Annotated in this window: 53 protein-coding genes and 1 pseudogene (1 of these 54 cut by a window edge); 23 read left to right on the top strand and 31 right to left on the bottom strand. The window is 59.2% G+C overall.

Annotation, left to right across the window (positions count from 1 at the left end):
• On the top strand, window positions 1-222 hold the 3' portion of the coding sequence (locus AC5S3R_RS09385; RefSeq protein WP_494266767.1) for a YqhG/Tai3 family protein. Its footprint begins 210 nt before the window's first position; 222 of the gene's 432 nt are visible here — the last part of the coding sequence; its start codon lies off the left edge, out of view; it ends in the stop codon at window positions 220-222.
• 18 nt (window positions 223-240) lie between these two features.
• Here the strand turns inward: AC5S3R_RS09385 and AC5S3R_RS09380 are convergent, their stop codons facing one another.
• Window positions 241-3,783 (bottom strand): glycosyltransferase, encoded by a 3,543-nt coding sequence (locus AC5S3R_RS09380; RefSeq protein WP_494266766.1) that lies wholly within the window; start codon window positions 3,781-3,783, stop codon window positions 241-243.
• 77 nt (window positions 3,784-3,860) lie between these two features.
• Between AC5S3R_RS09380 and AC5S3R_RS09375 the strand changes: the two genes are divergently transcribed.
• Window positions 3,861-5,303, top strand: coding sequence for an ArnT family glycosyltransferase (locus AC5S3R_RS09375; RefSeq protein WP_494266765.1), 1,443 nt, complete (start codon window positions 3,861-3,863; stop codon window positions 5,301-5,303).
• A gap of 60 nt (window positions 5,304-5,363) precedes the next feature.
• Here the strand turns inward: AC5S3R_RS09375 and AC5S3R_RS09370 are convergent, their stop codons facing one another.
• The 4 genes from AC5S3R_RS09370 to AC5S3R_RS09355 form a co-directional block, all read right to left on the bottom strand.
• Entirely contained in the window at window positions 5,364-6,014 is a 651-nt protein-coding gene (locus AC5S3R_RS09370) for a LolA family protein (RefSeq protein ID WP_494266764.1), read from the bottom strand.
• Window positions 6,015-6,081: 67 nt separating this feature from the next.
• Window positions 6,082-6,453, bottom strand: coding sequence for a hypothetical protein (locus AC5S3R_RS09365; protein ID WP_494266763.1), 372 nt, complete (start codon window positions 6,451-6,453; stop codon window positions 6,082-6,084).
• Between the two features lie 3 nt (window positions 6,454-6,456).
• Complete coding sequence (gene serS / locus AC5S3R_RS09360; protein WP_494266762.1) at window positions 6,457-7,773, bottom strand: serine--tRNA ligase; 1,317 nt, start codon at window positions 7,771-7,773, stop codon at window positions 6,457-6,459.
• A gap of 288 nt (window positions 7,774-8,061) precedes the next feature.
• Window positions 8,062-9,420, bottom strand: coding sequence for an NAD(P)/FAD-dependent oxidoreductase (locus tag AC5S3R_RS09355; RefSeq protein WP_494266761.1), 1,359 nt, complete (start codon window positions 9,418-9,420; stop codon window positions 8,062-8,064).
• Between the two features lie 104 nt (window positions 9,421-9,524).
• Here AC5S3R_RS09355 and AC5S3R_RS09350 point away from each other — a divergent pair, with 104 nt between their 5' ends.
• Window positions 9,525-10,364, top strand: a complete 840-nt coding sequence (locus AC5S3R_RS09350) for an arginase family protein (RefSeq protein WP_494266760.1) — start codon at window positions 9,525-9,527, stop codon at window positions 10,362-10,364.
• A 15-nt stretch (window positions 10,365-10,379) separates the two neighbouring features.
• Here the strand turns inward: AC5S3R_RS09350 and AC5S3R_RS09345 are convergent, their stop codons facing one another.
• The gene (locus AC5S3R_RS09345; protein ID WP_494266759.1) at window positions 10,380-13,262 is read right to left on the bottom strand and encodes an IPT/TIG domain-containing protein; all 2,883 of its coding nucleotides are present in this window, start codon (window positions 13,260-13,262) and stop codon (window positions 10,380-10,382) included.
• A gap of 226 nt (window positions 13,263-13,488) precedes the next feature.
• Window positions 13,489-13,689: an allantoinase gene (locus AC5S3R_RS09340; protein ID WP_494266758.1), complete on the bottom strand. Its 201-nt coding sequence runs from the start codon at window positions 13,687-13,689 to the stop codon at window positions 13,489-13,491.
• Between the two features lie 74 nt (window positions 13,690-13,763).
• Between AC5S3R_RS09340 and trxB the strand changes: the two genes are divergently transcribed.
• The 4 genes from trxB to AC5S3R_RS09320 all read left to right on the top strand — a co-directional run bounded on the left by trxB (window position 13,764) and on the right by AC5S3R_RS09320 (window position 16,325).
• Window positions 13,764-14,711 (top strand): thioredoxin-disulfide reductase, encoded by a 948-nt coding sequence (trxB, locus tag AC5S3R_RS09335; protein ID WP_494266757.1) that lies wholly within the window; start codon window positions 13,764-13,766, stop codon window positions 14,709-14,711.
• A 91-nt stretch (window positions 14,712-14,802) separates the two neighbouring features.
• A complete protein-coding gene (locus AC5S3R_RS09330) occupies window positions 14,803-15,273 on the top strand; it encodes a DUF4188 domain-containing protein (protein WP_494266756.1) in 471 nt (156 codons plus the stop codon).
• Window positions 15,274-15,288: 15 nt separating this feature from the next.
• Window positions 15,289-16,035, top strand: a complete 747-nt coding sequence (locus AC5S3R_RS09325; protein ID WP_494266755.1) for a YggS family pyridoxal phosphate-dependent enzyme — start codon at window positions 15,289-15,291, stop codon at window positions 16,033-16,035.
• Window positions 16,032-16,325 carry a DUF167 domain-containing protein gene (locus AC5S3R_RS09320; protein WP_494266754.1) on the top strand — a complete coding sequence of 98 codons (294 nt, stop codon included), beginning with the start codon at window positions 16,032-16,034 and terminating at the stop codon, window positions 16,323-16,325. Before AC5S3R_RS09325 ends, AC5S3R_RS09320 begins: the two co-directional genes overlap by 4 nt.
• Window positions 16,326-16,491: 166 nt before the next feature.
• Here the strand turns inward: AC5S3R_RS09320 and AC5S3R_RS09315 are convergent, their stop codons facing one another.
• The 4 genes from AC5S3R_RS09315 to AC5S3R_RS09300 all read right to left on the bottom strand — a co-directional run bounded on the left by AC5S3R_RS09315 (window position 16,492) and on the right by AC5S3R_RS09300 (window position 20,830).
• The gene (locus AC5S3R_RS09315) at window positions 16,492-17,148 is read right to left on the bottom strand and encodes a peroxiredoxin-like family protein (RefSeq protein ID WP_494266753.1); all 657 of its coding nucleotides are present in this window, start codon (window positions 17,146-17,148) and stop codon (window positions 16,492-16,494) included.
• 3 nt (window positions 17,149-17,151) lie between these two features.
• On the bottom strand, window positions 17,152-17,895 hold the full coding sequence (locus AC5S3R_RS09310) for a GIY-YIG nuclease family protein (RefSeq protein ID WP_494266752.1): 744 nt from the start codon (window positions 17,893-17,895) through the stop codon (window positions 17,152-17,154).
• A gap of 21 nt (window positions 17,896-17,916) precedes the next feature.
• Window positions 17,917-19,308: a signal recognition particle protein gene (gene ffh / locus AC5S3R_RS09305; RefSeq protein ID WP_494266751.1), complete on the bottom strand. Its 1,392-nt coding sequence runs from the start codon at window positions 19,306-19,308 to the stop codon at window positions 17,917-17,919.
• A gap of 133 nt (window positions 19,309-19,441) precedes the next feature.
• Window positions 19,442-20,830, bottom strand: coding sequence for a serine hydrolase domain-containing protein (locus tag AC5S3R_RS09300; protein WP_494266750.1), 1,389 nt, complete (start codon window positions 20,828-20,830; stop codon window positions 19,442-19,444).
• 118 nt (window positions 20,831-20,948) lie between these two features.
• Here AC5S3R_RS09300 and AC5S3R_RS09295 point away from each other — a divergent pair, with 118 nt between their 5' ends.
• Both AC5S3R_RS09295 and AC5S3R_RS09290 read left to right on the top strand, forming a co-directional pair.
• The gene (locus AC5S3R_RS09295) at window positions 20,949-21,563 is read left to right on the top strand and encodes a carbonic anhydrase (RefSeq protein ID WP_494266749.1); all 615 of its coding nucleotides are present in this window, start codon (window positions 20,949-20,951) and stop codon (window positions 21,561-21,563) included.
• A 75-nt stretch (window positions 21,564-21,638) separates the two neighbouring features.
• Entirely contained in the window at window positions 21,639-22,190 is a 552-nt protein-coding gene (locus AC5S3R_RS09290; RefSeq protein ID WP_494266748.1) for a hypothetical protein, read from the top strand.
• 1 nt (window position 22,191) lies between these two features.
• Here AC5S3R_RS09290 and AC5S3R_RS09285 read toward each other — a convergent pair whose 3' ends face one another.
• Window positions 22,192-23,817 (bottom strand): DHA2 family efflux MFS transporter permease subunit, encoded by a 1,626-nt coding sequence (locus AC5S3R_RS09285; RefSeq protein ID WP_494266747.1) that lies wholly within the window; start codon window positions 23,815-23,817, stop codon window positions 22,192-22,194.
• A gap of 354 nt (window positions 23,818-24,171) precedes the next feature.
• Between AC5S3R_RS09285 and dnaK the strand changes: the two genes are divergently transcribed.
• From dnaK to AC5S3R_RS09245, 8 genes are all read left to right on the top strand, one after another.
• Window positions 24,172-26,091: a molecular chaperone DnaK gene (dnaK, locus tag AC5S3R_RS09280; protein ID WP_494266746.1), complete on the top strand. Its 1,920-nt coding sequence runs from the start codon at window positions 24,172-24,174 to the stop codon at window positions 26,089-26,091.
• A gap of 195 nt (window positions 26,092-26,286) precedes the next feature.
• Entirely contained in the window at window positions 26,287-27,468 is a 1,182-nt protein-coding gene (locus AC5S3R_RS09275; RefSeq protein ID WP_494266745.1) for a DnaJ C-terminal domain-containing protein, read from the top strand.
• Window positions 27,469-27,505: 37 nt separating this feature from the next.
• Window positions 27,506-27,925, top strand: a complete 420-nt coding sequence (locus tag AC5S3R_RS09270) for a heat shock protein transcriptional repressor HspR (protein ID WP_494266744.1) — start codon at window positions 27,506-27,508, stop codon at window positions 27,923-27,925.
• Between the two features lie 26 nt (window positions 27,926-27,951).
• Window positions 27,952-29,130: a glycosyltransferase gene (locus tag AC5S3R_RS09265; protein ID WP_494266743.1), complete on the top strand. Its 1,179-nt coding sequence runs from the start codon at window positions 27,952-27,954 to the stop codon at window positions 29,128-29,130.
• Between the two features lie 151 nt (window positions 29,131-29,281).
• Entirely contained in the window at window positions 29,282-30,460 is a 1,179-nt protein-coding gene (gene aroC / locus AC5S3R_RS09260) for a chorismate synthase (protein ID WP_494266742.1), read from the top strand.
• A gap of 39 nt (window positions 30,461-30,499) precedes the next feature.
• Window positions 30,500-31,009: a peptide deformylase gene (gene def, locus AC5S3R_RS09255; protein WP_494266741.1), complete on the top strand. Its 510-nt coding sequence runs from the start codon at window positions 30,500-30,502 to the stop codon at window positions 31,007-31,009.
• Between the two features lie 89 nt (window positions 31,010-31,098).
• Window positions 31,099-32,040 carry a methionyl-tRNA formyltransferase gene (gene fmt, locus AC5S3R_RS09250; protein WP_494266740.1) on the top strand — a complete coding sequence of 314 codons (942 nt, stop codon included), beginning with the start codon at window positions 31,099-31,101 and terminating at the stop codon, window positions 32,038-32,040.
• 4 nt (window positions 32,041-32,044) lie between these two features.
• The gene (locus AC5S3R_RS09245) at window positions 32,045-33,373 is read left to right on the top strand and encodes a transcription antitermination factor NusB (RefSeq protein ID WP_494266739.1); all 1,329 of its coding nucleotides are present in this window, start codon (window positions 32,045-32,047) and stop codon (window positions 33,371-33,373) included.
• Between the two features lie 192 nt (window positions 33,374-33,565).
• Here AC5S3R_RS09245 and AC5S3R_RS09240 read toward each other — a convergent pair whose 3' ends face one another.
• From AC5S3R_RS09240 to AC5S3R_RS09200, 9 genes are all read right to left on the bottom strand, one after another.
• Window positions 33,566-33,859: a DUF4265 domain-containing protein gene (locus AC5S3R_RS09240; RefSeq protein WP_494266738.1), complete on the bottom strand. Its 294-nt coding sequence runs from the start codon at window positions 33,857-33,859 to the stop codon at window positions 33,566-33,568.
• Window positions 33,860-33,867: 8 nt separating this feature from the next.
• Complete coding sequence (locus tag AC5S3R_RS09235; protein WP_494266737.1) at window positions 33,868-34,365, bottom strand: heme-degrading domain-containing protein; 498 nt, start codon at window positions 34,363-34,365, stop codon at window positions 33,868-33,870.
• 131 nt (window positions 34,366-34,496) lie between these two features.
• Entirely contained in the window at window positions 34,497-35,804 is a 1,308-nt protein-coding gene (locus AC5S3R_RS09230) for an MFS transporter (protein WP_494266736.1), read from the bottom strand.
• A 217-nt stretch (window positions 35,805-36,021) separates the two neighbouring features.
• Window positions 36,022-36,801 (bottom strand): PASTA domain-containing protein, encoded by a 780-nt coding sequence (locus tag AC5S3R_RS09225; protein ID WP_494266735.1) that lies wholly within the window; start codon window positions 36,799-36,801, stop codon window positions 36,022-36,024.
• Between the two features lie 8 nt (window positions 36,802-36,809).
• Window positions 36,810-37,223 carry an OsmC family protein gene (locus AC5S3R_RS09220; RefSeq protein ID WP_494266734.1) on the bottom strand — a complete coding sequence of 138 codons (414 nt, stop codon included), beginning with the start codon at window positions 37,221-37,223 and terminating at the stop codon, window positions 36,810-36,812.
• Window positions 37,224-37,235: 12 nt separating this feature from the next.
• Window positions 37,236-38,666: a cation diffusion facilitator family transporter gene (locus AC5S3R_RS09215; protein ID WP_494266733.1), complete on the bottom strand. Its 1,431-nt coding sequence runs from the start codon at window positions 38,664-38,666 to the stop codon at window positions 37,236-37,238.
• 14 nt (window positions 38,667-38,680) lie between these two features.
• Window positions 38,681-39,499, bottom strand: coding sequence for a class I SAM-dependent methyltransferase (locus AC5S3R_RS09210; protein WP_494266732.1), 819 nt, complete (start codon window positions 39,497-39,499; stop codon window positions 38,681-38,683).
• The gene (aroB, locus tag AC5S3R_RS09205) at window positions 39,499-40,623 is read right to left on the bottom strand and encodes a 3-dehydroquinate synthase (RefSeq protein WP_494266731.1); all 1,125 of its coding nucleotides are present in this window, start codon (window positions 40,621-40,623) and stop codon (window positions 39,499-39,501) included. Before aroB ends, AC5S3R_RS09210 begins: the two co-directional genes overlap by 1 nt.
• Before the next feature lie 267 nt (window positions 40,624-40,890).
• Window positions 40,891-41,763, bottom strand: a complete 873-nt coding sequence (locus tag AC5S3R_RS09200) for a sugar phosphate isomerase/epimerase family protein (protein ID WP_494266730.1) — start codon at window positions 41,761-41,763, stop codon at window positions 40,891-40,893.
• A 162-nt stretch (window positions 41,764-41,925) separates the two neighbouring features.
• Here AC5S3R_RS09200 and AC5S3R_RS09195 point away from each other — a divergent pair, with 162 nt between their 5' ends.
• Window positions 41,926-42,648 (top strand): hypothetical protein, encoded by a 723-nt coding sequence (locus AC5S3R_RS09195; protein WP_494266729.1) that lies wholly within the window; start codon window positions 41,926-41,928, stop codon window positions 42,646-42,648.
• A 45-nt stretch (window positions 42,649-42,693) separates the two neighbouring features.
• On the opposite strand, the gene AC5S3R_RS09190 is transcribed toward AC5S3R_RS09195, so the two are convergent.
• Window positions 42,694-43,422, bottom strand: coding sequence for a hypothetical protein (locus tag AC5S3R_RS09190; RefSeq protein WP_494266728.1), 729 nt, complete (start codon window positions 43,420-43,422; stop codon window positions 42,694-42,696).
• 268 nt (window positions 43,423-43,690) lie between these two features.
• Here AC5S3R_RS09190 and nadB point away from each other — a divergent pair, with 268 nt between their 5' ends.
• Window positions 43,691-45,268: an L-aspartate oxidase gene (gene nadB / locus AC5S3R_RS09185; RefSeq protein WP_494266727.1), complete on the top strand. Its 1,578-nt coding sequence runs from the start codon at window positions 43,691-43,693 to the stop codon at window positions 45,266-45,268.
• Between the two features lie 204 nt (window positions 45,269-45,472).
• Here the strand turns inward: nadB and AC5S3R_RS09180 are convergent, their stop codons facing one another.
• The 6 genes from AC5S3R_RS09180 to nadA all read right to left on the bottom strand — a co-directional run bounded on the left by AC5S3R_RS09180 (window position 45,473) and on the right by nadA (window position 51,535).
• Window positions 45,473-46,666, bottom strand: a complete 1,194-nt coding sequence (locus AC5S3R_RS09180; RefSeq protein WP_494266726.1) for a beta-propeller fold lactonase family protein — start codon at window positions 46,664-46,666, stop codon at window positions 45,473-45,475.
• Window positions 46,667-46,752: 86 nt separating this feature from the next.
• On the bottom strand, window positions 46,753-47,304 hold the full coding sequence (ahpD, locus tag AC5S3R_RS09175) for an alkylhydroperoxidase, AhpD family (RefSeq protein WP_494266725.1): 552 nt from the start codon (window positions 47,302-47,304) through the stop codon (window positions 46,753-46,755).
• A 138-nt stretch (window positions 47,305-47,442) separates the two neighbouring features.
• Entirely contained in the window at window positions 47,443-47,979 is a 537-nt protein-coding gene (locus AC5S3R_RS09170; RefSeq protein ID WP_494266724.1) for a peroxiredoxin, read from the bottom strand.
• A gap of 103 nt (window positions 47,980-48,082) precedes the next feature.
• Window positions 48,083-49,009, bottom strand: coding sequence for an ornithine cyclodeaminase family protein (locus AC5S3R_RS09165; RefSeq protein ID WP_494266723.1), 927 nt, complete (start codon window positions 49,007-49,009; stop codon window positions 48,083-48,085).
• Between the two features lie 31 nt (window positions 49,010-49,040).
• Window positions 49,041-49,484, bottom strand: coding sequence for a DUF2203 domain-containing protein (locus tag AC5S3R_RS09160; protein WP_494266722.1), 444 nt, complete (start codon window positions 49,482-49,484; stop codon window positions 49,041-49,043).
• Window positions 49,485-50,410: 926 nt separating this feature from the next.
• Window positions 50,411-51,535: a quinolinate synthase NadA gene (gene nadA, locus AC5S3R_RS09155; RefSeq protein WP_494266721.1), complete on the bottom strand. Its 1,125-nt coding sequence runs from the start codon at window positions 51,533-51,535 to the stop codon at window positions 50,411-50,413.
• 197 nt (window positions 51,536-51,732) lie between these two features.
• Between nadA and AC5S3R_RS09150 the strand changes: the two genes are divergently transcribed.
• The 4 genes from AC5S3R_RS09150 (at window position 51,733) to AC5S3R_RS09135 (ending at window position 54,592) form a co-directional block, all read left to right on the top strand.
• Window positions 51,733-52,227 carry a DinB family protein gene (locus AC5S3R_RS09150; protein WP_494266720.1) on the top strand — a complete coding sequence of 165 codons (495 nt, stop codon included), beginning with the start codon at window positions 51,733-51,735 and terminating at the stop codon, window positions 52,225-52,227.
• 78 nt (window positions 52,228-52,305) lie between these two features.
• On the top strand, window positions 52,306-52,896 hold the full coding sequence (locus AC5S3R_RS09145) for a twin-arginine translocase TatA/TatE family subunit (protein WP_494266719.1): 591 nt from the start codon (window positions 52,306-52,308) through the stop codon (window positions 52,894-52,896).
• Complete coding sequence (gene tatC, locus AC5S3R_RS09140) at window positions 52,889-53,689, top strand: twin-arginine translocase subunit TatC (protein WP_494266718.1); 801 nt, start codon at window positions 52,889-52,891, stop codon at window positions 53,687-53,689. The genes AC5S3R_RS09145 and tatC overlap by 8 nt, the downstream gene beginning before the upstream one ends.
• Window positions 53,690-53,698: 9 nt before the next feature.
• Window positions 53,699-54,592, top strand: coding sequence for a M28 family peptidase (locus AC5S3R_RS09135; protein ID WP_494266717.1), 894 nt, complete (start codon window positions 53,699-53,701; stop codon window positions 54,590-54,592).
• Between the two features lie 28 nt (window positions 54,593-54,620).
• Here AC5S3R_RS09135 and AC5S3R_RS09130 read toward each other — a convergent pair whose 3' ends face one another.
• From AC5S3R_RS09130 to AC5S3R_RS09120, 3 genes and pseudogenes are all read right to left on the bottom strand, one after another.
• Window positions 54,621-54,938 (bottom strand): helix-turn-helix domain-containing protein, encoded by a 318-nt coding sequence (locus tag AC5S3R_RS09130; protein ID WP_494266716.1) that lies wholly within the window; start codon window positions 54,936-54,938, stop codon window positions 54,621-54,623.
• Complete coding sequence (locus AC5S3R_RS09125; protein WP_494266715.1) at window positions 54,935-55,261, bottom strand: type II toxin-antitoxin system RelE/ParE family toxin; 327 nt, start codon at window positions 55,259-55,261, stop codon at window positions 54,935-54,937. The genes AC5S3R_RS09130 and AC5S3R_RS09125 overlap by 4 nt, the downstream gene beginning before the upstream one ends.
• A 32-nt stretch (window positions 55,262-55,293) precedes the next feature.
• Window positions 55,294-55,681: pseudogene (locus AC5S3R_RS09120) on the bottom strand (hypothetical protein); the annotation flags it as partial.

Genomic DNA, 55,681 nt, shown 5'->3' with positions numbered 1-55,681 from the left:
TGCTCGTGCCAGGATCCGGGTGGGATGCGCGTGGAGTCGATTGCAGTGCATGTCGGGAATGGCCACCTGGTGATTGCTACGGTGAAGCTGCGATTTCCGGAGCCGAAGGTGGTGGTTGTTCGGTTGACGCTGATGGAGATGCCGGATGGATGGAAGATTGATGACGTGGGCAGTGCAGATGTGCCGAGCTTAAGGAAGTTTTTGAGAAGCGCCGGAGAGTAAGGCTCCGGCGCTTTTTGATTAGCGCGTTTCGGTGAGGGCTTCGGTTTGTTTGCTCATTTTGGCGGTGCGTTCGAGTTTGTCCCAGTTGAAGGGTTTGCCGTCGATGGCGCGGCGGATGGTTTTGAAGAGCACTACGGAGAAGAGCTGGCGGTAGCTGAAGCGCTGGAGCCAGATGTGGAAGAGAAGCCAGCCGTCGCCCTTGTTGGCGGGGTGGCGGCGTTCGAGGCTGAAGGCTACGGCGGAGGTTACGAAGTCAATCAGCATGAAGGCCATGAAGTAGGTTACGAGCTTCATGAAGCTGGCGGAAGACGTGGCTCCGGGGTGGTAGTGACGGTCGATGAAGTAGTGGATGACACCGTAGACGAACATCAGGTCAATGAAGGGTGAGACCAGCGGGAGCAGCATCTGGAAGACGAGGATGTTGGGCAGCGCGAAGAAGCCCATTGCCTTGTTCCTGGTGAATGCGGCGCGGTGCTTCCAAACGGCCTGCAGGGTTCCGAAGGACCAGCGGAAGCGCTGGCGCATGAGGCCCTTTGCGTCGATGGGGGCTTCGGTGAAGGCGAGGGAGCGGTCTTCGTAGACGACCTTGAGGCCTTGTTCGAGGAGGCTCATGGTGAGGTCGGCGTCTTCGGCGACGGTGTTGATGGGGTAGCCGCCAGCTTTTTTTACGGCCTCTGTGCACCATGCGCCGATTGCGCCGGGGACTACGGTGACTACATGGAAGAGGTCGAGGGCGCGGCGCTCGAAGTTCTGGCTGGTGATGTATTCGAGGGCTTGCCAACGGGTCCAGAGATTGACTCGGTTGCCGACTTTGGCGTTGCCGGCGACGGCTCCGATGCCCTTGTCCTCAAAGTGGGGGATGAGCTTGGAGATGGCGTCGGCGGCGATGACGGTGTCGGCGTCGATGCCTACGTAGTAGAGCTCATCTACGTGTTCGAGGGCGTAGTTGAGCGCTGCTGCCTTGCCGCCGTTTTCCTTTTCGAGCACGGTTACGCGGCCTGCGGTGATTTCTGTTGCGTAGGCCTGGCGGGCTACTTCGGCGGTGCGGTCCTTGGAGCCGTCGTCGATGACAATGACGCGGAGGTTGGCGTAGTCGGAGTTGAGAACGGAACGGATGGTGCGGACGATTACTTTCTCTTCGTTATAGGAAGGAATGAGTACGGCTACGCGTGGGTTGAAGCTGGCGGTTGCCTCCTTATGCGGGCGACGGAGACGGTCGATGAGTGCGAAGAGGCCTACGAGAATCAGGCGGGCGCTCATGAGGATGTCGCCTACGAAGAAGACCATGACGATGAAGTTGGTAATCGCCGAGAGCATGGTGAAGGCGGCGAGGTCGGGTAGTGTTGCTACGCGCTGCCAGAAGGTGAGGCGGGGCATTACGTCGGCGGTGGTTTTGCCCATGAGCGAGGAGACGGGCACTATCTGATAGCCGTGGGCGCGGAGGGTGTCAATCAGCACGGGCAGTGCGGCGATGGTTGCGGAGCGGTCGCCGCCGCCGTCGTGCATGAGGATGACGGAGCCGCGGGTCTGCGGCTTGGCCTTCATGTGGGCGAGCTGGTCGAGTACGGAGTTGGCAATGCTGGTGGGAGTTTTGCGAACGCGCTCGTCCCAATCGTTGGTGTCGATTTTATTGCCGACTACGATGAGGCCCATCTGTTGAATCTGCACGACGGGCCGGGCCTGGTCGTCGGTGTCGGGCTCTTCATCGATGTCATAAGGCGGACGGAAGTAGAGCGGCTGCACGCCTAGCTTGGCCGCGAAGAGGCGGTTGGTCAGCTTGAGCTCCAGGTCTAGCTGGCGCGGCGAGATTTCGCTGATGTCGGGATGGGTGAAGGTGTGGTTGCCGATTTCATGGCCTTCTTTGGCGACGCGCTGCATGAGGCTCATGTTTTGCTGAGCCTCTTCGCCAATCATCATGAAGGTGGCGTGGACGTTCTTCTGCTTGAGAATGTCGAGAATCTTGGGCGTCCACTTGGCGTCGGGGCCGTCATCGAAGGAGATGGCGACCTGGTTGGGCTTGTAGCCGTACTGCTGGATTGTGTAGAGGCTTGGGTAGACGTCCATGTGCTCATCGATGATGAGCTTTTTGCGCGGGTCGGGCTCGTCGGTGTCGATTTCGACGGTTCGTTTGCCGGTTTTGGGCAAGCCGGTTACGCGGATGATGTCGCCTTCGCCTTCGTCGTCGAGGTCATGGCCGGGGTCTACAGCGTTGAGGGCGTGCAGGGCGTCGGGGCTGCTTGGCTTGTCCCACACGTTCCATAGGGAGCTATCTTCTTCCCCTAGCCGCCAGAGGGCGAAGGTTTGCAGACCTAGCTGTCGTGCTCCGCGGAGCTCGTTGAGGACGGTTACGGAGTCGAGGAACCAGACTACGTGGCGCTGGTTGTCGTCTTCATCGATGTACTCGAAGTGGGGGTTGAGCGTGTCGTAATCGAGATTGAGGTCGGCGTCGGCATCGGAGGCGCGCTGCCAGACTTCGGAGACGGTGAGGTCTTCAGTATTGAGAACTTTTGGGGCGACGGGCTTGGGCTGTTTGCCGTGCCTGGGTTTTGCCGGTGTGGGCGGGATGGACATGGCCCAGTCGTAACCGTAGTTGCCGATGGCGCAGATGAGCTTTTGCTTGGGCACGAGCTTGAGCACGTGGCGCAGGTTGTTGAGGAACCACTCCTGCGGCGCGATGGGGCCGGGATCGCTTTCGACCTCGTGGAGGTCGTAGTTCATGAGGATGATGCCGTCTGTGCTGGTGGCCAGCTCTTTGAAGTAGACGTCGTCGAGGCTGACGGGGACGTTGATGTAGAGCTTGAGTCCGCGAGGGGCGAAGTCCGCGTAGAGCTCACGGACGAGCGCCATGTAGTTGGGCAGCGAGGCGTCGGGGAGGTTCTCGAAATCGAGCGAGAGGCCGTGGTAGGCGGGCATGGCCGCGAAGAAGCGCATGAGCTGCTGGCGCAGGGCGGCGCGCTTGCCTGCATCGGCGAGCAGGGTGGCGATTGCGGGGTCGAAGTTGCCTACGCTGGGGTTGTAGTTGGTGAGGTGGGGGAAGACTTCGGTGTCTTCATGGGTTTCCTGAATGACGCGCTTGATCTTGTTGGCGTCATCGGGGTCATGGACAGTGTTGCCGTCGATGATGTGGTACTCGTGATAGTCGGTGTCGATGGAGAGCAGCGAGGGGTCGGGCGCGTTGACGTGCAGCCACTCGGGGAAGAGCAGGTCAATCTGATGGACGTGCGCTTTGAAGGAAGAAAAGCTGGTGGCGTCGTCGGGGACGTAGTAGGCGGCGCGGATTCCTTCGCCGGTGTTGAGGGGAATATCTGAGGGGCGGCCTGTGCCTTTGCGACGGGCCGGTGCGGTGCGGGCCGTCTTGAGCAGAGGCGTGCGGTCGTTGAGCGCCTTGTAGTTATGCCGGGGAATGGGGAGCAGGAGCTCGGGCAGAGGCTGACCGCGCAGGGTGTTGAAGATCACTCCGGCGACGACGAGGGTGACGATGACAGCGACGGCGTCCAGAATGCGGCGCAACCGCTTCCAGCGCTTGCGTTGGGGGTCGTAGAAAATCTGCTTCTCTGGCATTGTGGGTAGGCCTGTTTCCGATTGTGCCGGGAAAACCTGTCTTGAGGTTCTAAGCTATACAGTACAGTACGAATCGTATGGAAGCCGCCTACCGGAGTCAACCCGCGCAACCAGTTGTTAAAACACGCTTTGGCCGCATGAAAACCGGCGCGGTGATCTCCGCTGTGATGGCGCTGGTTGCGGGCGCGGCGCTGCGGCTCTGGATGCTGCGGACGTTTTTTGAAATCAGCGGAGATTCGCGCATCTACGGCGGGCTGGCTAAGAACCTCCTGTTGCATGGGCGGTACGCCATTTCTGATAACAGCGGCGTTCTGCATTCGACGCTGATTAGGCTGCCGGGTTATCCGCTTTTTCTTGTGGCTTGCTTCAAGGTTTTCGGGATGGAGAACTACTTCTGGGTGGTGGTGGTGCAGGTTGTCTGCGAGCTTGTGGGCTGCGCGATGCTTGCTGCCGCCGCATGGCGGATTAGCCCGGAAAACTGGCGTGTGCGCGCGGGGCTGGCTACGCTGTGGCTGGCTTGCCTTTGCCCTTTTACGGCGGTTTATACGGTGGCTACGTTGACGGAGGCGTTGACCTGCTTTGTGATTGCGGCGGCGCTGTGGTCGGTGGCTCGGTTTCAGGACAGGCAGACGTGGGGCGCGGCGCTGGGGTTTACGCTAGCGGTTGCTTTTGCGGCTTTGCTGCGGCCGGATGGGGCGCTGGCGGGGGTGGCGTTTGCTGTTCCGATGCTGGCGGGTTTGTGGCGCAGGGAGGCGAAGCAGCGTGTGGCGATGGCGGTGGTTTGTGTTGTGATTGCGGCTGCTCCTTTCGCGGTGTGGACGGCACGGAACTGGCGGGTCTTTCACGTGGTTCAGACGCTGGCTCCGCGTTATGCCACAGACCCCGGTGAGCCTACGTGGCCGGGTTGGCAGCGGTGGATGAAGACGTGGTGCCTGGATTTTGTTTCTACGAACCAGATTTACTGGAACGCGCCGGATGGGGAGTTTGACGTGAGCAAGCTGCCGGAGCGGGCGTTTGATTCGGCGGCGCAGCGGACGGAGACGGTTGCGATTGCGCAGCTTTATGAGGACAACGGCGAGGATTTTTCGGCGGAGATTGATGCGCGGTTTGCGAGGCTGGCGGACCAGAGGATTGCGGATAATCCGCTGCGGTATTATGTGTGGCTGCCTGCAGGGCGGGTGCTGGATATGCTTTTCAGGCCGCGGGTGGAGAATCTGCCGATTGATCTGGACTGGTGGGTTTATGCGCATCACAATGCGGAGACGAGCTTTAGCTGGGCTTATGCAGGGCTGAATGCGGTGTATCTGCTGCTGGGAGTGGTGGGGCTATGTTTGCGGCCTCGGCTGTGGCCTTGGATGCTACTTTACTTTGTATTGCGGTGCGGGCTTCTGGCGACGATTGAAGCGCCAGAAGCCCGGTATACGCTGGAGTTTTTTCCGATGGTGTTTGTGCTGGGCGGGGTTGCGATTGCGCGGTTGAGTGGCAGGGGCACAGCGTATGGTGATGAGGTCCGGGGCTAAAGCCCCTTTTTATTTGCGCTGATTTTTCAGGGGCCTGAAGGCCCCAGCTCCCTCCGATGATTACTTCAGCTCGAAGGCTTTTCCGGGCAGCGACGTATTGACCTTGATGTCGGTGTAGGTGCAGATGCGGTAGGCGTTGGGCTCGTCGAAGCGCTGCTTGAGGCTGACACCGCGGTCGGGGTCAATCCAAAGCGTGATCTTGGTGATTGTTTTGCGCACTTCAGGGTCTTTGGCTACCAGCTCAAGCTGCGCTACATTGACGCCGTCCAGTACTTGCGAGCTGATGTACTTGATATCCCACTTTGCGGTCAGGTCGTCGCCGCTGGCACCAAAGCCGAGGATTAAGTAGCTTTCCCACTTGGCTGCCGGGTAGGTGTGTACCTGCGAGCCGTCGTAGAAGTGCAGCGCGCCATTGGTGAAGTTGTAGGCGCTGGTTATTGGGCGTCCTCCGCGCTCGTGAATGTGCGCCGCCATTTTGAACGAGCCGCCATTCCGCTCGTAGTAGGAGACGCCTTTCAGGATTTCCGAGTCCGACACGGGGTCGGTCATCTCCGTGTCGAAGACAAAGCTGGCGGAAGAGGAATGGAACTTCTTGGCTGCTGCGTTCAGGCGGGCGAGGACGGAGTTCAGGTCATCGGCCTTGGCGGCTACGGGAGCCGCAAGGAGGGCAGTCAGCAGAAAGGAAAGAAAAAGTCGGGTACGTACGCGCATAGCTCTCCTTAAATTGGACGCCAGGGGCATGTCAAAGGAGCGTGAAAATTTCACGCAAAGTTGGAATCTACTTATGCGCCCAGACTTTCCATGCGAGCGGGTTGCCATTTGCGTCGCGGGAAAGCTCCCAGCGCTCGATGGTTACGGCGTCGCCAGTGACGGGCTGCAGGGCCTTTTTAAGGGCGCGGCGCATGGTGTAGTCCGTAACTTCCGAGGGCTGCGAGACTTCGCTGGCGGGGACCGTTAGAATCAGGCCTTTGCCGCCGTCGCCGAGGACCTGGATGGGCTCGATGGGGCCGCCGGTGACGGGGGGCTTGTCGCCGTAATCCCAGAGGTGCGGGGTGATGAAGATGAAGGCGAGGATGAGCGTCACCATGATGTCGTAGTGGAAGGTGCCGCGTTTGTAGGTCCAGTAGAAGTAGTTCTTGAGAATGTTCATTGTTTACTGCTTTTCGATTTTGGTTAGGCCGCCCATGTAGGGCTGCAGGGCGGTGGGAATCGCTACCGAGCCGTCTGCCTGTTGATAGTTTTCGAGGATTGCCAGCCAGGTGCGGCCAATGGCGAGGCCGCTGCCGTTGAGCGTGTGCACGAATTCGTTTTTGCCCTTGGTGCCTGCCGCCTTGTAGCGGATGTTGGCGCGGCGGGCCTGAAAGGACTCGAAGTTGGAGCACGAAGAGATTTCGCGGTAGACGTTCTGACCGGGGAGCCAGACTTCCAGGTCGAAGGTCTTGGCGGAGGAAAAGCCGGTGTCGCCGGTGCAGAGAAGGACGCGGCGGTAGGGGAGTTCGAGAGCTTCGAGAATCGCTTCGGCGTTGCGGGTGAGGATTTCGTGCTCGGCGTCGGAGTCTTCGGGCTTGACGAACTTTACCAGTTCGACTTTTTGGAACTGGTGCTGGCGGATGATGCCGCGGGTGTCTTTGCCTGCCGCTCCGGCTTCGGCGCGGAAGCAGGGGGTGTAGGCGGTATAGGAGATTGGGAGCTTGGCTTCGTCGAGGATTTCGTCGCGGTAGAGGTTGGTTACCGGGACTTCCGCGGTGGGGATGAGCCAGTGGTCGGCGTCTTTGAACTCGCCGCGTGAGGCGGCTTCAGCGTCGGCGTCGGAGGTACGGAATAGGTCTTCCGCGAACTTGGGGAGCTGGCCGGTGCCGAAGAGGGATTTGCTGTTGACCATGAAGGGCGGCAGGACTTCCGTGTAGCCGTGCTTGGTGGTGTGCAGGTCGAGCATGAAGCTGACGAGGGCGCGTTCGAGGCGGGCTCCGGGGCCAAAGTAGACGGAGAAGCGGGCTCCGCTGAGCTTGGCAGCGCGTTCCTGATCGAGGATGCCTAGCGCTTCGCCTAGTTCCCAGTGCGGCTTGGGGGAGAAGTCGTAGGTGCGCTTTTCGCCCCATGTCTTGACGGTTACGTTGTCGTCTTCGGATTTGCCTGTGGGGACTTCGTCGCGGGTGAGGTTGGGAACGCGGCTCAGGGAGAGACGCATTTCATCGTCGAGCGTGACGGCGGTCTTGTCGAGCTCGTCGAGCTTGTCTTTGAGGGCGCGGGTTTCTTCCATGAGCGCCGTCGCATCCTGACCCTGGCGCTTGAGCTGGCCTACCTGCTGGGAAAGCTCATTGCGGCGTGCTTTTAGCTTTTCGGCTTCGGTGATGGCTTCACGGCGCTTTACGTCGAGCGAATGGAAATCGCCGAGCAGAGCTGCCGGGTCCGCGCCGCGTGCGCGCAATTTTGCTTCCACTAATTCCAGGTTTCCCCGGACAAATCCCATGTCGAGCATGACTCTTTTAGTCTACCGGATGGAATTCCTGTTTGTTTCGTTATCGAAGAAGCGTTGTTGGTGGTGGATGGAGATGTGGTGATTGGGAGAGAGAAGGCGTGCCTCGGAGGCTAAAGCCCGGTGGTTTTTATTAGGCTTTTCGGCACGACTGAAGTCGTGCCCTTTCAAAACTCCGCAACGCCGATTTGGCAGACAGTGCTTAGAGGTGGAGGAACTGGCGGTATGGGGATGATCCCCGGTCCCTAAATGCCAGGGACCGGGGGCGCCCGCGCTACCGCGCTAATCGTTGGGGGTGGGTGTTGGAGTTTTTCCGGCGGCTACTTGCTCTTCCCAGCCGGGGAGGTGGGTGTCGCCGGTGATGAGGCGGGCGCTGCTGGAGAAGGTGAAATAACTCCAGACCCAGGACCACAGAACGGTGAGGCGGTTGCGGAAGCCGATGAGGAAGTAGACGTGGATGATGAGCCAGGCGATCCATGCGGGCAGGCCGCTCATCTTGGAGTGGAAGGGCCATTTGACGTTGGCTACGGCGGCCATGCGGCCGATGGTGGCCATGTCGCCCTTGTCGAAGTAACGGAAGGCGGTGCGGGGCTTGCCTTCGAGGTCGGCCTTGATGATTTTTGCGACGTGCTGGCCCATTTGCATGGCGGGTTGGGCAACGCCGGGGATTTGCTTGCCGTCCTGCTCGAAGTGGGCGAGGTCGCCGATGACGAAGACGCTGTCGAGGTTGGGCGGGTTCATTTCGCTATCGACTTCGACGCAGCCGCGTCGGTCTGTGGGGGTTCCGAGGAGTTTGCCGAGGGGCGAGGCTTGCACGCCGGCGGCCCAGAGGATGACGGCGGCGGGGATGCGCTCGAGGCCTTTGGCGTTCTGGGTTTCTACCCAGCCGGCTCCGATGTTGGTGACGCGGTTGCGGGTGCGGACTTCTACGCCGCGGCTGGCGAGGGCTTCGCCGGCGCGGGCGGAGAGCTCGGGCGGGTAGGTGCCGAGGACGCTTTCGCCGCCGTCGAGCAGGATGACGCGGCTTTTGGTGGGGTCGATGTGGCGGAAGTCGTGCTTGAGATACTCGCGGGAGATGTCGCCGATGGCTCCGGCCAGCTCGACGCCAGTGGGGCCGCCGCCGATGACGACGAAGTTAAGCGGGGGGTGCCAGCCGTGTTCCTGCATCTGGCGCTCGGCGAGCTCGAAGGCTAGCAAAATGCGGCGGCGTATTTCTGTGGCGTCTTCGATGGACTTGAGGCCGGGGGCGACTTTGGCCCACTCGTCTTTGCCGAAGTAGGAATGGGTGGCTCCGGTGGCGAGGACGAGGTAGTCGTAGGTGATGCGGTCGCCGCTAGCGAGGGTGATGGCCTGACTGGCGGTTTCGATGCCGGTGACCTCGTCCATGAGGACCTGGGTGTTCTGGTTGCGGGAGAGGATGCCGCGGATGGGCTGGGCGATTTCTCCGGGAGAGAGCACGGCGAGCGCTACCTGGTAGAGCAGCGGCTGGAAGGTGTGGTGGTTGCGGCGGTCGATGACGGTGACGTCAACGGGCAGCTTGCCAAGGGCCTGTGCGGCGTTGATGCCGCCGAAACCGGCGCCGACGATGACTACCTGCAGGCGCTTGCCGGACTGCTGAAGAGGTTCCTTGCGTTGGCTCAATCGTTTTCTCTCCCGTGGGTTGGATGGAGTCAGACGTTCTCCGGTCACAAATTGCGGACCGCTATTTATGATGGGAACTTAACGCCAAGGTACTTTGCACACCTATGAGTGTAACTATTCTTACCGTGCCATTCGATTCAGGCCGCCTGCGAGAACGCATGGGGCTTGGCCCGGAGCATCTGCTTCAGAATGCCCTGGAGCCGCTTTTGCGCAGGCTTGGGATACCAGTTGTAAGCAAAGAAATCATGCTGGCTGGGGAGTATCCAACGGAAATACAGTCGTATTTTTCGCTGTGCCGTTTGGTGTCCCAACATGTTCAGGCTGCGCGCCACGACGGTAGTTTTCCAATAGTGCTGTCCGGTAATTGCGGCATTGCCGTGGGAGCGGTTGCTGGATGTGATGCGGCCCGTACTGGCGTGGTCTGGTTTGATGCGCATGGAGAAGGCAATACCCCGGAGACGACGCAATCCGGATTTCTTGACGGCATGGGCATTGGAATCCTGACGGGCCAATGCTGGCGTCCGCTCGCCGCATCCATTCCCGGCTTTACTCCCGTGCCGGAAAGGCGTGTTGTTCTTGTCGGTTCCCGTGATGTGGATGAGGAGGAATCGAAGCTGTTGGACCGCGCTGGTGTTGTGCGTGTGCGCAATGTTCGTGGTTTGTCCGATGCGTTAGCTGATGTTCGAAAAGAAACAGAGGGCTTCTATCTTCATGTTGACCTGGATGTTCTTGATCCAACTGAGGCAGTTGCGAATCAATGGTCCATCAAGGACGGGCTTACGAGGCAGGAACTATTCGATGGGGTTGGACACATTTCTGGCCTGGGACATGGTTCGCTACTGGGATTTGGGATAGGTTCTTACAATCCGGCCAGTGATACCGATGGCAGGGCTTTGCGCGTGGCCAGTGCGATGTTGGAAAGAATTTTGACAATGCGCCGGTAGTCTTCGGGCTCTGTTCTAGGGATGAAATTCCAGTGCGATTTTGGCGGAGGATGTGGTTCCGGTTACGGCGATGCCTACTACGTTGGCGGCTACGCCGGGGACTCCTGCGGGAGGGAAGGTTACGGAGCCGTCGATGCCGGAGATTGCTGTGGCGGTTTGGGTGGCTAGCAGCTCTGCTTGTGCGCAGACGCCGTGGGTGGGGCAGGGCGGGGCCCAGGCGTAGACGGATTGAAAGAGCGTTACGGTTCCGCCGGCCATGGGGTTGCCGTCCATGTCGTAGACTCGCAGGACGATTTGGCTGGGTGTGCTGGTTACGGCCAGGGTTTGCGAGGTTCCGGAGACGGCGGCTACGGTTGCGTACTCGGCGCGGGCTCCGAGTGCGTTGAAGTTTACGCACTGCGAGGTGCCGTTGAGGCAGGCTTTTGCGGTGGAGGTTTCGCCTTCGGTTAGTGGGCCTGCGGTGAGTGTTTTGGCGGCAATGCCGGTTCCGGAGGTGATGGCGGCTGCGGAGTCCTGCGCGGTGATTCCGCTGCCTGCGGTGGTTTGCCATGCTACTGCCTGGCCGCTCATGGGCTGGCCGTTGTTCAACACGATGGCTTGCGTGGGCCAGTTGATGGTGGCTCCGGCGGCGAGGGAGAGAGTTGGCGTTAGCGCGGCGAGGGTTGGCGGGGTTCCGCCGGAGAAGTGGGCTTGCAACTGCGCGCCGTTGGTCAGCGTGGCGGTTACGACGGAGGCTGTGCTATCGGCGGCGGTGACTGTGAGGGAGGCTGCTCCGTCGCCGCCGGTGGTGAGGGGGCAACTTGATTTTCCACATGACAGGAGGGCTGTTCCGCTGGTTACGGTGAAGTTGACGGTGACGCCAGCGGCTGGGGTCAGGCTTCCGTCGAGGGCTGTGACGGCGAAGGGGATGGGGACTCCGATAGGGACGGTGTTTTGGGGCGCGGATACGAGCTTGAGGGAGTCGGTTCCGCCGGCGTTGTAGCTGATGCCTCCGTAGATTACGGTTGCGGCGTAGAACTGCGGGAGGTCGTCTACTTCCACGTCTACGGAGCCGGTGGTGGTAGATGCGGGGGCGATGGCGGTTATCTCGTTGGGGGAGATTCCGGTGATTTGGGCGAGGCGTCCGTTGATTTTTACCGTGTCGGAGGGACGGAAGCCCATGCCTTCAATGACGATGGGGCCGCCGCCGGCGGGGAGATTGGCGGGGGCGATGGTGTCGGCGTAGAGAACCCAGCCGTTGTAGGCGTAGTCGGGGCGTCCGTCGCCGCGTGTGTCGGCGATGCCGAGGCGAACGATGTCGTCGGCTTCGGCGGTGACTTGCAGCCAGGTTTCTCCGGTGGCGTTTCCGTTTAGGCCGGGAGCAGTGCCGATGGCGGGTGAGCCTACGGCATCGAGCGCGTCCCAGATGCCGAGGGCGGGCATGGCTTTGGCTGCGCTGGGGGCCCCGGTTTCATTTACGGCTTGAGTGATGACGGTGAAGAGGCGGTTGGCGCGGACGGGGAAGTTGAACCAGTCGGCCTGGCTGATGGCGCTGAGGCGGCCTGCCCAGAGGCCGCTGGGCGGCATGAGGCGGGGGGAGCTTTCGGTGGAGATGGCGTCTTCGTAGCCTCCCGCGGCGGAGTTGTTTGCCTTGACGGTGACTGTTTGTGCGCTGCCTGCGGTCATGGTGCTGACTGTGACGGGGGAGAGTGTGCCGGAGGGGTCGGGGGAGCCGTCTACGTAGGGGCCGACTATGTTGGAGTCGATGTAGAGCGGGTCCATAGCTTCAAAGGTTAGCTGGTATTGTGCGGCGGTTACGCCGGGTGGCAGGGGGATATAGCGCAGATCGAATGCGCCTTGCTGGGTGGTGTCGGTGGAACCCCATTGCGAGAGCGGGATGCCGTTGGCGTCGTTCCAGCCGGTGACGCTGCTGCCGTGGTTGCCGCGGAAGGCTGCTCCGGAGACGGCGCTGACGGTGTACTGGGGCATGGGGTTGCCGCTGGCGTCGAGTGGGGTGGCGAGTACGTTGACGCCTTGCATTCCGATGCCGGTTTTGAAGGTGATGGTGCCGGAGAGGGAGATGGTGTTGGCGGCGGTGAGCTTTTTGCCGGGGAAGATGGCGGCGTTGGATGCGGTGATGGGATAGAGGCGGTTGAGGGCGGCGATGTCGTCGAGGCGCAGGGTGCCGGGGTTGGGAATGCAGGTTCCGCCGATGGGGCCGCAGACGCCCATCATGGGCTGCATGATGGGCCATGCCTGCATTTGGTCTACGTTGTTGTCTGTGGCGGCGTGGGGGTAGAGCTGCGAGAAGCCGAGGCCGAGGACCTGTCCCCAGGCGCGTTCGAGGGCGAATTGCATCATGGCCATGCGGTCTTCTGTGTTGGTGCAGCGGCCATTGAGAATCATTACGGCGTGGGTGATGGTGGCGTCGGGGTTGAAGGCGTCGAGCCAGACGGTGACGGCGGTGGTCTGGCAACTGTCGGGGTCGCTGGCTCCGTTGCCGTTGACGGTGTCGAGGATGGAGCCGTCGGTGTCGTAGATTACGGCGACGGGGAAGGTGGTTGCTTCCGGGGTGACGTCGGATGGCGCGGTGAAGTTCTGATTGCCGGCGGCGATGTTGGAGCCGCTTACGTCTTCGGCCAGTGAGCCGGAGTTGGTCAGGGTTACTCCTGCGGTGGGGATGGCGCTCCATAGTGACGCAGCGGCATCTACCATCGCGGTGGCTTGCTGGTTGGTGATGGTGGGGCTTAGTTCGCCTCGGTCTACGTAGTACTTGACCTGTCCGTTGGGCCAGTGGAGCGGTTGGCCCATGACGGCTGATTGGAAGTAGGTGCTTCCGGCGATGTAGCGGGGACCGCCTGCGTAGAGGCTTGTGGTGGCTAGTGCGAGTGCTAAGCAGATGCGGGTGCGGTGGGACATGCGAGTGCTCCGGGTACTCGCATGGGGAGCAAGGATGAGGCCTTTTTAACGTTGGGAAGATTAGAAGAATTTAATCGACGAGTTTCTCTACAAAACAAATACGCGGAGTTTAGAGCGAGGAGAAAACCCGGTGCTAAAGCCCCTTTTTGTTTGTGCTGGCTTTTCAGGGGCCTGAAGGCCCCTGCTCCCTCCGGTTGCTTCCTTGTCTTCGAGGGATAATTGCCAATCAAATTTCGGGGTAGAAGTCGAAGAATGCGTCGAGGCTTTGCTTTAGCTGGGCTTCAATTTGTTCGCGCGAGCCTTCGAGAACGTGCATGGTTACGTGCGCCTCATTGCCGTTGACCAGTTGGAGCTTTGCGTCCTCGATTTGCTTTACTTCGCCTTCGGGGAGAAGGCGCATGCCGTAGACAAGAGTCAAATTCGCCATGTACCTCATCTTATAGTGTGCGTCGGTTTTGGCCCGCTGTTTTGGACGGCTACAATCGACACTGGGAAACTTTCATGAGCGAGATACGCGATACCGTTATTCTTGGCTCCGGCTGCTCGGGGCTTACTGCTGCCATCTACACAGGCCGTGCCGGCCTTAAGCCGTTGGTTCTGGAAGGGCATGAACCGGGTGGGCAGCTTTCCATTACTACGCTGGTGGAGAACTTTCCCGGCTGGCCGGAAGGCGTGCAGGGGCCGGAACTGATTGCCAACATGAAGAAGCAGGCGGAGAAGTTTGGCGCGGAGTTCCAGATTGCGCACCTTGTCGCCGCCGATTTGTCTTCGCATCCGATCAAGCTGACGACTTCGGCGGGCGAGATTCGCACGCGGACGCTGATTATTGCTTCTGGCGCGAGTGCGCGGTGGCTTGGGTTGGAGAGCGAGCAGAAGCTGATTGGGCATGGCGTTTCGAGCTGCGCTACCTGCGACGGGTTCTTCTTCCGCGGGCTTGAGATTGCGGTGGTTGGCGGCGGTGACTCGGCGATGGAAGAGGCGCTGTTTTTGACGCGCTTTGCGAGCAAGGTGACGATTCTGCACCGGCGCGACAGCTTCCGCGCGAGCAAGATTATGCTGGATCGCGCGATTGCGCATCCGCAGATTGAGCTGCGCACGAATGTGGTGATTGAAGAGATTCTTGGCGTGGATGAGAAGGAAGTGAAGGGCGTGAAGCTGAAGAACTCTGTCACCGGCGAGAGCGAGATATTGCGGCTGGATGGAGTGTTTCTTGGCATTGGGCATGAGCCGAATGCGAAGGCATTCAAGGGGCAGATGGACCTTGATGAAGATGGCTACATTGTTACGCAGAACAATGTTTTCACTACGCTGAATGGGAAGATTGTTCCGGGTGTGTTTGCTTCGGGCGATGTGCAGGACCGGCGGTATCGGCAGGCGATTACGGCTGCGGGTACGGGGTGCATGGCGGCGCTGGAAGTGGAGAAGTATCTGGAGGAGCACGGACACTAAGGTGCTGCGCGCACGGCGGACTGCGCTTTGCGCGCCATTCGTGCTGATGCAGACTCTCGATGGAAGTGAAGCATAGCGAGAAGGAGGCTGCATGGCTGTCTTCCCGGGTCGTTATACCGCGCAGGCTGATGAGTCGTTTGTTGTGTTCCTCATCGGCATGCGTGTGAATCATCTTTGGGCTGTGCCTAGCTGGACACGCGTTATGGCGGCTATGCCTCCGATGATTACTGAGTTAAAGAAAAATCCTGATCTGGGCATGCTGCATGCCCAGATTTTTCTTTATTGGCGTGGGATTGGGGTTCTGCAGTATTGGCGGAGCTTTGAGCATTTGCATGCTTATGCGCATGCGCGCGAGGCGAAGCATTTGCCGGCGTGGGCGGAGTTTAACCGGCGCGTTGGGGCGAATGGCAAGGTGGGAATCTGGCATGAGACTTATACGGTTTCGGCGGGGCAGTATGAATCTGTTTATGCCAATATGCCGCGGTTTGGGTTGGGGGCGGCTGTGAGCCATGTTCCGGCTACGGGCAGGTTGAATGATGCGCGCTCCCGTATTGCGCGATAGATAATAAGAAGCGGTATGTCGTTGAAAGAAAATCTCGAAAAACTGGAAGAAGCGATTCACGCGGCTTGCAAGCGCGCGGGGCGTCATCGCGGCGAAATTGAGTTGATGGCGGTCTCGAAGACTTATCCCGCGGAGACGATGCTTGAGGCGGAGAAGCTGGGGCTAAGGCTGTTTGGCGAGAACCGCGTGCAGGAGTTTGCGGGGAAGGCTCCGGTGCTTGCGGCTGTTCGCGAAACGGGTCCTCTGGCTGCTTCCGATGAGCCGGTGCAGGTGCATCTGATTGGGCATTTGCAGTCGAATAAAGCACTGCGTGCAGCGGAGCTGTTTGACGCGGTTGATTCGGTGGACTCGCTGCGGCTGGCGGAGCGGTTGAATGATGCGGCGGGGAAGCTGCATAAGCGGCTGCCGGTGCTGATTGAGGTAAAGCTGAGTCCGGAGGAGACGAAGGATGGGGCGGAGCCGGAGTCGGCGGAGATGGCGGAGCTGCTGGAGCGGCTTCCGGATTTGCCGCATTTGCATATGCGCGGGTTGATGACGATTGCTCCGTTTGACGTGCCGGAGGATGTTACGCGGCATACGTTCCGGGCGCTGGCGGAGTGGCGGGATACGTGGGCTAAGGTACATTCGAAGCTGCATTTTGGAACGCTCTCGATGGGGATGAGCGGGGATTTTGCTACGGCGATCCAGGAAGGCTCGACGCGGATTCGGATTGGGACTTCGCTGTTTGGGAAGCGGGAACCTTATACGGGGCCTGCGGATTGATTCGCGAGAATAAAGACGGCGTTACGCTGACGGTGCGGGCGCAGCCGGGGGCTAAGAAGACCGCTGTTGTTGGCGTGTACGGCGAGGGCGATGCGGCGCAGTTGAAGATTGCCGTGCAGGCTCCGCCGATTGAGGGGCGGGCTAACGAGGCGCTGATTAAGTTTCTGGCTGCGGAGTTTGATTTGCCTAAGTCTGGTGTGGAGATTTTGGCCGGGGAGCTGGGGCGGACTAAGGTGTTTTTGTTGCGCGGGGTTTCGGTGGAGACGGCTCGGCGGGTTCTTTCCTTGTGAAGCTGGTTGTGTTGAAGGCATGCCTCAGGGGCTGAAGCCCAGTGCTATTTAGCGGGTATGGATGTACGGGCTAAAGCCCATACTCTTCACAGTGATATTTGCCTTTGTGATTTTGATTACCGGGGATGAATCCCCGGTCTACCTTTTTGTGGCTGCTTATTGCGGTTTATTTTGCGGCGAAGGCGGCGGCCAGGGCTTCTTCGGGCTCGGGGCGGACTCGGAAGTCGGCGTGGGCTTCTGCAAGGACTACTCGTCCAGAGGGCGCTATTACGTAGGTGGCCGGGAGAGCGAGGGTTCCGCTTTGGTCGCCGTTGATGAAGGGGAGATTGACGAGGATGGAGCGGTAGTAGTCCTGCATCTCCTGCGGGACGGTGTAACGCAAGCCGAATTGCGCTGCTAGCTGGTTGCCGGGGTCGTGGAGCAGTGGGAAGGGCAGGCCGTGCTGGCCGGCCATGAAGTCGCTCTGGCGGCTGGTTTGCGGACTGATGGCGACCATGACGGCGCCGTGCTCGCGAATGCGGCCGTAGAGGTCGCGCCAGGTTTCGAGTTCTGTTGAGCAGTAGCTGCACCAGCGGCCGCGGAAGAACTTGACGATGAGCGGGCCGATGGCTAGCAGGTCTTTGCTGCGGACTAGTTTGCCATTCGCGTCTTTCAGGGTGAATTCGGGGGCTTGGGAGCCTACGGAGAGGATGCGGTCTTCTATGCCGGTTGTGAATAACTCTTCGACGGAGCGCTCGCTGATGCGCAGGCGGTCGGGTTGAACCAGCCTCCGGGTGTTGGAGGTGATTTCGTCGAGTTGGTCTTGGAGGCTGGTGGTGGTCATGGATTACATGAACTTTCTTTTCTTGAATGCGCTAATATCTTCGACTGAAAGATCGAACCATTCACCATGAAGGCGTTTCTCTTTGAACCGTTCATGCCAATATCTTTCGATGCCAGCAGGGTCGTCGATTGCAGCGATAGTATGAATTTCGGTGATACCTTCTGGAGCCTGTTTGTGAAGTTCGCTCTTTCGTCTCCAATGATTTTCAGACCAGCCAATTTTGTACCGACTACCAGATTTCACAAGGTAAACGTAGCCAGAGACTTGCGAATTTTTAGCCACCACTTTCCTAGTCGGAATCTCATCTAATAATGCCTCTGTTGAGGGCTCATTGGAGAGAATCATTAATACATCTGAATATTCTTCTCGTTTGTCACAATACTTGCGTACTTTCTCAATTACTTCAATTTTTGTGCCAAGTCTTCGTAGGAGAACATTTGGTGCTGGGATAGCTGGGTTGCTGCGCTTTTCTATGAGAATCTCTGCTTTGGCTGGGTATCGTCCATATTTACGAACTAGCCCGGCTATCTCAGCTAGCATTTGCTCTTCGTCAGATGGTTGTACCCATTCAAGTGGGCTGAAGCCAGCTTCACTGAGAGCATCTCCCCATCGTGCCCAATACACCCCAAGCCATTCATGCTGTGCGATACCTGTCTCGTTGCGAAATCTGTTCTGACCTACAGGTTTTCCGCCATTGAGAGCAGCAGTCCTCCGAATTTCGCTTAGTACGTATTGTTTGTCTTTCATCGTGATAGTTAAGTAGAAATTCTAACGTCCGAATTTTTGGCGGCCCATTCCTAAGGCGCCCATGCCGCCGCGCATCATGGCTTTGCCTAAGCCGCCTTTGCCCATTTGCTTGAACATCTTGCTCATCTGGGCGTATTGGCGGAGGAGGTTGTTTACGTCCTGCACGCTGGTGCCGCTGCCGGCGGCGATGCGCTTGCGGCGGGAGCCGGAGATGATTTCGTGGTTGCGGCGCTCAATGGGCGTCATCGAGTTGATGATGGCTTCGAGGCGGACGAATTGTTTTTCGTCTACGTGCTGCGCGGCTTGCTGCATCCCAGCGAAGGGGCCTACGGAGGGGAGCATCTTGAGGATGCTTTCCATGGAGCCTAGCTTCTTGATTTGACGGAGCTGGTCGCGGAAGTCTTCCAGCGTGAAGCCGTCACCCAGTAGGGCTTTCTTGGCGAACTCTTCGGACTTCTTTTTGTCGAGGGTGGCTTCGGCCTTTTCTACGAGCGAGAGGATGTCGCCCATGCCGAGGATGCGGCCTACGATGCGGTCGGGATGGAAGGGCTCGAAGGCGTCGGGCTTTTCGCCTACGCCGATGAACTTGATGGGCTGGCCGGTGACGTGGCGGATGGAGAGGGCTGCGCCGCCTCTTGCATCGCCGTCCATTTTCGTTAATACGACGCCGGTCAGGCCGAGGCGCTTGTGGAAGTCGGCGGCGGAGTTGACGGCGTCCTGGCCGGTCATGGAGTCGGCTACGAAGAGGATTTCCTGCGGGTTGAGGAGCTTTTTGAGCTTCTCCATTTCGGCCATCAGGTCTTCGTCGATGTGGAGGCGGCCTGCGGTATCGACAATCAGCGTGTCGAAGCCGAAGTTGCGGGCTTCGCGTCTCGCTTCGGTGGCGAGGCGTTCTACCAATGCGGTGCCGGGGGCTTCGCCCTTGGTGTCGCCTTCGTAGATTTTGGCGTCGATGGATTGCGCGACGACTTTGAGCTGTTCGCGGGCGGCGGGACGGTAGACGTCTACCGAGACGAGCAAGGGGCGGCGTCCGCCCTTCTTGAGCCATGCGGCGAGTTTGCCCGATGTAGTCGTTTTACCGGAGCCTTGCAGGCCGGCCATGAGGATGACTGTTGGCGGCTGCGGGGCGAAGTTGAAGCGCGCGGTGTCTTTGCCGAGGATGGCGATGAGCTCGTCACGGACGATTTTGATGACCTGCTCGCTGGGCGAGAGGGCGGTCATGACTTCGCTGCCGACGGCTTTTTCGCGGATGTGCTCGATTAGGTCTTTCACGACGTTGAGGTTTACGTCGGCTTCGAGCAGGGCCACGCGGATTTCGCGCAGGGCTTCGGCGATGTTTTCTTCGGTGAGCGTGCCCTGGCCACGGAGGGTCTTAAAGGCCCGCTGGAGTTTTTCTGTGAGTGATTCAAACATAGGACGCTTTTAGTTTACCTGTTTTGTCCTGCCGGGCGGGCCCACTGCGCGTGGAGCGGGTGCCGGGGGCACCTTTTCACTGCGCTTTCAGCGCCACCCGGCTTTTGTGGTCCTCCCGTTGGTCGGTTTGTGGCTAGTCGGCTGGGCTGATTAAGTATTGCTCCAGTTTGCCGTCGGGGTAGGTGTAGGTGGAGACTGAGAGGCGCTTGGTGGGGTAGGTGATGCGGAAGCTGCGCTCGGTCATGCCGCCGCGGAGAGATTCGCTGGTCTGCTGGAAGGTTAGTGGTTCGCCTAAGGGGGCGAGGCTGGTTTGGAAGTCCTTGACGGTTTGGGCGCTGAAGTAGTCGTTGAGGTTGGGGGCGAGGAGGGTGCGGTCGATTTCGCCCTTTTGCAGGCCGCGGTAGATGGCGAGGGCCTGGGCTTCGGGTTCGGTGGGTTTGATTCCGGCTAAGAGGCGCGAGACTAGCTGGCCGATTTGTCCGGCTCCAGAAGCCATGTGGTTGGTGAGCACGATGATGGATGCGCCGTCGTCGGGGAGGACGATGGATTCGGCGACGAAGCCGGTGACTTCGCCGGAGTGCTCGATGACGCGGTGGCCGTTCGAGTCGCGGATGAAGACGCCGAGGCCGTAGTGGGTGTCTTTACCATCCTTGAGCTTGATGGTGGTGAACATTTCCTTGTAGCTCTCGGGCTTGAGGAGCGATTGCGAGATTAGGGATTCGTTCCAGAGGGCGAGGTCGTGGGGCGTCATGGCGATTTCGCCGGCGGCGAACATCCAGCCTGCGCCTTCTTTCGGCGCGGGGCGGAGCGGGCCGAGGGCGGCGCGGATGTAGGGGGATGCGTCTGTCGAGGTGAGGCCGGCTTCGTCGTAGTTAAAGCCGCTCTTCATGCCGAGCGGGTGGAAGATGTGCTGGCCGATGAACTCGAAGACTTTCTGGCCGCTGACTTTTTCAATAATCAGGCCGGCGATTACGTAGTTGGTGTTGGAGTACTGCCACTGGGTGCCGGGGTCGAAGTCGAGGGGCTTTTTGGCCCAGGTGTCGATGATGGACTGGGCTGACGCGGGCTTCATCATGGGCGTCATTAAGTAATCTTCGGGCCAGTAGTCCTGATAGCCGGAGGTGTGGGAGAGGATTTGGCGGATGGTAACTTCGTCGCCGCGGGTGAGGCCGGGGATGTATTTGCCGACGGGGTCGTCGAGCTTGAGCTTGCCTTCTTCCTGCAGGAGAAGGATGGCGGCGGCGGTGAACTGCTTAGAGATGGAGCCGATGGCGTAGCGCATCTCGGGTGTGGCGGGCTTGTCTGGGCTGATGTGGGCGAGGCCGTAGGCGTGGGTGTAGACGAGCTTGTTGTGCTCGACGACGGCGATGGAGGCGGATGGTACGCCGTGGAGTTCCATGACGCCGTGGGCGATGCGGTCAATTTTGGTTTTTAGCTCGGGGGAGATGGTGTCTACGGTTTGCGCGAAGAGCGTACAGGGCAGTGCCAGGGCGGCGGCTAGAAGGGTGGCTTGGAGTTTCATGTGTGTTTCCTCGTTCGAGTGAAGCTTGGTCCAACGATACCATTCACAATAGTTTGCGACGGCATACGATAGGCTGATTCTGACTTGGTTGGATTTTCGATATCGAGAGTGGTGCGCCATGAAGAAGTTGATCGACGGCTATAAGAAATTTCATGCGGATGTTTTTCCCAGTTGCCGGGCGGATTTTCATTTGCTGGCGGAGGGGCAGTCGCCGGAGTACCTGTTTATTACTTGCGCGGACTCTCGCGTGGTGCCGAACCTGATTCTGGATGTGGGGCCGGGGGAGCTGTTTCTGGCGCGGAATGCAGGGAACGTGGTTCCGACCGAGGCGAAGGATGTGGACGGGATTACGGCGACGATTGAGTATGCCGTGGAAATTTTGAAGGTGAAGTATGCGATTGTCTGCGGGCACTCGGATTGCGGGGCGCTGAAGGCGGTTCTCTACAACAAGAATGTGGATGAGCTGCCGATGGTGGCGCGGTGGCTGCACCATATCGATGCGGCGCTGAAGTTCAAACAACCAGAGAGGCCGGAAGAGGGCGAGAATGCGGAGCTGGCTGCTGTCATTCGCGGGAATGTGGTGGCGCAGATGGTGAACCTGATGATGGACCCCAGCGTGAAGCGGGCGATGGAGGCGGGGACTTTGCAGGTGTTTGGGTGGTACTACGATATTTTGACCGGGACGATTGAGCAGTATGACGAGAAGACTCGGCGGTTTTTGCCGTTGGGGTAGGCGGTTTATCAAGTGCGGCAGCGCACATATCCAATTCGCATTGTGACTGGATAATTTTGTAGGGGGTCCATCAGAATGTCAAAATTGGGAACTTTTGCTCTTGTTGTGCTGGCTCTTTTTGCGTGGAAGGCTGGTGCGCAGTCGCCCACGGATGGGCATGTTTCCGGCAAAACTTATGTGAATCGCTATTTCCACTTTAGCTATGCCTGGCCTGCGATTCTTCAGCCTTATAGCTCACCTTCTACGGATGGTGGCTCTAACCCCAGCGCGTTTCTGCTCTTTTCTGCGAGGCAGGGAAACCAGCCGCTTGGCGTGAGGATTGTTGCGGAGAAGCTGAATGTGGTTACTCCGCACTCTGCGGGTGTGAAAAGCAGTGCGGAGTATATTGACCGCCTGGCGAATAGTTTGCGGCCCGGGTCGATGCTGTCAGGTATTACACGAGTGGCGGAAAAGAATGTTCGCGGGGTGCGCTTTAACGAGCTGGATTATGTGATGGATGGTCAGCCTTCTTCGACGATTGCGACACAGATTGGGCAATATGTCCTCATCTTCCGGTGCAATGCTAAGACCGGAGCGGATATTGCTGCTATCCGGAAGTCAGTGCTTGACCTGCGTGTGAGCCACTGATTTAGTGGACACCTTCAGGGGCTTTAGCGTTTTTGGGCGGTTTTTTGAAGAGCCATACGGCGGCGGCGCAGAAGAAGGCTAAGAGGGCTGTCCAGCGGAAGACGTCTACGTAGGAGCGCAGGGCTGCTTGTTGTTGCAGCAGGCTGTAGAAGAATGCGATGGAGCCGGGGCGGCCTGCTGGGTGCCCTAAATGCTGGCTTAGGAAACCGCCCACCTGGGCGGTTTTTTGCTGCAGGACAGGGTCGGAGAGATCTACGTTGGCTCCGATTTCGTTTTGGTAGAAGGCGGCGCGGCGGACTAAGGCTGTAGACGCCATGGCGATGCCGATGGAGCCGCCGATGTTGCGGAGCATGTTGAAGAGGCCGGTGGCGTTGCCCATCTCCTGCCGCGTGAGCGTGGCTGTGGTGAGCGTGGCGAGCGGAACGAAGACGAAGCTGAGCGAGAAGCCGGTGATGAGGATGGGGATGAGCAGGGTGTAGGGGCCGATGCTGAGGTCCACCATGCCGAAGTAGAGCGAGCAGACACCGAAGCCGAGGAATCCGAGGGTGAGGAGCTTGCGGTTGTCGAAGCGCGAGCCGAGGATGCCGATGATGGGCGAGCCGATGAAGGAGCCGATTCCGCGAGGGCCCACGACGAGGCCGGCGGTGAAGGCGGTGTAGCCAAGGATTTCCTGGTAGTAGAGCGGCAGGATGGCGATGGTGATGTAGATGCACATGCCCAGCAGGGCAATGAGCAGGCAGCCGGTGCGGAAGTTGCGATTGCGGAGGATGTGCAGGTTGACGAGGCCGCGCGGGTTGGCCCACGAGCGCCATATCCAGCCGATGAGTCCGACGGCGATTCCGGCGACGGCCCAGCGGACCCAGACGGCTCCGAACCAATCGTCTTCCTGACCTTTGTCGAGAACTACCTGGAGGCAGCCGGTCCAGAGGGCGAGCAGGCCGAAGCCTATGTTGTCGAAGGGGCCGGTTTTGGCGTGCTGGATGTAAGGCGGGTCGTGGACGAAGCGGCTAACCATGAAGACGGCGAGGATGCCGAAGGGGATGTTGATGTAGAAGGCGTAGCGCCAACTGAAGGTGTCTGTGAGCCAGCCGCCGAGGGTGGGGCCGATGACGGGGGCGACTACGATTCCGAGGGCGTAGGCGGCCATGGCTTGCGAGCGTTTTTCGAGAGGGAAGCTTTCGAGGAGGATAGATTGCGAGAGGGGCTGGAGCGCTCCGCCTCCGGCGCCCTGGACGATGCGGGCGAGAAGGATGATGGCGAGGGAGGGGGCTGCTCCGCAGAAGAAGCTGGCTACGGTGAAGATGATGACGCAGGTGAGGAGGAAGTTTTTGCGGCCGAAGCGGAGGCCGAACCAGTTGGATGCGGGGAGGATGACGGCGTTGGCGACGAGGTAGCTGGTGAGGACCCATGTGGCTTCGGAGTTGGAGGCTGAGAGGGAGCCGGCGATGTAGGGGAGGGCTACGGAAGCTATGGCGGTGTCCAGCACCTCCATGAAGGTGGGGAGCATGACGCTGGCAGTGACCAGCCAGGGGTTTACGCCTTGGGTGAGGGGGTAGCGGGACAGATTGGCTGCGCCGGGGGCCGGGGAGTGTCGCATCAGGCCGGGTTTCAGAGCTTCTGTGCTCATGGCAGCTACACGTCCAACACTGTACTCCAAGTCGGACCGAGGGAGTGTGATGGTGGTCGCAGGTGGCATGGTTGTTTTTTCTGCCTGAATGGGGCTGGCGGTATTGGTTATCTCAAGTCTCCAAAAGATGAAGACCTGGGGCACCCGGCATGGGGGGATGTCCTGGGCTAAAGCCCCCTTCTTCAATGCGTTCGTGATTTTCGGGGGCATGAAGGCCCCTGCTCCCCCCCCGTTTCAGCCATAACATTGCCGGGAGGGTAGGGTTTACATTGAATTCATCAATAAAACTTGACACTAATTGACTCAATCTTGCATCTTATATTTCGTTAGTACTTTCTCAGCGGGAGCCAAAACATGGCAAAAATTATTGGAATTGACCTTGGAACGACCAACTCGTGCGTTGCTGTCCTTGAGGGCGGCGAGCCGAAAGTCATTCCGAATGAAGAGGGTGCGCGTACTACGCCTTCGATCGTTGCGTTTTCGAAGACAGGCGAGCGGCTTGTGGGGCAGGTGGCCAAGCGCCAGGCGATTACGAACCCGGAGAACACGGTTTTCTCCATCAAGCGGTTTATGGGTCGCCGCTTTAACGAAGTAAATGATGAGATGAAGATGGTGCCCTACAAGGTTGTGCAGCAGGGCGACCATGTGGCCGTTTCGGCGCAGGGCAAGGAATATACGCCGCCGGAGATTTCGGCGATGATTTTGCAGAAGTTGAAGAAGTCTGCCGAGGCTTATCTTGGCGAGACGGTCAGCGAGGCTGTGATTACGGTTCCGGCCTACTTTAACGATGCGCAGCGGCAGGCGACGAAGGATGCGGGCAAGATTGCCGGCCTTGACGTGAAGCGTATTGTGAACGAGCCGACGGCGGCTGCGTTGGCTTACGGCCTCGACAAGAAGAAGGACGAGACGATTGCCGTGTATGACTTTGGCGGCGGTACGTTTGATATCTCGATCCTGGAAGTGGGCGAGGGCGTGATTGAGGTGAAGTCCACCAATGGTGATACGCACCTGGGTGGCGACAACCTTGACCAGCGCATTGTGGAGTGGCTCATCTCTGAGTTCAAGGCTGAGGAAGGTTTGGACCTTGGCTCGAAGGGCAACGAGATGGCTCTGCAGCGCCTGAAGGACGCGGCGGAAAAGGCCAAGATTGAGCTTTCGACGACGCTGGAGACTGAGGTCAACCTGCCGTTTATTACGGCGGACGCGACGGGACCGAAGCACCTGGTTCGGAAGCTGACGCGGGCGAAGCTGGAGTCGCTGGTGGATGACCTGTTGCAGCGCTCTTTGGAGCCTTGCAAGAAGGCGATGAGCGATGCCGGTGTTACGACGGCCCAGATTGACGAGGTTGTGCTCGTTGGCGGGCAGACTCGTATGCCGAAGATTCAGGAGATTGTGAAGCAGCTCTTTGGCAAGGAGCCTCATCGCGGCGTGAATCCGGATGAAGTAGTTGCCGTGGGCGCTGCGGTGCAGGCGGGTGTGTTGGCTGGCGAAGTCAAGGACCTGTTGCTGCTGGATGTGACTCCGCTGACGCTGGCGATTGAGACGCTGGGAGGTGTTGCGACGCCAATGATTCCGCGCAATACGACGATTCCGACGAAGAAGTCGGAGACGTTCTCGACGGCTGCGGATTCGCAGACTGAAGTAGAGGTTCACGTGCTGCAGGGCGAGCGCCCGATGGCGGCGCAGAACCGCACGCTGGGCAAGTTCAAGCTGGCGGGGATTCCTCCGGCGCCGCGCGGTGTGCCGCAGATTGAGGTGACGTTCGATATTGACGCGAACGGCATTCTGAATGTGACGGCGAAGGACAATGCGACGGGCAAGGATACGCGCATCACGATTACTTCTTCTTCGGGCTTGAGCAAGGAAGAAGTGGAGCAGATGGCGAAGGAAGCCGAGGCGCACGCGGCTGAGGACAAGGCGAAGCGAGAGGAGATTGAGGCGCGCAACGGCTTGGATTCGATGGTGTACAGCGTGGAGAAGCTCATCAAGGATTCGAGCGGCAAGGTTGCGGATGCGGATAAGACGGAAGTCGAAGCTGCGCTGGCTGACGCGAAGAAGACGCTTGAGGGAACTCCGAGTGCGGAAGAGCTGAAGGCTGCGCATGAGACGCTGACGACGGCGAGCCATAAGCTGGCGGAGGCGCTTTATAAGGCCAATGCTGCTGCTGGTGCTGCTCCGGATGCGGCTGCTGCTGCGGGTGAGCCTGCCGCTGAAGCGAAGAAGGATGAAGGCGTCATCGACGCGGAGTACGTGGACGTGGACGAGAAGAAGTAAGGACTATAGCCGTTAGCGGCGCACCCTTTGGGTGAAACAGCAGGGGTGGGCGATGCTATATCGCCCACCCCTGCGTAGTATTGTGGAATCATTCAACTTGCTTGAGTGCCGGTCGATGAAGGAAAGACATAAACGGTAAGCGAAGGCTGGTTGTACAGCCTATGACCAGCGTTTTGAATTGAGAAAAATCAGCTCATGGCGACTACGACTCAAAAAGACTATTACGGCACGCTTGGCGTGAAGAAGACGGCTACGGCGGAGGAGATTCGCAAGGCCTTTCGCAAGGCGGCGCGGAAGTATCACCCGGACGTGAACCCCGGCGATAAGAAGGCTGAGGAGAAGTTCAAGGAGATTTCCGAGGCGAATGACATTCTGAGCGATGAGAAGAAGCGGAAGATTTATGACCAGTTGGGCTTCTACTCGGACCAGATTGACCCGGCGCAGGCGGAGGCGTATGCGCGCCAGCAGAATATGGGTGGACAGCCTCCGGTGGACTTTGGTGGGTTTGATTTTTCGGGCTTCCAGGGCGGCGCTGGTGCGCAAGCGGCGCAGCAGGGGGGCTGGGGGAGCTTCAAGGATATTTTTTCGGGGATTTTTTCAGGGCAGCAGCAGCCGGGACGTCCGCGTGGGCCGCAGCCGGGGACAGATCTTGAGTACCAGGTGACGGTGGATTTCTGGACGGCGATTCGCGGCGGACAGGCGCGGTTGCAGGTGCATCGGCAGGAAGTTTGTCCTACGTGTAAAGGGAAGGCTTCGACGGGTGGGCCGATGACTTGCCCGGAGTGTAATGGGGCGGGGCAGGTTACGCAGATGGGCGGGCGGATGAAGTTCAATATTCCGTGCCCGCGGTGCAATGGGTCGGGGCGTGTGTCGAATGCTTGCCCGACTTGCCACGGCGAGGGGTTGGTGGACCGCGCGGAGAATGTGGAGTTTCGTATTAAGCCGGGGACGCGGGATGGACAGCGGATTCGGCTGCAGGGCAAGGGCAATGCGGGGCTGAATGGCGGGGCTACGGGCGACCTTTACCTGATTGTGCGGACGGGGACGCATCCGGTGTTTACGCGGCAGGGGGATGATATTCACCTGACGGTGCCGGTTACGGTGCCGGAGGCTTCGCTGGGGTCGAAGGTAGATGTGCCGACGATTGATGGGCGGGCTCAGTTGAAGATTCCGCCGGGTACGCAGAGCGGGCAGAAGCTACGGATGCGCGAGCGTGGTGTGGAGAGTGCGGCAGCAAACGGCCAGCGCGGCGACCAGATTGTGACGATTGAAGTGGTGATTCCGCAATTGCAGGATGAGCGCAGCCGCGAGATTATGCGCGAGTTGGCGAAGCTGAATAATCAAGACCCGCGCGTGCAGTTGTTCGATAAGCTGTAAATGCGACTGACTTCGGATGTAGAGGATTGAAGGAGCCATGCCTGCAAAACGTAAATCGAAGGGCGCGTACATGATTTCGGCGGTGGCCGAGATGTATGGGATTCATCCGCAGACGCTGCGGCTCTATGAGCGCGAAGGGTTGTTGAAGCCTTCGCGTACAGAGGGCAATACGCGGCTGTATACGGATGAGGATATTGAAAGGCTGGAGTTCATCCTCAACCTGGCGCGGGATCTTGGCGTCAATATAGCTGGGATTGCCATTATTTTGCAGATGCGCGAGCGGATGGAAGAGATGAACCGTCAGATGCAGAGTTTCGTCGAGTATGTGCGCTCGGAGATGCTGACGCGGTTTCAACAGGCTGCACCGACGGCGCAGGGAGCGATTGTGCCGCTACGGAAGACGGCGGTGCAGCGGCCGGTGGTGATTATGAAGACGAATTCCAAGCGGGAAAATTAGATTGTCGAAGGTATTCTGAATTCTGCATGTTGTACGTTTTGCTTGTGCTCGCCGTTTTTGGCCTGATTACTTCGACTGTCTTTACCGGCATGGTGCTGGCGGCTTTGCCTTCCTGGTTACGGGAACGGCGAGCGGTGGTTCGCGAGCTGGCTGTGGGTGAGGCGTTTACTCCGCCGCTCAGCTTGTTGAAGCCGCTGCATGGCGCTGAGGCGGGGCTGGAAGGCCATCTCGAAACATTCTTTACGCAGGATTATCCGGAGTACGAGATTTTGTTCTGTGCGCGCTCGGCGGAGGATGCCGGGTTGGCGGTTGCGCGCAAGGTCGCGGCGCGGTTTCCGCGTGTGCCGGTGAAGTTTCTTTCTACGGGCGGGCAGCCGGATTATATCAATGACAAGGCCATCTCCATGGAGCGGATGGAGGCTGAGGCGGCACACGAGATTCTGGTTATCAGTGACTCGGATGTGCAGGTTACGCCGGACTATCTGCGGGCTGTGGCGCTACCGTTTGCGGACGCTAAGGTTGGCGGGGTGACTTGCCCTTATCGCGGTGTGGCGACGGAGGGTGGCGTGTGGGCGCGGCTGGAGGCTGTGGGCATGTCCGTGGAGATGACGGCGGGCGTGCTGGTGGCGCGGAATCTTGAGGGAATGCAGTTTACGCTGGGGCCTACGATGGCGTTTCGGCGAGAGACGATTCTCAGGATGGGCGGGTTTGCGGTTACGGCGGATTATTGCGCGGACGATTTCGTGTTGGGGAATGAGGCTTACAAGCAGGGCGAGACGGTGGTGCTGAGTCATCATACGATTGACCACATTGTTCTGCATGAGAGCTTTTGGCAGTCGATGCTGCACCAGGTGCGATGGATGAAGTCCACGCGGTTTTCGCGGCCCAAGGGACACTTTGGTACAGCGTTGACGTTTGCTATGCCGTTTGGGGTGTTGGGACTGGTTGCGGCTGGGGCGCTGGGGCATTGGGGCTGGGGTGTTGCGGCTCTTGTGTGGGCGCTGGTTTCGCGGCTGGCGATTTCTGTGCCGGTGGGGCGGCTGGTGGTTGAGGACCCTAGCTGGTTTGGGTTGGCGGTGCTGTATCCGGTGCGGGATTTTATGGGGTTTGTTTTCTGGGCGGCTAGTTATGGGTCGAACCGGATTCACTGGCGTGGGCGGATTTATGAGCTTTTGCCGGGGGGACGGATGCGGGCGGCGAAATGAAAGCATGCCTCAGGGGCTAAAGCCCAAATCTCCTTAAGGCTGTTTGATTGCCAGGGCTGAAGCTCGGACCTACCTGCCATGCTCTTTCAAGACGGGTTTATCAAGTGATCCCTAAGCGAAATAGCTCGTTCCATTTACAATCGAAATAACTATGATTCGTTACTCTACCGCCGGGGAATCGCACGGCGAGGCACTGATTGCACTCGTTTCCGGGCTTCCTGCAGGCGTTCCAGTTGATCTCGACTTTATCAATCGCGAGCTTTGGCGGCGGCAGCAGGGCTTTGGCCGCGGCGGCCGTATGAAGATTGAAACCGATAAGGCGCACATTCTTTCGGGCGTCAGGCATGGCAAGACGATTGGCTCGCCGGTGGCGATTGAGATTATCAATCGCGACTGGAAGAACTGGGAGGAGAAGCTTCCAGTGGAGACGGGCGATCCGGCGAAGCACCAGGCGGTGGCTTCTCCGCGACCGGGGCATGCGGATTTGGCCGGTGCGCTGAAGTACAACTTTGCGGATGCAAGGTATGTGCTGGAGCGGGCTTCGGCGCGTGAGTCTACGGCGCGTGTGGCGGCGGGTGCGTTTGCGAAGTTGTTGCTGCGGGAGCTTGGCATTGAGATTTTGAGCCATGTGACGCGCGTGGGGCGTGTGGAACTGGAGCGTCCGGCGGAGTGGAATGAGATTACCGCTGTGGCCGCGAAGGACGAGGTTCTGCTGAGCTGCGTGGATGCCGACACCGAAGCGCGCATGAAGGAAGAGGTTGCGGAGGCTTCGCGCACGGGCGATACGGTGGGCGGTGTCTTTGAGGTTGTGGTGCATAATGTGCCGGCGGGGCTTGGTACTTACGCGAACTGGGATGAGCGGCTGGATGGTCTGTTGGCGTGGAGCGTGATGAGCCTGCAGGCGGTGAAGGCTGTGGAGATTGGCCGCGGCGTTACGGCGGCGGAGAGCTTTGGCTCGAAGGTGCATGACCCGATTCACTACGCTGCGGAGCCGAATGGGAGGCCTACGCGGTTTACTCGCGAGCAGAATAATGCAGGCGGTGTGGAGGGCGGTGTTTCCAATGGCGAGGACATTATTGTTCGTGGATATTTGAAGCCCATTTCTACGCTGCGGAAACCGCTGGAGTCTGTACGGTTTGATACGCGTGAGACGACGAGCGCTAGCTATGAACGGAGCGATATTTGTGTGGTTCCGGCGGCGGGCGTGGCGGCAGAGGCGATGGTTGCGATGACGGTTGCGAACCTTGCGCAGCAGAAGTTTGGTGGCGACTCGGCGCTGGAGATGAAGCGGAATTTCGAGGGGTACATCGAACAGATTCGGAAGTTTTAGTTTGGAGATTTTAGGGTCTCCGTGGGAAGAACAGAAACAATGATTTTGAAAGTCGTGAAATACCCTGATCCGGTGCTGCAGCAGCCCGGCGAGCCTGTTACAGAGTTCAATGATGAGCTGCGCAAGTTTGTCGCGGACATGTTTGAGACGATGTATGCGGCGAAGGGCATTGGGCTGGCCGCGCCGCAGGTGGCTGTGTCGAAGCGCATTACTGTGCTTGATTTGAGCGGCGGCTCTGATCCGAAGCAGAAGATTGTGCTCATCAATCCGGAAGTGATTGAGCGTGAGGGCAAGCTGTATGAGGAAGAAGGCTGCCTGAGCTTTCCGGATATTCATGAGAAGGTGCAGCGCGCCGCGAAGGTGAAGGTGCGCGCGCAGGATGAGTATGGGAAGTGGTTTGAGATGGATGGCGAGGAGCTGTTGTCGCGGGCTTTTCAGCATGAGATTGACCATCTGGACGGTGTGCTGTTTATCTTTCGCATGAGCGCGCTGAAGCGCGACATGATTCTGCGCCGCATCCGCAAAGCCCAGCGCGAAGGGACCTGGTGAGCTGGCCGCTCGGGCAACTGCGCGCTCAGCGCGCCGCCCCGGCTGTTGTGGGCCTCCCGGTGGTCGGCTTTGGATTTGAGGGATAAGGCATGAAGCTGGTTTTTTGTGGGACGCCGCAGTTTGCTGTGCCTACGCTTGAGGCGTTGATTGCGGCGGGGCATGAGATTCCGCTGGCGGTTACGCAGCCGGACAGGCCCGTTGGGCGTGCGCAGGAGATGGTTGCGCCGCCGGTGAAGCAGAGGGCGATGGCGGCGGGGATTCCGGTTACGCAGCCGGAAAAGATTCGGAACAACCTGGAGTTTCGTGCGGCGCTTGAGGCTATCACGCCGGACGCGATTGTGGTTGTGGCGTATGGGCGGATTATTCCGGCGTGGATGCTGGCGCTGCCGCGGCTGGGATGCATCAATCTGCATGCTTCGCTGTTGCCGAAGTATCGTGGGGCTGCGCCGATTCAGTGGGCTGTGGCGATGGGCGAGACGGTGACGGGGAATACGACGATGCTGCTGGAGGAAGGGCTGGATACGGGGCCGATTCTTTTGCAGCAGACATTGGAGGTTACGCCGGAGCAGACGGCGGCGGATTTGTTTGAGGTGTTGGCCGTGCAGGGGGCGCCGTTGGTGATGGAGACTCTTGCCGGGTTGGAAGCCGGAATGATCACGCCGAAGGTGCAGGACCATTCGCTGGCAACCCTGGCCCCGATTCTGCAGCGCGAAGATGGGCGGATGGATTTTGCGGCGCGGACGGCTGCGGAGTTGTGGAATCGCTGGCGCGGTTTTCAGCCTTGGCCGGGGGCGTTTACTTCGCTTGAGGGCAAGAAGTTTCTTGTGCATCGGCTGCGTGTGGCTGCGGAGTTGCAGGATGCGGCAGAGGCTGGTGAAGTTCGCATGAAGGACGGACGCTTGTTTGTGGCTTGTGCGCAGGGGACTTGGCTGGAGCTGCTGGAAGTGCAGCTTGAGGGCAAGAAGCGCGTGGCGGCTGCGGATTTTCTGCGTGGGTTGCAGCCGGGGCATGCGGCGCTGCGGTTAGGCTGAACACATGGCTCGTGCTGATTCCAAGGTTTCTGCCGCTCGTAAAGCTGCGTTTGCGATTCTGATGGATGTGGAACGCGGGCGCGGGCATTCGGATGATTTGCTGCGGGCGCGTTCTGTGTCGCGGCTTTCTTCTCAGGACAAAAATCTGGCTACTACGCTGGTGCTGGGCGTGCTGCGATGGCAGTTGGCGCTCGATGCCAGGGTTCGTCCGCTGCTGAAGAGGCCGAATGCGAAGCTGGATGCGGAAGTTCTGATTGCGCTGCGGCTGGGGGCGTTTCAGTTGTTGAAGCTGGATCGCGTGCCGGCGCATGCGGCGATTGATGAGAGCGTGGAGCTGGCACGGGAGGCGGGGCATAAGTTTGCTTCCGGCATGGTGAATGCTGTGCTGCGGCGGTTGGCCGTTGCGGGCGGCGTTTCTGTGGAGGCGCGGGAGGCTTATCCCGCATGGATGGTCCAGCGGTGGACTGGCTTCTTTGGTGAGGATCTGGCACAGGCAATTTGCGAGAACGGTGTTGCGGAGCCGAGGCTGCATGTTCGCGTTGCGGATGCGGAGACTGATGCGGAGCTTGCACGGGATGGAGTGTTGCTGGAGCCGGGTGGGATTTTGACGGCTGCGCGTGTGGTGCGTGCTGGTGATGTTGCGCAGACGGCGGCGTTTCGTGAAGGGCGCGTGCGGATTCAGGATGAAGGCTCGCAGTTGGTGGCGGAGATTGCTGGTAACGGGAGCTTAATTCTGGATGCTTGTGCTGCTCCGGGAGGGAAGACGCTGATTCTGGCAGAGCGGAATCCGTTGGCGCGGGTGGTTGCTTGCGAGGTGAATGCGGCTCGGTTGGGGGCGTTGCGGAAGAGGCTTGCGCCGATTGGTGCGCGGGTGGAATGCCGTGAGGTGGATGCGGCTTTGATTGCTGAGGAGCAGGCGTTTGATTTGGCGTTGACCGACGTGCCTTGCAGCGGGACGGGGACGCTGGCGCGGAATCCGGAGATTCGGCATACGTTGACGCAGGATGAGTTTGCACGGCAAGCGGAGCGGCAGAGGGGGATTCTTGCTGCGGCTTTGAGGGCGGCGAAGAGTGGGGCTCGGGTGGTTTATTCGACTTGTTCGCTGGAGCCGGAAGAGGATGAGCGGGTTGTCGAGGCTGTGCTGGCAGAGCATCCGCGGGTTCGGGTTGGCTCGATGATGGCGCGGATTGAGCAGATGCGTGCGGATGGGATTGTGACGGTCGAGGGTGCCGAAAAGCTTGCGCGGTGCGTTACGGCGGAAGGGTATTTGCGATTGTTTCCGGGGGGGCTGGGGACGGATGGGTTCTTTGTGGCGGTGTTGGAGAAACGCTAACCCTCTACATGGGAATTAAGACGCTGAATGATTCAACTGCTTTTAGTGACTTCTTCGTATGTAGGGTCACCATATTCCCATTGCAACATGGTTTCTTGAGTCAAGTACTCTGTCACATGTGTGAGGTTCACATTAGGTGGCACGTTAATCGAGATTAGCTTTGAATGTATTCCTTCATAATCGCATCGCAAATTAGCGAAGAGTAGTCAGCACAGATTGTGACTGTGGATGGTCGCCGGATTCGTTGAAAATAATGCGAAGAGTGCGGTTTCCCGACTTCTTTATAAGACGTGTGAACTCCAAGTAGCCATCTTCGTCAGGTTGTGCTTCGATAATGTCTTCGCAAGAAATCCCATAAGCAAAGAATGGATTGTTGTCCAATTTGTATAGATGCCCCTCAACTGGAAAGGCCCATAATGTCTCAATCTCATCAGGACTAGGGCCTTGTAATCGTACCTTCACCATTGGCTTTTCTTCAGAATTCATGTCTTTGCTCACTCGGATATCAGCTTTAATGAATCATAGTCGCGGTTGAGCAGGGTGCAGAGGGCTTCGATTACCAATTCGTGGTCGGCACGCATGGGCAGGCCGGAGACGGTGGCTGTGCCTATGATGCCTGCGTTGGCTACCCGGAGCGGGAAGGCTCCACCGTGGGTGGCGTAGTCGCGGAGTGGGAGGGCCTGGCCGTCTAGCATCGACTTACCCCTGATTTTTTCCTTGATGCCGGCGGCGTAGGAGCTGATGTGGAAGCGCTCGACAATGTTGATTTTGCGGCGCACCCAGTCTGGGTTATCGGGATTGGTGCCTTCCATGGCGGCGTAGAAGAGCGGCTGGTTGATGCGGCGCACGTCGATGACGATGGGGAGGCTGCGGTCGTGGGCGAACTGACGGAGGATGGTGCCTAGCTGCCATGCGGTTTCGGCGTCGAGTTTTGGCAGGATAAGTTCGCGCTCTTGGCGTGTGATTTGTTCGAGGTCTTCTTGCAGGCCCATGTGGTCTCCCGTGAACAGCATACCTCAGGGGCTGAAGCCCCTTCTCCGATTCCGGTGGATTGATTGCCGGGATCAATCCACGGCTTACCTTTACTGCTTGTTCTTCTTGTCTATTTCGTCCCGCTTGGTTATTAGCTTTCAGCGCGGGCGGGCATGATGCCTAGCTTTTCGTAGATGGGGCGCATCTCTTTGCGGATTTTGGGGAGGCGGAGCCAGAACCAGAGGCCTCCGCAGATGCAGGCGATGCCGCTGACGATGACGGTGTGCTGTGCGCCGATGGCGTGGGCGAGGGTTCCGGCGAGAAGGCTGCCGAAGGGGGCCATGCCGACGAAGGCTATGGTGTAGTAGCTCATGACGCGGCCACGCATTTTTTCATCGACGAGGGTTTGCAGGATGGTGTTCGAGGATGTGAGTCCCTGCATCATGCCGAAGCCGGTTACGAGCATCATGAGCAGCGAGAGCCAGAGCACATGCGAGAGGCCGAAGGCGATGAGTCCGATGCCGAAGATGCCTGCGCCGATGGGAATGACCTTGGTGAGGCCGCGTACGGATTTGCGGACTACGAGCGCGAGAGCGGAGGCAAGTGAGCCTACTCCTACTGCTCCCATGAGAAAGCCTTGGGTGTGTGCGCCGCCTTTGAGGACTTGGGCGGCGAAGACGGGCATGAGGACCATGAAGGGCCATCCCATGAGGCTTAACAGCGCGAAGAGCATGAGGATGGTGCGGATGGGAACGGAGTTGGAGACGTAGACCCAGCCTTGCTTGAGCTGTTCGACCATGGTGGAGGTGTGGCCTTCTAGCTGCTCGTGCTTGACGCGCATCATAAGCAACGAGGCGATGACGGCGATATAGCTGAGGCCGTCGATGAGGAAGCACCAGCCTTCATTGGTGACGGCGATAAGCATTCCTGCGAGGGATGGGCCGATGAGGCGGGCTACGTTGACCATCGAGGAGTTGATAGCGATGGCGTTGGAGAGATCGTTGCGGTCCTCGACCATGCGGATCATGAAGGATTGGCGGCCAGGCATGTCGAAGGCGTTAATGATGCCTTGAAAGGCGCTGAGGAGGAGGACTTCGGTGATGTTGATGACGTGCGTAAGGGTGAGAACGGCCATGAGCAGGGACTGAATCATGGCGAGTGCCTGTGTCCAGATGAGGACTTTGCGGCGGTCCATGCGGTCTACGATGACGCCGGCGAGCGGGGCCAGCAGGAAGGTGGGGATTTGGCCGACGAAGCCTACTGTGCCGAGGAGCAATGGGGAGTGGGTGAGACGCCAGACCAGCCACGAGGTGGCGATGCGCGTCATCCATGTGCCGATGAGCGAGATGGTCTGGCCGCCGAAGAAGAGGCGGAAATTTCTATGACGAAGCGCGCGCCATGCGTGGGAGAGTCCGGCGGGCTGGGAGGGTTTGGATTCTGTCTGTGACTCTGTTGTCATTCCTATTTGATTAGACGCTGGTGTGTGAGGCGATGACGCGGGTTTGTGGCTTGGGATTTCATGGCGGGAAATATTATGTGGCGGAACTGAAGTTCAGACCGTTTTGGTCATTTTCGGAACGACTGAAGTTGTGCCCTGTTATGAAGCTTAAGGCCGGCTTTTATGGTATCCCAGGTCCGAAAACACGGACCTGGGATATCCAACTATTGTGGGATATTTATCTGGCGATGGTTAGCTTGACGGGGGTGTTGGCGTCGGCGCGGGCTCCGGCTGCGGGTTGCTGCTGGATGACGGTGTTGGGCGTTACGGGTGGTTTGGGGGTTGTGCCGTCGGGGCCTACGGGGGGAATGGCCATATCGACGAAGCTCGGCGGGGCGGCGGTGAGGCCTACGTGTGCGAGCTGTGCCTGCGCGGCTTCGAGGGTGAGGCCTTTGAGGTCGGGCATGAGGAAGCCGTCTGCGGTTGCGTCGGGAGGTGCGGCTACGAGGAGGTTGATGCTGGGGCCGTCGATACCGCGGGCGTGGGCCGGCGGGTCTTGCGCGAGGACGGTGCCTTCGGGAAGGCGGGCGTAGGGCAGGTGGGCGGTTGTGCCTACGGTTAGGCCCGCGAGGCGCAGCTTGAGGGCGGCCTGGCGCTCGTCCATGCCGATGGTGTCGGGTACATCTACATGCTGTGCGCCGAGGCTTTCCGCTACGCGGACGTGCCATTCGCGGCGGACAACGACTCCGGCGGCGGGGGATTGGGTGAGGATGTGCCCGGCGGCCACGTCGGAGGAGTAATAGCGATTATCTACGTCGAGATTGAGGCCAAGGCCAGCGGCCTGACTGCGCGCGTCAGCAACGGTCATGCCTTTAAGCGCGGGTACTTGCACTTCCGTTCCGTGGATGGCGAAGTGCATGGTCGTAATGGCCGCGAGGAGGCCTACGGCCACGACGAGCAGCGTGACGGAGGCGATGCGGAAGAAGTTTACGACAGGACGGACTATCTCTGGGCTCATGGCTGTACTTATTTTGCAGGTCCTTCGTCTTCCAGGACGACTTCGTAATCGATTTTGGCCTTGCCTTCGAGCATTTGGGAGACGGAGCAGTACTTGGTTTTGGAGAGTGTGACAGCGTCTTCGGCGGCTTTGCGCTCGACTTTGCCGCGGATGGTGTAGGTGAGATGGATGTGGGTGAAGATTTTGGGGTAGTCCGTGGCGCGGTCGCCGGTGGCGCTGACGCGGAGGCCAGTGATTGGCTGGCGCTTCTTCTGGAGGACGCTGACGACATCAACGGAGGTACAGGAGCAGAGGGCCATGAGTACGGCTTCAACGGGGCTGGGGCCGTGGGTGTGGTCGCCGGTGTCGAAGGTGATGGTGTTGCCGCTTTCGCTGGTGGCTTCAAAGATGTCGTCGTGCTTCCATTCGCTGTGTGCAATCACGGGGGGATTCCTCTATTTTGTGTTTTCGGTGGCGGGCTCGGGATGGATGGTGACGCGGCCGAGATCGGGGCACTCCAACTTGAGACGGTCTTCGAGGGCGGTGATGATTTCGTGGACCTGGCCCATGCGAAGGTTGTCGGGGAGGGTGCAGTGGCAGGTGAGGTCGGTGTGCTCGCCTACGTGGATGACGGTGATTTCATGCACGTCGATGATTTCGTGGAATTGAGAGGCGGCGGTGCGGAGGGCTTGCTCGATGCTTTGGTCTTCCTGCACTACGGTTTCGGGCTGCTCGATGGTGGCGGGCTCGCTCTCGATGTGGGTGAGGACGGAATCGATTTCCGGTACGGCGTGGAGGATTTCTTCTTCCAGCGTGGTGACGAAGCGGTGGGCTTCAAGGAGCGGCATGCGCTCATCGAGCTCGACGTGCTGCTCGACGCGGAGGCGGCCATGGTGCGACTGGACGCTTAGCTCGTGGACGGAGACGTTGTTACGGGCGGCGACGGCGCGGACGCGGTCGAAGATGCTTTCCGTTCCGGCGGGATCGCGGGGGACGGTGTGGATGACAACGTCGGTGCCGGGAAGCGCGAGGGTGATGGCTTCGGTGGCGGCTCGGACGACTTCTCCGGTGTGCTCGAAGGTGGAACGGCGCGGGAGAGCGAGTGTCAGGTCGGCGAAGTAGGCTGCGCCGGAGCGGCGGACGCGGGCCTGCTCGACGGCGAGCACGCCGTCTACGCCTGCGGCGGCATGGATGACGCGCTGGCGGGTTTCGGCGGGGATTTCGTCGATGAGGGCTGCGATGGTTTCATGCGCGAGGTGGAGCGTGATGCGCAGAATCATGAGCGAGACGACGATGGCGGCGAAGGGATCGGCGTAGAGGAGCCAGTGGATTTTTAGGTATTCGCCGAGCCAGCTTGCCAGGAGGCCGGCGAGAACGGCGAGGGTGGACCAGATGTCGGAGGCGAAGTGGAAGGCGTCGGTTTCGAGCGCGGGGGAGCCGGTTTGCTTGGCGGCGGCGTAGAGTTGGCGGGAGCGCCAGTAATCGACAGCGATGGACGTGAGCAGGACGAGGACGGGCCAGATGGAGTGGCGGAGCTCGCTGGTGTGGTGCGCGATGCGGCCCAGCGCTTCCCAGATAATCCACACGCAGGAGATGGCCATGAGACCGACTTCAAAGAAGGCGGAGATGTTTTCGACTTTGCCATGGCCATAGGTGTGGTCTTCGTCGGCGGGCTTGTCAGCTACGCGGACGGAAAAGAAGGTGAGAGCGGCTCCGGCCAGGTCGAGGGCGGAGTGGGCTGCGTCAGACAGGATGCCGAGCGAGCCGGAGAAGACGCCCGCGGCCAGCTTGAGGATGGTCATGGCGGTGGCTGCGCCTACGGAGTAGAGCGCGGCGCGCCGCTTGAGGGCGGTGGTGTTGGCCAGACTGGAGGCTGCCGCTGACATGCCTATTCAGGCTACTACGAAAGCTGTACGGAGGACCGCGTGGCGGTGTAGAGGCCGGCGATGCCGAAGGTGTAGGGCTGCCAGTTGTATTCGGTGTATCCGGCGGCGCGTATTTTTTCGAGCATTTGCGGCGGCGGGGGGAAGTTGCCTACGGATTCGGGGAGGTATTGGTAAGGGCCGGCCTGACCCATGATGGCCTGGCCGATTTTCGGCAGGATTTGGCGGAAATAGAAGGCGTAGAGCTTGCCGAGGAGGCCGCCGGGCTCGCTGAAGTCGAGAATGCCTAGCTGGCCGCCGGGTTTAAGGACGCGGTGGAACTCGCGCAGGCCGGCGTCGTAGTTGGCGAGGTTGCGGAAGCCGAAGGCGGAGACGATGAGATCGAGCGAGTTGTCGCGGAGAGGAAGGTGGAGGGCGTCGGCTTCTAGCGGCAAAGCATAAGGCCCACCATCGAGTAGCCAGGTACTCCTATAAGGACTATTGGATGGTGGATTAGGTCCGATATAAGGCCCAAACTTTTTTGCGCCGCGACGAAGCATTTCATGAGCAAAATCAGCGGCGACGATTGGCTTTGCTCCGAAAGGGCGGTGCTTGAGCAGGGCCATGGTCATGTCGCCGGTGCCGCAGCAGATGTCGAGGATGGCGGCGTCTGGGCGGGTGAGGATGGGACGAAAGCGGCGCGCGGTGCGGTTCCACCAGAGGCGGTCAATGTTGGCGGAGAGGACGTGGTTCAGCAGGTCATAGCGCGGGGCGATGGAGTTGAACATCGCCTGTACGGCTTCGGCGGCTGCGGCTTCGTTCTTTGCGCCTGCGGGTTTGGCTCCGGTGTTGGCCACTACTTTTGCACCTGGTCTGTTTCTGGAGCTGCCTGCGAGAGCATGTACTTTGCGGCTTCGAGGAGTTCTTCGGCAGTTACGTCTTCGGCTATGCCTGCGTCGCCGATGCCGATGGGCAGGACGAAGCGACGGACGCCGCCTACATTTTTCTTGTCCGCGCCTGTTGCGGTGACCAGCTTTTGCGCGCTGACTTTGAAGGGTGGCAGCGGGCCGTAGAGGTAGATGAGGTCTTCGAGGCGGTCGGCCTGGGCGGCGGTGACTGTTTTGCGTGTGTAGGCGATGTGCAGCGCGGCGATCATGCCCCAGCCTACGGCTTCGCCGTGCAGGAGGACCTTGTAGCGGGTGGTGGACTCGATGGCGTGGCCGATGGTGTGGCCGAAGTTGAGAATCATGCGGAGGCCGCTCTCGCGCTCATCGCGGTTGACGACGCCGGCTTTCATGCGGATGGAGGCGGCGATTACTTTTTCGAGGGCCTTGGGTTCGCGGTCATGGATGGCTTCGAAATGCTCTTCCATGTAGCGGACGAGGGCGCGGTCGCGGATGATGCCGGCTTTGACGGATTCCTGAAGGCCGGCGTGGAGTTCGCGGTCGCTGAGCGTGTTCAGCACGCCGATGTCGGCGAAGACGGCGAGAGGGTGATGGAAGCTGCCGACGAGATTTTTGCCTTCGGGGAGGTTGACGCCGGTTTTGCCGCCTACGGAGGAATCGACCTGCGAGAGGAAGGTGGTGGGGACCTGCACGTAGGGGATGCCGCGCATGAAGATGGCGGCGACGAAGCCGCCTACGTCGCCGACGATGCCGCCGCCGAAGGCGATGAGCAGGGAGCCGCGGTCGCCGCCGGCTTCGATCATCTGGCGGAGGATTTTTTCTATGCTGGCGAGGGTTTTGTGCTTTTCGCCGGGGGGCAGGAAGAGGGCGATTGGCGGATCCTGTTTGGACTGCAGAAACGATTGCGTGAAGGTTTCGCCCCAGAGAGCCCAGATTTCGGGCGAGGTGAGGACGAAGACGCGGCGGGGGAGCTTGTCGACTACGCGCTGGATGCGCGGGGCCAGGGTGGCAAGCAGGCCGCTGCCGGTGTGGACTTCATACTTTGCCGAAGGGGTGTCTACTCTTATGGTTTGCACGCTGGTTCTATGGTATCGAATTTGGCTTGGATAGGTGATTTCAAGGATCAGGCCAGCCGTCATCCACGATCCCCAAATGCGAGGGACTGGGGGCACCCGGCGATTCGTAGAACACTTTTCGATTCGCCAGACACTGCCTAAGGTTGGTGCTTTCTGGGGGCGTCTGATTGCCGGGGATAAATCCCCGGCCTGCCAGTCGTGCACTGTTATGGAACTTGTTGCATGTCTTGTTATGAAGTCCGTTAATTTCGAGTTGTCAGAGGGTGCCTAAACGTTCAGGCTTCTCAGGTAGGGGATGCTTAGTGGCATCTGGGCCGGGTTTTCATATAGCTCGACAAAGTAGTTTTTGATGTTGGCCTTCTTTGCGGCGGTGAAGACCTTTTTCCAATTCACTACACCCTGGCCGATTGGCACCTGTTTTGCTTTGCCGTCGGGGCCGATAACCCAGTCCTGGCAGTGCATGGAGATGTAACGGCCGGGATAGCGGGTGAAGTAATCTACCGGGTCAAAACCATCCAGCATGGTGGAGACCTGGAACTGCAGCTTCACGGTCTTGGGATCGAGGCGGGCGATTTCCATGTCGTAGACACGCTTGCCGTCGATGCTTGTGACCTCAAAGACTTCATTGTGCAGTACCGCGACAATGCCTGCATCGTGGGCCTTGGCGGCGAAGGTGTTGAAGAGGCCGGTGATGCGGTCCACGTCGCTCACGGTGGGAGGGACGCCCTTGCGCAGCGTGCCGAAGCCGAGGCTGGCTGTGCCCATCTGCGTGAGGCCGAACTCTTTGGCCCATGCGATGCGCTCTTCCGCGTGGTTGAACAGCTCGTCCGTGTCGAAGTGGCAGCTTATGCAGGTGAGGCCGTAGTCGCTGAGCATTTTGCGTAGCTCTTGCGGCTTGTACTTTGCGAGGCTGGAGAACTCTTCGTAGCCAAAGGGGGAGCAGAGCTCGATTGTTTGAAAGCCTGCCGCGGAGAGGCTTTTCATTGTTCCGGCGAAATCTGTATTGATGGAAGCGCGAACAGGATATGTCTGGCAGCCAATGGGCAGGCCCAGCGGATTGGCAAGCAGGGATGGGGCGGCTGCAAGGGCGACGGCGGCGGCGGAGCCGTGCTGAAGGAAAGTGCGTCGGGTCATCGGCATGCGGAGGCTTCTCCTGATGTTTGTTTCCAAGAAGAGTACGACAACTGCATGTGCATTGACGAATGACGCAGGGGATTCCCTATCCTTGTTCGCGGCGATGGGTTCGGGTAAGGTTCGAGCAGGGCGAGGATTCATCCGGTTTGACTTCTGCGGAGGTTAAAGTTGCGCAATCTCGATTTCAGCTCGCTGCATGCGCTGGTTACTACGCTGCTGAGCCTGGCGGTTATTACGCTGATTGGCGTGGGTATCCGGCTGCTTACGCAGGTTACGATTCAGCAGCGGCGGGAGCGTTTGAATCGCCAGATTAACGAGCGTTTGCGTGCCCTGATTGCTGCTTACAAGACGCTGGGCGGGTCTTTTACGGGCGACTTGACGGTTGATCCTACGCATCGTCGTGATCTGCATCGGCAGGGTGCCGACTCGACGGAGCCGTTGGAGCCAAGTGTGGCTGAGCCTCCGGGGTCGGATAGGGCGCGGCGAGTTCGGGATGCGGTGGAGGCGGCGTTGTCGGACATTATGCTGCTTGGCACGGAGGAGCAGGTGCGGTTGGCGGCGCGGGCGGCGCATGAGCTTGCTACCGGCAAGCTTGTGCATACGCAGGAGCTGGTTGTGTCGCTGCGGGCTTTTATTCGCGAGGCGCTTGATCTCGATCCGATTCCGGCTGACGTGGAGATTCCGCAGCAAGGGCCGGCGCGGTCGGCTGGTTCCGGTGGCCGCGACAAGGGGGATAAGGGGGAAGGTGGTCAGAAAGGTGGCGGCGGAGGTGGTGGTGGCGGAATGGGAATGGGCGGCGGTATGGGTGGCGGACTGGGGATTGGGTCTGGAACACACCATGATGAGAGTGATGAAGAGGATGGCAGCGGCTCATCTTTTCACCATCTTTAGCGCTGCTGGTTCGTGGCTCTACTTTTGAGAAACCGATGTGTGGGGCTATTCAGAACTTCGATGATTGCTGCGCTTACTTGCCTCAAGCATGATCCGTGTCGTCGCTTCCATGACCTTATCTTCACAGCTTCGAGCGACAATTATCTCTTTGGCTCCGTTAATCAAACATGCTCCTGCCAATTGCGGAGGCATTCCTTTCAGGCCACTCAGATAAAAATTTAGGCCCCGTGTCTGGAAGGTCCAAGTGAACGGCATCTCGATATTTCCCATACTTGGTAGGTAGAAGACGTTCTGGGAATGGTGGTCTGTACAAACAAACAACAGTATTGCGATCTCCGCAGGAAATGACGCTTCACCAAGAAGGTATCTGCGGATCGGCTCTTCATATATGCCCAGATGGATTATCGGTCCCACCTGCTCTGGCCGGTGCCAGGAATGCACCGCTGTTCTCCATAACACGCTCAGCGCGAAGTAGGCTAGTTTCTGTCGATCAATGCCCAAAGAGGAAGTATCGTAGTAAAAAGTAAACCCTGCGGACGACCGTTTATTCGTGGACTTCTCAAGCGTTTGCAGAAGCCTGAATTCATTCTTTCTATTTACCTGCGACATCGTGTACCGCTCGCCATTCTCTGAGAATCGCTGTTCGCAATCGTGACAAAGTAAATAATCCTTTATTTGCTTTGAGGTTTGAATCCTGCCTCGAACAGAGAGCATCATCGGATTTGGGTTTGCCGATCCCTCCCAACGGGACATCTTATATAGCGCAGCCGGCATGAGATGGCTCTCTATGAGATCTCGGCTTTGGAGGCACAACTTACAAATACCAACCGGCATAGCTAGCAGTATAGCTTTGGGTTCGGGGTGAATAAAGACCTGATCGTGGTAGTAGGGGATGATCAGTTAAAGGTGATAGGACAAGTAGCAGATTGAGATCGTGCGGGAGCAGGGGTAATCTCGATAAACGCCGTTCTCGTCAATTCACTTCCGTATGGCCGCGTGGCCGGGAACTGACTTGTTCTCGGGGTAGCTGATAGCCTGATTAGTGAGCCCAAATACACAGTTTGACTTTCTTGTTATCGGCGCGGGTGTTGCCGGTTTGCGTGCGGCGCTGGAGTTGGCGGCGCGGGGCACGGTGCTTGTTGTCACCAAAGAGGCGGTTAGCGAGTCGAATACGCACTATGCGCAGGGCGGCATTGCCGTGGCGATGGAGGGCGATGAGGATGTCGCGCTGCATCTTGAGGACACGATTGCTGCCGGGGATGGGATTGTTTTTCGCGAGGCCGCTGCGGCGCTGGTGAGTGAAGGTCCGCTGCGCGTGGCGGAGCTGATTGAGGGCGGGGCGCAGTTTGATCGCGAGGGTGGCAGGCTGGTGCGTACGCGCGAGGCGGCTCACTCGAAGCCGCGCATTCTGCATGCGAATGGGGATGCGACGGGTGCGGAGATTGGGCGAGCGCTGGCGGTGATGGCGCGGGAGCACGCGAAGATTCGCTTTGCTGAGTGGACTTGCGTGACTGGGCTGGTGACGGCGGATGGGCGCGTTGTTGGTGCTGACTTGCTGGATCGCGATGGCGTGGTGACGCGTGTAGCTGCGCGAGGCGTGCTGGTGGCGGCGGGCGGCGCGGGGCAGGTTTATCCGCATACTACGAATCCGGCGGTGGCTACGGGCGATGGGCTGGCGCTGGCTGCGCTGGCTGGCGCGGAGCTTGCCGATATGGAGTTTTACCAGTTTCATCCGACGGCGCTGGCGTTGCCGGGTGTGCCTACGTTTTTGCTTTCGGAGGCGCTGCGCGGTGAGGGTGCCTGGCTTGTGAATGACCGTGGCGAGCGGTTTATGGAGCGGTACCATCCTCGTCTGGAGCTTGCTCCGCGTGACGTGGTGGCGCGGGCGGTTTGGCGTGAGGGGATGGGGGCTGATGGCGAGACGCGTCCGGTATATCTCGATATGCGTCATGTGACGGAGATTGACCTGCATAAGCGGTTTCCGGGGATTAGCGCATTTTTGGCGCAGCATGGGTTGGATTTGCATCGCGACTTGATTCCGGTGCGGCCTGCGGCGCATTACATGATGGGCGGTATTCGCACGGATTTGCACGGGCATACGAATGTGCGCGGGCTGTATGCGGCGGGTGAGGCGGCTTGTACGGGGTTGCATGGGGCGAATCGGTTGGCTTCCAACTCGCTGCTGGAGGGGCTGGTGTTTGGGGCTCGGGCGGCGAAGGCCATGCTGGCGGATGATTTGCTGCTGACGGCTGTGGATGAGGTTGTTGGGAGTGATGCGGCGGCTGCTGCGGGCGAGGAGATTGAGGCGCTGGTGCAGGAGCTGCGGTTGATGATGGACCGCTGTGCGGGGTTGTTGCGCGAAGAGGCTGGATTACGCGAGGGGATTGCGGTGCAGGAGCGTCTGGCAGGTGAGCTGGGGCGGGAGTATGCTCTTTCGCGGCGGCTTGTGGAGGCTCGGTCGTTGTGTGTGGTGGCGGGGGCGATTTTGCGCTCGGCGCTGGCACGGACGGAGAGCCGGGGGGCGCATTTTCGGACGGATTATCCGAAGCGGGATGATGCTGCTTTTCTGAAGCATTCGGTGTTGAGTGGGCTGGAAACGATATCGTTCGAGGCTTGGTAGGAGAGGGCTGCGGGACCGGCTTTTGTGGTGCCCCATGTCTCCAAAAGAAGGAGGCATGGGGCACCCATTGTTTGTAGTTGAACCGGCAAAAAGCAAAACAACCGCAGATCCTTCCCTGCACCTGAAAAACGGCTACGTTCAGGATGACACCTTTTCTATATCTATCTCTTGAGTGAAATGGAGAGGGAGTTGCTTGTCTGCGTTTTAGGGGACGGCTACTACGGACAATGCGCCTACGGGGTCGGTGCCGGTGGTGGCTGTGGGGCCTGCGACCAGTTTGCCGGTGGTGGTTGCGTCGAAGGTGTAGGTACTCAGGTCGGGGTTGCCGCTGAAGTTGGCTGCCAGTAGGTATGTGCTGGTGCCGTCCAGGGTGATGGATGCGGTCTTCTGGCCAGCGGCGATGGTGTTGATGGAGCTGAGCTTGTAGGTGGGGCTGGTTGTGCCGGAGGCGGTGACGGTGAAGCCGGTGATGTTGCCGGTGGTTTTGCCGCTTACGGCACTGTTGGCAACATAGACAGCCGTGGAGGTGGGCACGATGGACGAGGGGCCGGTGCCTCCGGTGGCAAAGGGCGAGCCGGTGATTTCATTCAGCGCAGAACTGCCGATGGTGAAGACGCGCAGGCCGCCGGATTGCGTGGCGCTGAGGGCGGTTGTTTCTCCGACATAGAGCAGGCGGTTGGATGGGTCAACGGCTACGGCATTGTCGCCGCCGAGAGAGTTTTTGACCTTGATGGTGGCGGCGTTGCCGAAGGGGTTGGCGTTGCCGGAGGTGAAGTGGACTGCCGCTGTTCCGCCGGTGCCCATGGCTACGAAGACGTAAGGTGCGGCGCTGCCGCTGGGGGATACGGCGATTCCCTGAACGCTGTCAGAGGACAGGGCAACGGTGGCTACGCTGGCGCTGGTGTCGTAGAGGCCGGTGCTGGTGTTGAGAGGCACGGCGCTGAGGGTGGCTGCGCCAGAGACGGCTTCCAGCAGCCAGGATCCGCTTGGGTCTACTTGCATGGCGTAGGCGGGGTCTGAGCTGATGGGTTGGCTGCTGTTGCCGAGTGTCAGGGAGCCGGTTGAGCTGACGGTGTAGAGATAGATTCCCGAGGCGGTGCTTACGTAGAGGAAGTTGCCGTTGGGGGAGATGGCCATGGCAAAGGCCAGGTCTGGCAGGGTGACGTTTCCAATGGAGGTGGGCGTGGTGCTGCCGGATGCGAAGCTGAAGCCCGCTATCTGGTTGGTGGTTTGGTTGAGGACGTAAAAGGTGCCGCTGGCGGGGTTGGTGCCGCCACCGCTGGAGCCGCTGCCGGAATCCGTTGGGGCTTTCCAGAAGCCACTGCAGCCGGGGATGGTGGCCGCAGATACCAGTGCCGCGGCCAGAATTGCCCTTTTTGCCCAACTTCCCTTTGCCATTACCGCTCCTGATTGCTGTGCTGGAACTGCATCCAGACTATCGCAGATTGATGCTGATGGATGGACGTGGATGCAGAGTGCAGCGCTCAGGCGGTTGCCAGTTCTGGCGTGGCTACTGGAATGGAGTCGAGGACGGCGCCGATGGCGTGGATGACGGCGGATACCCGGACGACGGCGAGGACTAGCTCTTCGGTTGCGCCCTTATCGCGGACTACCTTTTCATGGGAATCCACGCACTTGCCGCAGCCGTTGATGGCAGAGACGGCGAGGGACCAGAGCTCGAAGTCGATTTCTTCGACGCCGTGACCGCGGAGGCCGTTCATGCGCAGACGGGCGGGCATGGTGGCGTACTTTTCATTGGAGCTGAGGTGATGGAAGCGGTAGAAGATGTTGTTCATGCCCATGATGGCGGCGGCGGCTTTGGCTGCTTCGAGGGCCTGCGGGGTTAGCTGCGCGGCTGCGGCTTCAAAGACGGCGGGTGTGAGAGCGGAGCTGCGGGTGGCGATGGCTGCGGCTACTACTGTTCCCCAGAGCTGCTGCGGGGTTAGCTCGGTGTTGTTGCGGATGAGGGAGGAGTAGTTGAGCTTTAGGTCTTTGGCGGAGGTGGGGAGAGTGTCTATCAGGGCGTCGAGGGACATGGGTGCTCCGGTGGAATCAGGTTTCAGGGATCAGGTGTCCGTTATTCAATCCCAGAGGGAGAACGGAAGTTCGTGGTATCCCACCCTTGCGACAGAAAGAAGTCGCAAGGATGGGCACGGGGCTTGGGTGGAAACTGCTTATGCCTTGATGGTTTCTTCGCCCTTCTGCCAGTTGCAGGGGCAGAGCTCGTCGGTTTGCAGGGCGTCGAGTACGCGGAGGACTTCCTGCGGGTTGCGGCCTACGGAGAGGTCGGTGACGTAGACGAAGCGGATGATGTTTTCGTTGTCCACGATGAAGGTGGCGCGCTGGGCTACGCCGGCCTTGATGTCGAGGATGCCGAGCTGCTCGCAGAGATCGCGCTTGATGTCCGAGAGCATGGGATAGGGCAGGTCCTTGAGGTCGGCGTGGTTGTTGCGCCATGCGAGGTGGACGAATTCGGAGTCGATGCTGGCGCCGAGGAGCTGCGTGTCGCGGTCGAGGAACTCCTGGTTCAGCTTGCCGAAGGCGGCGATTTCGGTGGGACAGACGAAGGTGAAGTCCTTGGGCCAGAAAAAGTAGACCTTCCACTTGCCGGCGTAGGTGTTTTCGGTGATGGTTTCAAAGGCCTTCTTGGGGTCGGTGCTGACGACGGCGGTCAGCTCGAATGCGGGAAACTTCTCTCCAACGGTAAGCATGAATGACTCCTTAATGAGATGAAGCAGGTATGGCCCGGCGGCGGTGCCGTGCGGGGCGTAGAAATGCGTTTCCGAGAGGGAAATGCGCGTTAGTTTAAGGATATCAAGCTTGCGGGTGAGGCTGCTTTCGGCGGGCTTGCCATACGAGACGGGCGGCTACGAGGTCTTCGATTGCCATGCCTACGGATTTGAAGAGGATGCGCTGGCTGCGGGGGATTGCCGGGTTTGGGTTGGCGAGGAGCTGGCCTAGTTCGACCTGGATGGTTGCGCCGGAGAGGATGATGTCGCCTGATTCGCGTTCGAGGGCGGCGCGGGACTCGGCGACTATCCAGCTTGTGCGGGCGGCTTTGTCGTCCAACTCGCGGAGGTTGGCTCCGACTGCGCCTACGGCGAGGATTACGGCGCTGGGCGAGAGCCAGCGGCCTTCGAGGACTGGGGTTGGCGAGGCGGTGGCGGCGAGGACTACGTCGGCGCTGGCGGCTTCTTCTATGGTGGTGGCGCGGGTGTTGGTCTCGGAGGCTAGCTGCTCGGCTTTGGATGCGGTGCGGGACCAGATGCGAATGTCCTGGAGGCTGGGGCGGATGCGGCGGAGGGTTTCGAGGTGCGAGCGGGCCTGTACGCCTGCGCCTAAGATTCCCAAGCTCGCCACTTCGTGGCTCGCGAGTGTGTCGAGGGCTACAGCGGAGACGGCGGCGGTGCGCATTTCGGTGATGACGCGGCCGTCCATGATGGCCAGCGGCTCGCCGGTTTTGCGGCTGAGGAGGGTGATGGTGGCCATGTGGGTATGCAGGCCGAGGGCTGCGTTGCCGGGGAAGAAGGTTACGGATTTGATGGCCATGACGTCGCCGTGGATGACGGGCATGACGGCGAACCAGTCCTTGTCGCCGGGGCGGAGGATGGAGCGTGGGGGCTGGACGACCTTGCTTTCTTCTGGTTTCCCGGAGGAGAAGTCGATGAGGGCCTGACGGATGGCGGGGACTAGCGCGTCGTAGTTGAGGAGGCTGCGGACTTCTTCTTCGCCGATGTACATGGGCCCATCTTACGGGACGAATTGGGCGGGGCTAATTGGGGCGGAAGGTTGTGGGGCCGGAGCGGCGGCGGAAACGCTCGTCGATGGGCTGGCGACCCTGGAAGCCGGATTCGACGGTGTGCCAGTGGTCGATGGCGGACTCGCCTATGCGCCAGCAGAGGAGGACGACGTCATCTTTGAGGCGGAAGGGGAAGTCGAGGAGGCCGGTGTCGAGGTCTTTGACCTGCACGCCGATGGAGTCGATTTCGGTGAGGGTTTCTTTGACCTGCTTGAGCTGGCTTTCTAGCTCGAAGCGGTCGCGGGCTACCTGGGCCACGTCCACGCGCATGCCGCCGGAGAGGTAGATGCGGCGGTTGAGGTCCTGCAGGCGGTTTTCGATTTCCTCGGCGGATTGCTTGCCCTCGATGGCGCGCTTGAGCAGGGACTCAAGGACGGGCAAGAGGGATTGGGCTTCGTCGAGGGTGAAGGTCTTCATGTTCGTTAACCTGCTGTGACTAGAATACGCCGGGATTGGCTGTTTGGCTTGGGGTGGTTCATTGGGTGAGACGATGGGGTTTGTTTGTAATTATCTTGTTTGATTTGTTGTGCTTATGTTTGATTTTTGGTGTTTACTATTTAGTTAGTAACCTGCGGAAAAGTGGTTACTTTTCCATTTTTTTGAAATTTCTTTCCTTTTTTTCTGGGTTTTGGGATGGCGGGTTCGCGGCCCTGTTATCAGTTGGTGCGCAAAGTAGCAGAAGCATGCCTCAGGGGCTAAAGCCCCGGTGCTTTCTTTTAGCCTTGATTGCCGGGGATAAATCCCCGGCCTACCTTTTGTGGTTGGTTCGCTCGTATCGTGTTTTAAATCTATCGGTTGGATGCAGAATTTGGTGTTTGTTGATTGGTTAACAGGTTTCTGAAAAATAGTTACTTTTCAGAAAAAATGACCCTAAAAAAACTTTTGGAAGCTGAATGAAGAACGGCCCGATTCTTTTGGAATCGGGCCGTTCTTGTTGTTGATTTTGAGTATGGCATAAAAGGGGTTAATTGAGCGCAAGAGTTATCCACAGATTTGGGATTTATTTTGCATTGCATGCAGCGGCTGCGCGTTTTGCGCGCCACGGGGATTTTGTGGCCCTCCCGGTGGTCGGGGTCGAGATGGGGGTGTGGCAGTGAAAAAGGCAACCGCAGATCCTTCACTCCGCCTACCGCAATGCGCTTCGTTCAGGATGACACTGCCCTCTTTTGTGGGAGAACGGAGGCGGGGAAAACTGGCTGTAGGGGAATCTATCCCCCGGTCCCCAAAAGAGAGGGACGGGGGCACCCGCAAAGCTCAAGTCTCTGGCGGTATGGATTTCCCATCCTTGCGACAGAAAGAAGTCGCAAGGATGGGGCACGGGGTTTTTTGTGGTGGTACGGGTTTTAGGCCTTGATTTCCAGCATGCGGTCGAGGGCTACTTTAGCCCAGTGCTTGACGGACTTCTTTACTGCGATCTGGTTGACTACTCGGCCTTCTACCAGGTTTTCGAGAGCCCATGCCAGGTGCTGTGGGCTGATGCGGTACATGGTGGTGCAGAGGCAGCCGGTGTCGTCCAGCGTGATGATTTTTTTGCCCTTGTCGGCGAACTCTTTGGCCAGACGGTTGACGAGGTGGATTTCGGTGCCGATGGCGAAGGTTGTGCCTGTTGGGGCGTCTTCGACGATTTTGATGAGGCGCTCGGTGGAGCCGGTGGCGTCGGCTTTCTGGCAGACTTCCCAGCGGCACTCGGGATGCACGATGACCTGGATGCCGGGGTACTTGGCGCGGACGGTGTCCACGTGGCTGGGGAGGAAGCGCTGGTGGACGGAGCAGTGGCCTTTCCAGAGGAGGATTTTGGTGTTGGCCAGGTCATTGGCTGAAAGCCCGCCTGCAAGGGCCCATGGGTCCCAGACTTTCATTTCGGCCAGTGGGATGTTCATGGCGTAGCCGGTATTGCGGCCGAGATGCTGGTCGGGGAGGAAGAGGATTCGCTTGCCGCGCTGGAAGGCCCATTCGAAGGCTTGCTTCGCGTTCGAGGAGGTGCAGACGAGGCCGCCGTTTTCTCCGACGAAGGCTTTGATGGCGGCGGAGGAGTTCATGTAGGTAATTGGAATGCACTCGTCCGAAAATCCGCTGGCTGCAAGGGCTTCCCAGCATGCCTCGACTTGGGAGATTTCGGCCATGTCGGCCATGGAGCAGCCGGCGTTGAGGTCGGGAAGGATTACCTGCTGGCTGTCGCGGCCGAGGACGTCGGCGCTTTCTGCCATGAAGTGGACGCCGCAGAAGATGAGGTAGCTGGCGTTGGTTTCGGCTGCCGCTTGCGAGAGCTTGTAGCTGTCGCCGGTGAAGTCGGCAAAACGAATGACTTCATCGCGCTGGTAATGGTGGCCGAGGATGATGGTGCTGGCACCGAGTTTCTGGCGAGCCGCAGCTATGCGGTCGTCCATGGTGTGATCGGGAAGGGCAAGATAATTGTCTAAGCTGCACGCTTCGGCAGCTTGTACTGCTTCGTCTAGAACCAGAGTCACTGTTTTCCGCCTTCAGTCCTGCCGGCCATGCTGGTCCGGCGAACGGGGTTGTTGAAAGCCTTGCTGGCTTGCAGTGAGCGCGAATCGCTTCCGCCCACGGGGATGTTGCAGCCGTGTTAGTGGTTTGATTTTAACAAATATGGAGAGGATTCAATTGTTGGGGGAGAAGTTGGGACTGAGGAGAGTGGGAGGGTGTTATGAGCGAGCTTGAGCAGGCTTTGGTGGGAGACAGTGCCTTTACACCTCCGGCGCACATTCTGGAGGGACTGGCGGAGGAGTTGGCGCGTCGGACGGTAGCAGGAGCTCCGCGCTCCGTGTATGAGGAGCTTTGGCATATCTGTTTTTGGCAGCAGATGACGCTGGATTGGATTGCCGGAGTGGAGACGGCGTATCCGGAGCGTCCGGAAAGGGCATTTCCGGAACCGGTGGAGTTGGAGAGGGAGAGTTGGACGGAGCTTTGTGCGAGATTCCTGGTGGGTGCTCGTAAGGCGGGGGATGCTGCACTGGATACGGCCCGGCTGGAGGCGGAGGTTCTGTGTCCTTCAAGGCCGGGGATGCCTGTGCGGGTGATGACGGTGCGCGAGCAGTTGGAGAGTCTGGCGGCGCATAATGCTTATCATTTTGGACGGATTGTGCTGCTAAGGCAGATGCTGGGGAGTTGGCCGCCGCCTTCGGGCGGGTTTACGTGGTAGAGACGAGGGACGAGGGACGAAAAAGACAAAAGCGGGTTCTTCGACGCACGGCCAGTCGGGCGATTATTATGAAAGTTCATGGCAACTCCTCTTCCAATTGAACAGGCCAGCATTGGCATGGCGGACTCGATCATTCTGATGATCCTGGCGCTGGTGGTGTTTGGGCCGCGGAAGCTGCCGCAGATTGGGCGGCAGATTGGCAAGCTGATGTATGAGTTCCGCAAGGCTTCCAATGACTTCAAGTTCCAGATGGAAGAAGAGCTGAGGCTGGCGGAGGACGCTGACCGCAAGCAGAAGGAAGAGGCACAGCGGCAGAAGGCGTTGACCGAACAGGCTGGCGTGAGTGCGCTGCCGGCGGCTACTGCGACGGAGACGCTGGTTGATCCTACGGTTGCGGATTTGACGGTTGCGGCTTCGGCTGCTTCTGTTGCGGAGTCGGTGCCGGAGGTGCATGTGCCGCGGGTTGCGGGGGCTGTGAATGCTGAGGCTGTTGCTTCTGAGTCCGAGCCTTCGGGGCTGGTGATTCAGCCGCCTTCTATAGGCGAGACTGTTGCGGCGGCGAGGCCAGGCGCGGTGGTTGAGGCGGAGCCGGTGTTGCAGGCGGCGGAAGAGATTGTGCCATCCGCCGGAATGGAAAGCGGTACGGAGACTGTGACACAGCATGGTTGATGCGGCGGAGGCAGTTAGCAAGGCACGGACTGCGATGACGGAGCGGGCGGAGCTTCCAGGCATGAGCCTGATGGAGCACCTGGAAGAGCTGCGGAAGAGGATTATTCATTCGGCGGCTTACCTTGGGGTCGGGTTCTTTATTGCGTTCTATTTTCATGACCGGCTGTATGGGTTGGTGCAGGCTCCGATTAACCGGATGAATTTGAAGCTGAGCTTCACGCATCCGATGGATGGCATGAACCTGTCGATGCAGGTGGCGCTGATTGGCGGAGCGATTCTGGCGGCGCCGTTCATTCTGTATCAGGTCTGGCTGTTTATTTCGCCGGGGCTTTACCAGAAAGAGAAGCGGTTTGTTGTGCCGTTTATGGCGGCTACGATGGGGCTGTTTCTGGCGGGCGCTTCGTTTGGATATTTCTATGTGTTTCCGAGCGCGCTGAAGATTTTGATTTTCGGTTTCGGCAAGCCGTTTAATCCGGTGATTACGATTGAGGATTACACGAGCTTCTTTCTGTCGATCATTCTGGGGCTGGGCATCAGCTTTGAGCTGCCGATTCTGATTTTCTTTTTGGCGATGTTTGGGATTGTCAGTCCGAAGTTTCTTTGGAACAACATTCGCTATGCGATTCTGATTATCTTTGTTGTCGCGGCGATTATTACGCCGACGCCGGACCCGTGGACGATGTGCGTGTATGCGGTGCCGATGCTGACGCTGTACATGATTGGTATTGGCGTGGCGTGGTGGGTGCATCCGGAGCGGCGGCGGAAAAAAGATGATGCGGCAGCTGCCGCGTAAAGGCGGTTTATGACGGCACTTTTGCGGCGGTTGTGTTGCGTGTTGATGCTGATGTGTGCGAGCGGGCTTTCGCTGGCTGCACAAGGCCACTTCAGCGGCGAGCGGGCGCTGGCTTATACGCGGGAGTTTGTGGCGATTGGGTCGCGGTGGCCTACGAGCACAGGGCATGCGAAGGCTGAGGCCTACTTGCGTGCGCATTTTCAGCGCGACCAGTTAGAGGAAGATACGTTTACGGCGAGCACGGCGATTGGGCCGGTGACGCTGCATAACTTCATTGTGAAGTTTCCGGGGAAGAAGCCGGGCGTGATTGTGCTGGGTACGCACTACGAGACGAATTATCCGCTGAAGAACATCAACTTTGTTGGCGCGAATGATGGCGGCGCTACTACGGGGCTGTTGCTGGCGATTGCGGATCAGTTGCGCGGCAAGCCGAATGATGGCTACTCGGTGTGGCTGGTTTTCTTTGATGGCGAAGAGGCGTTTGTGAACTGGTCGGAGTCGGATTCGACCTATGGGAGCAAGCATCTGGCGGCGAAGTGGGGGCGCGATGGGACGCTTCCGAAGATCAAGGCATTTATGCTGGCCGACATGATTGGCGACAAGGATTTGAATATCCAGCGGGAGACGAACTCGACGCCGTGGCTGAGCGATGTGGTGAAGCAGGCGGCGCACAAGTTTGGGTATGACCGCTACTTCTTTCAGACGGAGATGGCGGTTGAGGATGACCATCTGCCGTTTGTGCATCGCAGCGTGCCCAGCGTGGATGTGATTGATCTGGATTACGGGCCGAACAATGCTTACCATCACACGGCGCAGGACTCGATGGATAAAGTGAGTGCGCGGAGTTTGACGATTGATGGGGATGTGTTTCTGGAAGCGATTCGGTTGTTGAATCAGAAATAGATTTGGTTGGAGCGTGGCGCGCCGCGATTTAGATTGCGGCGCGTTTTTTCTTTGCTGGCTGCGGTTCAAAGCTTATGCGCAGACGAGTGCGGGTTGCTTTGGCAAAGCGTTCCAATGTGCGGGTAGAAGGCATCACTTTACCGCTTTCCAGACGGGCGATAACGGCCTGCGTGGTTCCCATTGCTGTAGCAACTTCTTCCTGTGTCATGTCTGCTTTGCTTCGGGCTTCAATTAGCGCGGATGCGAGGGCGAATTCCTCTTCCAGCGCCTCATATTCCGCAATGAACTTCGGGTCTTTTCTCCACTTCTGGAAGAGTTCTTCTGCCGGGATGAACTTACGTTTCATTTGACCTCCTTTGCTCGTTTCAGGGCGAGCAGGATTTCATGCCTGGGCGTTTTCTGTGTCTTTTTCACAAAGACATGCACGACAACGACTCGTTTTTCAATGGCAGTAACGTAGCAGGCCCGCGCGATACCACTTCTGCCCTTTAACCGCATCTCCCACAAGGGTCCTTCCAGATGCTTGACGTACGGCTCCCTAACCCGCTCTAAGCCATGCGCCCGAATCAGTTCCGATATTCGAAGGAAACTCGCTTGAATATCCAAAGGAAGCGCGTCAAGCGATGCCTCGATTTCTTCATTCAGAAATTCAATAGTCCACGTCGCCATTTAAATTATACCTTTTTTGCAATGCTCAGGATTTATTTTGCGATGGCGGTCAGGTCGGCTTTCTGGTCGATTTTGCTTAGGCGATAGATGAGTAATGCGTCGCGCTTGGTGTTGATGGGCTGTGTGCTCAGGTCGATGGTTTCGCCGGGCTCGTGTGCGCCGTCGCCGGTTGCACCGATGCCTGCGAGGCCGGGGAGGATATCGGCTACGAAGGCGATGTCGCCGGCTCCGCGCTTCATGGGGTCGAGCTCAGGCATGGCGGTGAAGCCGAGGCTGGCGTTGGCTCCGTTGAGGATTTTGAGCAGGGCGCGGCTTTCTGCGGTGGGCTGCATGGCGGGGTAGCCTTCGCCGAAGCTGATGGTGGCGGTGGTTTTGGGGAGATGCTGCGCTACGATCTCCTGCATCTTCTTTTCGATGCGC

It is taken from the genome of Occallatibacter sp. FHG110214_02 (assembly GCF_059115385.1).
Note: the sequence above shows the minus strand (reverse complement) of the source record. Positions and strands in the feature narration are given on the sequence as shown.

Excerpts from the sequence above, each read along its gene's own strand:
- AC5S3R_RS09315 (WP_494266753.1), bottom strand. The coding sequence starts at position 17,148 with ATGACCACCACCAGCCTCCAAGACCAACTCGACGAAATCACCTCCAAC.
- AC5S3R_RS09265 (WP_494266743.1), top strand. The coding sequence starts at position 27,952 with ATGTTGTACGTTTTGCTTGTGCTCGCCGTTTTTGGCCTGATTACTTCG.
- AC5S3R_RS09325 (WP_494266755.1), top strand. The coding sequence starts at position 15,289 with ATGTCGTTGAAAGAAAATCTCGAAAAACTGGAAGAAGCGATTCACGCG.
- AC5S3R_RS09245 (WP_494266739.1), top strand. The coding sequence starts at position 32,045 with ATGGCTCGTGCTGATTCCAAGGTTTCTGCCGCTCGTAAAGCTGCGTTT.
- AC5S3R_RS09125 (WP_494266715.1), bottom strand. The coding sequence starts at position 55,261 with ATGGCGACGTGGACTATTGAATTTCTGAATGAAGAAATCGAGGCATCG.
- AC5S3R_RS09190 (WP_494266728.1), bottom strand. The coding sequence starts at position 43,422 with ATGCCGGCTGCGCTATATAAGATGTCCCGTTGGGAGGGATCGGCAAAC.
- AC5S3R_RS09380 (WP_494266766.1), bottom strand. The coding sequence starts at position 3,783 with ATGCCAGAGAAGCAGATTTTCTACGACCCCCAACGCAAGCGCTGGAAG.
- AC5S3R_RS09200 (WP_494266730.1), bottom strand. The coding sequence starts at position 41,763 with ATGCCGATGACCCGACGCACTTTCCTTCAGCACGGCTCCGCCGCCGCC.
- fmt (WP_494266740.1), top strand. The coding sequence starts at position 31,099 with ATGAAGCTGGTTTTTTGTGGGACGCCGCAGTTTGCTGTGCCTACGCTT.
- AC5S3R_RS09230 (WP_494266736.1), bottom strand. The coding sequence starts at position 35,804 with ATGACAACAGAGTCACAGACAGAATCCAAACCCTCCCAGCCCGCCGGA.
- AC5S3R_RS09375 (WP_494266765.1), top strand. The coding sequence starts at position 3,861 with ATGGAAGCCGCCTACCGGAGTCAACCCGCGCAACCAGTTGTTAAAACA.
- AC5S3R_RS09345 (WP_494266759.1), bottom strand. The coding sequence starts at position 13,262 with ATGTCCCACCGCACCCGCATCTGCTTAGCACTCGCACTAGCCACCACA.
- def (WP_494266741.1), top strand. The coding sequence starts at position 30,500 with ATGATTTTGAAAGTCGTGAAATACCCTGATCCGGTGCTGCAGCAGCCC.
- AC5S3R_RS09285 (WP_494266747.1), bottom strand. The coding sequence starts at position 23,817 with ATGAGCACAGAAGCTCTGAAACCCGGCCTGATGCGACACTCCCCGGCC.
- AC5S3R_RS09275 (WP_494266745.1), top strand. The coding sequence starts at position 26,287 with ATGGCGACTACGACTCAAAAAGACTATTACGGCACGCTTGGCGTGAAG.
- dnaK (WP_494266746.1), top strand. The coding sequence starts at position 24,172 with ATGGCAAAAATTATTGGAATTGACCTTGGAACGACCAACTCGTGCGTT.
- AC5S3R_RS09295 (WP_494266749.1), top strand. The coding sequence starts at position 20,949 with ATGAAGAAGTTGATCGACGGCTATAAGAAATTTCATGCGGATGTTTTT.
- tatC (WP_494266718.1), top strand. The coding sequence starts at position 52,889 with ATGGTTGATGCGGCGGAGGCAGTTAGCAAGGCACGGACTGCGATGACG.
- AC5S3R_RS09235 (WP_494266737.1), bottom strand. The coding sequence starts at position 34,365 with ATGGGCCTGCAAGAAGACCTCGAACAAATCACACGCCAAGAGCGCGAA.
- serS (WP_494266762.1), bottom strand. The coding sequence starts at position 7,773 with ATGGGATTTGTCCGGGGAAACCTGGAATTAGTGGAAGCAAAATTGCGC.
- AC5S3R_RS09270 (WP_494266744.1), top strand. The coding sequence starts at position 27,506 with ATGCCTGCAAAACGTAAATCGAAGGGCGCGTACATGATTTCGGCGGTG.
- AC5S3R_RS09340 (WP_494266758.1), bottom strand. The coding sequence starts at position 13,689 with ATGGCGAATTTGACTCTTGTCTACGGCATGCGCCTTCTCCCCGAAGGC.
- AC5S3R_RS09165 (WP_494266723.1), bottom strand. The coding sequence starts at position 49,009 with ATGTACATCGGCGAAGAAGAAGTCCGCAGCCTCCTCAACTACGACGCG.
- AC5S3R_RS09240 (WP_494266738.1), bottom strand. The coding sequence starts at position 33,859 with ATGAATTCTGAAGAAAAGCCAATGGTGAAGGTACGATTACAAGGCCCT.
- AC5S3R_RS09365 (WP_494266763.1), bottom strand. The coding sequence starts at position 6,453 with ATGAACATTCTCAAGAACTACTTCTACTGGACCTACAAACGCGGCACC.
- AC5S3R_RS09130 (WP_494266716.1), bottom strand. The coding sequence starts at position 54,938 with ATGAAACGTAAGTTCATCCCGGCAGAAGAACTCTTCCAGAAGTGGAGA.
- AC5S3R_RS09350 (WP_494266760.1), top strand. The coding sequence starts at position 9,525 with ATGAGTGTAACTATTCTTACCGTGCCATTCGATTCAGGCCGCCTGCGA.
- AC5S3R_RS09170 (WP_494266724.1), bottom strand. The coding sequence starts at position 47,979 with ATGCTTACCGTTGGAGAGAAGTTTCCCGCATTCGAGCTGACCGCCGTC.
- aroC (WP_494266742.1), top strand. The coding sequence starts at position 29,282 with ATGATTCGTTACTCTACCGCCGGGGAATCGCACGGCGAGGCACTGATT.
- AC5S3R_RS09370 (WP_494266764.1), bottom strand. The coding sequence starts at position 6,014 with ATGCGCGTACGTACCCGACTTTTTCTTTCCTTTCTGCTGACTGCCCTC.
- AC5S3R_RS09300 (WP_494266750.1), bottom strand. The coding sequence starts at position 20,830 with ATGAAACTCCAAGCCACCCTTCTAGCCGCCGCCCTGGCACTGCCCTGT.
- AC5S3R_RS09145 (WP_494266719.1), top strand. The coding sequence starts at position 52,306 with ATGGCAACTCCTCTTCCAATTGAACAGGCCAGCATTGGCATGGCGGAC.
- AC5S3R_RS09290 (WP_494266748.1), top strand. The coding sequence starts at position 21,639 with ATGTCAAAATTGGGAACTTTTGCTCTTGTTGTGCTGGCTCTTTTTGCG.
- ahpD (WP_494266725.1), bottom strand. The coding sequence starts at position 47,304 with ATGTCCCTCGACGCCCTGATAGACACTCTCCCCACCTCCGCCAAAGAC.
- trxB (WP_494266757.1), top strand. The coding sequence starts at position 13,764 with ATGAGCGAGATACGCGATACCGTTATTCTTGGCTCCGGCTGCTCGGGG.
- AC5S3R_RS09160 (WP_494266722.1), bottom strand. The coding sequence starts at position 49,484 with ATGAAGACCTTCACCCTCGACGAAGCCCAATCCCTCTTGCCCGTCCTT.
- AC5S3R_RS09180 (WP_494266726.1), bottom strand. The coding sequence starts at position 46,666 with ATGGCAAAGGGAAGTTGGGCAAAAAGGGCAATTCTGGCCGCGGCACTG.
- AC5S3R_RS09310 (WP_494266752.1), bottom strand. The coding sequence starts at position 17,895 with ATGAAAGACAAACAATACGTACTAAGCGAAATTCGGAGGACTGCTGCT.
- AC5S3R_RS09150 (WP_494266720.1), top strand. The coding sequence starts at position 51,733 with ATGAGCGAGCTTGAGCAGGCTTTGGTGGGAGACAGTGCCTTTACACCT.
- AC5S3R_RS09330 (WP_494266756.1), top strand. The coding sequence starts at position 14,803 with ATGGCTGTCTTCCCGGGTCGTTATACCGCGCAGGCTGATGAGTCGTTT.
- AC5S3R_RS09215 (WP_494266733.1), bottom strand. The coding sequence starts at position 38,666 with ATGTCAGCGGCAGCCTCCAGTCTGGCCAACACCACCGCCCTCAAGCGG.
- AC5S3R_RS09225 (WP_494266735.1), bottom strand. The coding sequence starts at position 36,801 with ATGAGCCCAGAGATAGTCCGTCCTGTCGTAAACTTCTTCCGCATCGCC.
- ffh (WP_494266751.1), bottom strand. The coding sequence starts at position 19,308 with ATGTTTGAATCACTCACAGAAAAACTCCAGCGGGCCTTTAAGACCCTC.
- AC5S3R_RS09135 (WP_494266717.1), top strand. The coding sequence starts at position 53,699 with ATGACGGCACTTTTGCGGCGGTTGTGTTGCGTGTTGATGCTGATGTGT.